The organism is Massilia timonae CCUG 45783, from assembly GCF_000315425.1.
Classification (GTDB): Bacteria; Pseudomonadota; Gammaproteobacteria; order Burkholderiales; family Burkholderiaceae_D; genus Telluria; species Telluria timonae.
Genome location: NZ_JH992923.1, coordinates 286,808 through 336,488, shown reverse-complemented (window position 1 = coordinate 336,488; position 49,681 = coordinate 286,808). Strand labels below are relative to the sequence as shown.

Annotated in this window: 35 protein-coding genes, 2 pseudogenes and 1 riboswitch (1 of these 38 only partly in view); of the genes and pseudogenes, 17 read left to right on the top strand and 20 right to left on the bottom strand. The window is 66.0% G+C overall.

Going from position 1 to position 49,681, the window contains the following annotated elements:
- Positions 1-40: 40 nt before the first annotated feature.
- On the bottom strand, positions 41-379 hold the full coding sequence (locus HMPREF9710_RS11595; RefSeq protein WP_081589897.1) for an Hcp family type VI secretion system effector: 339 nt from the start codon (positions 377-379) through the stop codon (positions 41-43).
- Between the two features lie 907 nt (positions 380-1,286).
- On the opposite strand from HMPREF9710_RS11595, the gene HMPREF9710_RS11590 reads away from it, so the two are divergent.
- A complete protein-coding gene (locus HMPREF9710_RS11590; RefSeq protein ID WP_005666537.1) occupies positions 1,287-2,192 on the top strand; it encodes a DUF535 family protein in 906 nt (301 codons plus the stop codon).
- Between the two features lie 59 nt (positions 2,193-2,251).
- Positions 2,252-2,349, top strand: a riboswitch (TPP riboswitch).
- An 81-nt stretch (positions 2,350-2,430) separates the two neighbouring features.
- Positions 2,431-4,572 carry a TonB-dependent receptor gene (locus tag HMPREF9710_RS11585; protein WP_005666535.1) on the top strand — a complete coding sequence of 714 codons (2,142 nt, stop codon included), beginning with the start codon at positions 2,431-2,433 and terminating at the stop codon, positions 4,570-4,572.
- A gap of 274 nt (positions 4,573-4,846) precedes the next feature.
- Here HMPREF9710_RS11585 and HMPREF9710_RS27115 read toward each other — a convergent pair whose 3' ends face one another.
- The 3 genes from HMPREF9710_RS27115 to HMPREF9710_RS11575 all read right to left on the bottom strand — a co-directional run bounded on the left by HMPREF9710_RS27115 (position 4,847) and on the right by HMPREF9710_RS11575 (position 9,001).
- Positions 4,847-6,535, bottom strand: coding sequence for an HsdM family class I SAM-dependent methyltransferase (locus HMPREF9710_RS27115; RefSeq protein ID WP_005666533.1), 1,689 nt, complete (start codon positions 6,533-6,535; stop codon positions 4,847-4,849).
- A gap of 27 nt (positions 6,536-6,562) precedes the next feature.
- Complete coding sequence (locus HMPREF9710_RS27850) at positions 6,563-7,219, bottom strand: hypothetical protein (RefSeq protein WP_005666532.1); 657 nt, start codon at positions 7,217-7,219, stop codon at positions 6,563-6,565.
- Positions 7,220-8,131: 912 nt separating this feature from the next.
- A complete protein-coding gene (locus tag HMPREF9710_RS11575; RefSeq protein ID WP_229409783.1) occupies positions 8,132-9,001 on the bottom strand; it encodes an HDOD domain-containing protein in 870 nt (289 codons plus the stop codon).
- Positions 9,002-9,398: 397 nt separating this feature from the next.
- Here HMPREF9710_RS11575 and HMPREF9710_RS28525 point away from each other — a divergent pair.
- The 3 genes and pseudogenes from HMPREF9710_RS28525 to HMPREF9710_RS11565 form a co-directional block, all read left to right on the top strand.
- A pseudogene (locus HMPREF9710_RS28525) lies at positions 9,399-9,854 on the top strand (TonB-dependent receptor plug domain-containing protein); the annotation flags it as partial.
- Between the two features lie 515 nt (positions 9,855-10,369).
- Positions 10,370-11,683: a TonB-dependent receptor domain-containing protein gene (locus tag HMPREF9710_RS27555; RefSeq protein ID WP_085986711.1), complete on the top strand. Its 1,314-nt coding sequence runs from the start codon at positions 10,370-10,372 to the stop codon at positions 11,681-11,683.
- Between the two features lie 21 nt (positions 11,684-11,704).
- The gene (locus HMPREF9710_RS11565; RefSeq protein WP_005666524.1) at positions 11,705-12,844 is read left to right on the top strand and encodes a hemin-degrading factor; all 1,140 of its coding nucleotides are present in this window, start codon (positions 11,705-11,707) and stop codon (positions 12,842-12,844) included.
- On the opposite strand, the gene HMPREF9710_RS11560 is transcribed toward HMPREF9710_RS11565, so the two are convergent.
- The 3 genes from HMPREF9710_RS11560 to HMPREF9710_RS11550 all read right to left on the bottom strand — a co-directional run bounded on the left by HMPREF9710_RS11560 (position 12,841) and on the right by HMPREF9710_RS11550 (position 16,260).
- Entirely contained in the window at positions 12,841-13,368 is a 528-nt protein-coding gene (locus HMPREF9710_RS11560; protein ID WP_005666523.1) for an AAA family ATPase, read from the bottom strand. The two genes, HMPREF9710_RS11565 and HMPREF9710_RS11560, sit on opposite strands and share 4 nt — an antisense overlap.
- Positions 13,365-13,967 carry a nicotinamide riboside transporter PnuC gene (gene pnuC / locus HMPREF9710_RS11555; RefSeq protein WP_005666521.1) on the bottom strand — a complete coding sequence of 201 codons (603 nt, stop codon included), beginning with the start codon at positions 13,965-13,967 and terminating at the stop codon, positions 13,365-13,367. Before pnuC ends, HMPREF9710_RS11560 begins: the two co-directional genes overlap by 4 nt.
- Positions 13,968-14,121: 154 nt before the next feature.
- On the bottom strand, positions 14,122-16,260 hold the full coding sequence (locus tag HMPREF9710_RS11550; RefSeq protein ID WP_005666519.1) for a S46 family peptidase: 2,139 nt from the start codon (positions 16,258-16,260) through the stop codon (positions 14,122-14,124).
- 159 nt (positions 16,261-16,419) lie between these two features.
- Between HMPREF9710_RS11550 and HMPREF9710_RS11545 the strand changes: the two genes are divergently transcribed.
- Positions 16,420-17,721, top strand: coding sequence for a GGDEF domain-containing protein (locus HMPREF9710_RS11545; RefSeq protein ID WP_005666518.1), 1,302 nt, complete (start codon positions 16,420-16,422; stop codon positions 17,719-17,721).
- Here HMPREF9710_RS11545 and HMPREF9710_RS11540 read toward each other — a convergent pair.
- The 10 genes from HMPREF9710_RS11540 to HMPREF9710_RS11495 form a co-directional block, all read right to left on the bottom strand.
- Positions 17,714-18,526 (bottom strand): EcsC family protein, encoded by an 813-nt coding sequence (locus HMPREF9710_RS11540; RefSeq protein WP_005666517.1) that lies wholly within the window; start codon positions 18,524-18,526, stop codon positions 17,714-17,716. The two genes, HMPREF9710_RS11545 and HMPREF9710_RS11540, sit on opposite strands and share 8 nt — an antisense overlap.
- A gap of 53 nt (positions 18,527-18,579) precedes the next feature.
- On the bottom strand, positions 18,580-19,545 hold the full coding sequence (locus HMPREF9710_RS11535) for an HDOD domain-containing protein (RefSeq protein ID WP_005666515.1): 966 nt from the start codon (positions 19,543-19,545) through the stop codon (positions 18,580-18,582).
- Positions 19,546-19,596: 51 nt separating this feature from the next.
- Positions 19,597-21,030 (bottom strand): efflux transporter outer membrane subunit, encoded by a 1,434-nt coding sequence (locus tag HMPREF9710_RS11530; RefSeq protein ID WP_005666513.1) that lies wholly within the window; start codon positions 21,028-21,030, stop codon positions 19,597-19,599.
- A complete protein-coding gene (locus HMPREF9710_RS11525) occupies positions 21,027-24,296 on the bottom strand; it encodes an efflux RND transporter permease subunit (protein ID WP_005666511.1) in 3,270 nt (1,089 codons plus the stop codon). Before HMPREF9710_RS11525 ends, HMPREF9710_RS11530 begins: the two co-directional genes overlap by 4 nt.
- The gene (locus HMPREF9710_RS11520) at positions 24,293-27,388 is read right to left on the bottom strand and encodes an efflux RND transporter permease subunit (protein ID WP_005666510.1); all 3,096 of its coding nucleotides are present in this window, start codon (positions 27,386-27,388) and stop codon (positions 24,293-24,295) included. Before HMPREF9710_RS11520 ends, HMPREF9710_RS11525 begins: the two co-directional genes overlap by 4 nt.
- Positions 27,389-27,425: 37 nt before the next feature.
- Positions 27,426-28,763 carry an efflux RND transporter periplasmic adaptor subunit gene (locus HMPREF9710_RS11515; protein ID WP_005666509.1) on the bottom strand — a complete coding sequence of 446 codons (1,338 nt, stop codon included), beginning with the start codon at positions 28,761-28,763 and terminating at the stop codon, positions 27,426-27,428.
- A 250-nt stretch (positions 28,764-29,013) separates the two neighbouring features.
- On the bottom strand, positions 29,014-30,870 hold the full coding sequence (sppA, locus tag HMPREF9710_RS11510; protein WP_005666507.1) for a signal peptide peptidase SppA: 1,857 nt from the start codon (positions 30,868-30,870) through the stop codon (positions 29,014-29,016).
- A 17-nt stretch (positions 30,871-30,887) separates the two neighbouring features.
- The gene (locus HMPREF9710_RS11505; protein WP_005666505.1) at positions 30,888-32,372 is read right to left on the bottom strand and encodes a sodium:solute symporter; all 1,485 of its coding nucleotides are present in this window, start codon (positions 32,370-32,372) and stop codon (positions 30,888-30,890) included.
- 92 nt (positions 32,373-32,464) lie between these two features.
- On the bottom strand, positions 32,465-32,896 hold the full coding sequence (locus HMPREF9710_RS11500; RefSeq protein ID WP_005666503.1) for a hypothetical protein: 432 nt from the start codon (positions 32,894-32,896) through the stop codon (positions 32,465-32,467).
- A 110-nt stretch (positions 32,897-33,006) separates the two neighbouring features.
- On the bottom strand, positions 33,007-34,488 hold the full coding sequence (locus HMPREF9710_RS11495) for an NYN domain-containing protein (RefSeq protein ID WP_005666501.1): 1,482 nt from the start codon (positions 34,486-34,488) through the stop codon (positions 33,007-33,009).
- A gap of 272 nt (positions 34,489-34,760) precedes the next feature.
- Here HMPREF9710_RS11495 and HMPREF9710_RS11490 point away from each other — a divergent pair, with 272 nt between their 5' ends.
- Together HMPREF9710_RS11490 and HMPREF9710_RS11485 are read left to right on the top strand one after the other, a co-directional pair.
- Positions 34,761-36,692, top strand: coding sequence for a PAS domain-containing hybrid sensor histidine kinase/response regulator (locus HMPREF9710_RS11490; RefSeq protein WP_005666499.1), 1,932 nt, complete (start codon positions 34,761-34,763; stop codon positions 36,690-36,692).
- Between the two features lie 81 nt (positions 36,693-36,773).
- The gene (locus HMPREF9710_RS11485; RefSeq protein ID WP_005666497.1) at positions 36,774-37,199 is read left to right on the top strand and encodes a DUF7684 family protein; all 426 of its coding nucleotides are present in this window, start codon (positions 36,774-36,776) and stop codon (positions 37,197-37,199) included.
- Between the two features lie 16 nt (positions 37,200-37,215).
- Here the strand turns inward: HMPREF9710_RS11485 and HMPREF9710_RS11480 are convergent, their stop codons facing one another.
- The gene (locus HMPREF9710_RS11480; protein ID WP_005666494.1) at positions 37,216-37,632 is read right to left on the bottom strand and encodes a DUF1810 domain-containing protein; all 417 of its coding nucleotides are present in this window, start codon (positions 37,630-37,632) and stop codon (positions 37,216-37,218) included.
- Between the two features lie 65 nt (positions 37,633-37,697).
- On the opposite strand from HMPREF9710_RS11480, the gene HMPREF9710_RS11475 reads away from it, so the two are divergent.
- The 3 genes from HMPREF9710_RS11475 to HMPREF9710_RS11465 all read left to right on the top strand — a co-directional run bounded on the left by HMPREF9710_RS11475 (position 37,698) and on the right by HMPREF9710_RS11465 (position 39,758).
- Positions 37,698-37,919, top strand: a complete 222-nt coding sequence (locus tag HMPREF9710_RS11475; protein ID WP_005666491.1) for a DUF3820 family protein — start codon at positions 37,698-37,700, stop codon at positions 37,917-37,919.
- Positions 37,920-37,992: 73 nt separating this feature from the next.
- Positions 37,993-38,391 (top strand): response regulator transcription factor, encoded by a 399-nt coding sequence (locus HMPREF9710_RS11470; protein ID WP_005666489.1) that lies wholly within the window; start codon positions 37,993-37,995, stop codon positions 38,389-38,391.
- A gap of 50 nt (positions 38,392-38,441) precedes the next feature.
- A complete protein-coding gene (locus tag HMPREF9710_RS11465) occupies positions 38,442-39,758 on the top strand; it encodes a hypothetical protein (RefSeq protein WP_005666488.1) in 1,317 nt (438 codons plus the stop codon).
- A 22-nt stretch (positions 39,759-39,780) separates the two neighbouring features.
- Here the strand turns inward: HMPREF9710_RS11465 and HMPREF9710_RS11460 are convergent, their stop codons facing one another.
- On the bottom strand, positions 39,781-42,063 hold the full coding sequence (locus HMPREF9710_RS11460; protein WP_005666486.1) for an ATP-binding protein: 2,283 nt from the start codon (positions 42,061-42,063) through the stop codon (positions 39,781-39,783).
- 222 nt (positions 42,064-42,285) lie between these two features.
- On the opposite strand from HMPREF9710_RS11460, the gene ribA reads away from it, so the two are divergent.
- The 3 genes from ribA (at position 42,286) to HMPREF9710_RS11445 (ending at position 45,555) form a co-directional block, all read left to right on the top strand.
- Positions 42,286-42,981 (top strand): GTP cyclohydrolase II, encoded by a 696-nt coding sequence (gene ribA / locus HMPREF9710_RS11455; protein WP_005666484.1) that lies wholly within the window; start codon positions 42,286-42,288, stop codon positions 42,979-42,981.
- A 73-nt stretch (positions 42,982-43,054) separates the two neighbouring features.
- Positions 43,055-44,524: a S1 family peptidase gene (locus HMPREF9710_RS11450; RefSeq protein WP_005666483.1), complete on the top strand. Its 1,470-nt coding sequence runs from the start codon at positions 43,055-43,057 to the stop codon at positions 44,522-44,524.
- Entirely contained in the window at positions 44,521-45,555 is a 1,035-nt protein-coding gene (locus HMPREF9710_RS11445) for an FHA domain-containing protein (RefSeq protein WP_005666481.1), read from the top strand. The genes HMPREF9710_RS11450 and HMPREF9710_RS11445 overlap by 4 nt, the downstream gene beginning before the upstream one ends.
- A gap of 38 nt (positions 45,556-45,593) precedes the next feature.
- Here the strand turns inward: HMPREF9710_RS11445 and HMPREF9710_RS11440 are convergent, their stop codons facing one another.
- A complete protein-coding gene (locus tag HMPREF9710_RS11440) occupies positions 45,594-48,044 on the bottom strand; it encodes a PAS domain-containing hybrid sensor histidine kinase/response regulator (RefSeq protein WP_081589896.1) in 2,451 nt (816 codons plus the stop codon).
- A gap of 130 nt (positions 48,045-48,174) precedes the next feature.
- On the opposite strand from HMPREF9710_RS11440, the gene HMPREF9710_RS11435 reads away from it, so the two are divergent.
- The 3 genes and pseudogenes from HMPREF9710_RS11435 to HMPREF9710_RS28515 form a co-directional block, all read left to right on the top strand.
- Complete coding sequence (locus HMPREF9710_RS11435) at positions 48,175-49,164, top strand: sensor histidine kinase (protein ID WP_229409781.1); 990 nt, start codon at positions 48,175-48,177, stop codon at positions 49,162-49,164.
- A pseudogene (locus HMPREF9710_RS28520) lies at positions 49,152-49,421 on the top strand (LytR/AlgR family response regulator transcription factor); the annotation flags it as partial. The gene HMPREF9710_RS11435 and the pseudogene HMPREF9710_RS28520, both read left to right, overlap by 13 nt.
- 97 nt (positions 49,422-49,518) lie before the next feature.
- Positions 49,519-49,681: the 5' portion of a LytTR family DNA-binding domain-containing protein gene (locus HMPREF9710_RS28515; RefSeq protein ID WP_005666478.1), read on the top strand. It continues 158 nt past the right edge of the window; 163 of the gene's 321 nt are visible here — the first part of the coding sequence; its start codon is at positions 49,519-49,521; the stop codon falls past the right edge of the window.

Here is a 49,681-nt window from a genome sequence, read left to right as displayed (position 1 = left end):
CTGAACACGGACGGTGTTCGGCGACGGCGGTGTATCAGTTTTAAATCGCTGGGACGACGAAATCTGTATCAGTTTTCAATCGCCGTTGACACTTGCCGTCGCCGTCTGCCCTCATGAACTCAAAGCAGGCTTTCGGGATAGTCTTGCCAGTTGCACAAGTTTGCAGGAGAACGGGCGAGGCTAAGTCAGCAAGCTTGCTGAAGCTGATCGGGTAAAGGTCGGCTCGCCCGGTGCTATGCCCGCCTGCGGTCGAAACGACATCGGCTCTTGGCTGGTGGACTGCATAGACGACGTTATTTACTTCGATCCAGTTGCGGTGCCGTTCGTCTTCCGACTCGCCATTAATGCTTTCGATCTTGAGGTATGCGTCGTTCGCCATGCTGTTCTCCGTGTCGTTGAGCAAGTCGTAACGATTCTGATCGGATGCGCCCGGCAGAGCTTGTTACTGGTCAGCACGGCAGTAGAACGGGATCAATAGAAGTTAATGTATTGGCAAGCCCATTTCTGGAATCTTGAAATTATCTAAAAATTTTTTTTGCAACTTGACCCTGTCGGACTTTCTCCAGCCCGAATCTGAAAAAGTATTCAGAAGGCCGATTCTGAAAAGTAGCGCGGGCGACTGCCCGAGTGAATGCCAGTAATGACGTAGATGAACGCTCCTGTTATCAAATTTAAATATCCGATAGGAAGCGCTTAGAAGGCCGCTGACGGGCTTTTTGGCGGGATGGTGGGGTGTGAGGGTCCACCCCGTTCGTTTACTGTAGGACTGCTCTAAGCCGCCTGTGCGGCTTTCATGAGACGAGAGACGGTTGACTTATGCCATTCACCGCCATTCACTTGCAGGGCTGCTAACGCATCCTTGGTCCGCTGGCCGACCAGGCGTCGCTCTTGCTCTCCCACTGCGGCGTGAATGTGCAGAGTGAACGTATCAACATCAACGCCGTGCGTAGCTGTGTAGAACGGCACTCACACGCCAGCTGCTTCCTCCATTGCTGATTGGTTTCGGCGCATTATCGATGATGAATGAAGAAGCGTAACGCGCGGCAAACATGGTAGTCTTGTCGTGCATGCCTAAAAACAACCATAAGTTAACACGTCCAGAGAGAGTCCCATGACAGATCACGCCCGCCTTGGTTCCCAAGCACTGTTTGCACTTCGTCCGGGCACGAGTTAGCAATTCGGCAGATAATTGCAAAACGGAATTATTTCTTGCTCTTGCCGAGCGTGGCCAGCCATCGCGCGCAGCCCGGCAACGCAACGTCCCTTTACGCCGAATGGAGCGCTCGATGATCTTCGCTCGTCTCACCCAACGCTGGCATGCGCTGCGCTACTGGCGCGAGCACCAGTCCCTGTCCCGCCTCAAGCTGGTGCGCCGCCTCGAAAACGCCCCCGCCGACGACCTGTTCCGCCAGGTGAGCGGTCGCGACTATCTCGCGCGCGGCATGAAAGTGCGCGAGCGCATGCGCTGCGTGCTGGCCCACTACCGCTTCGAAGAGGCCACCTTCAACAGTGCCTACCGGCACGCCGCGCACCACGGCGGCCTGGTCCTGTGGCAGCACCGGGGCGAGCAAGAGGGTGACGAAGGCAACTTCATCATGCGGCTCGAGCATGCGCCGCGCATCGACCCGCAAGGCGAGCTGACGCTGTCCCTGATCGTCGACGGCACGGTGCTGCACCGCCTGTCCTGGACCTGGGTCGAGGGCGCGGTGGTGGGCGTCGACCTGCCGATCGTTCCCTTCGTCACCCGCAACGCCGGCCTGTGGCGCGATGCCGGCGGCGCCTTCGAGGCCTTCGAGCGCGTGTTCCCCAACAATTCGCCGAGCTTCTTCTGCTTTGCCGCCCTGCAGGGCGCGGCGCAGGCGCTCGGCTTCGACCGGGTGGTCGCGGTGCGCGGCAGCGCCCACGTGGCCTACGAGGCGGCGCAAGACAAGGCTTTCGAGAACGCCTACGACGGCTTCTGGCGCATCCTGGGCGGCTTTGAGCTGGACGCGCGCAGCTTCGTGGTCCCGCTGCCGTTCTACCTCAAGCCGCTGCAGGACATGCCATCGAAGCACCGCAAGCGCGCGGCGCAGCGGCGCGAACACTGGCGCGCCATCGGCGACGCGGCCCGCGCCGTGCTGCTGCGCCATATGGCGACGCCGGCCGTCAGCGAGCCCGCGGCGGCCGAGGCGCCGTCGACCGCGAAAGCCTGAGCGGCGCCGCTCGAACAGGTTGACAGATTCACCACGGCCGCGCGGGCCGTGATACACTCGCGATTCGCTAGGGGTCCTGGAACGCTGTTCCGGGTGAGAGATACCCTTCGTACCTGATCTGGATAATGCCAGCGAAGGAAAGCGCAAAGCAGCATCCCCATTCGTTTGCCCTTCCCCCACGTTGGCTCCGGCTTTGATAAAAGCGGCGCGCCACGCTGCGCGCGAAAAAGAGCAAACCATGACATTCACCTCGAAGCACACCATCCTCGCCTGCGCCATCGTGCAGGCGTTCTCCCTGTCGTCCCAAGCCGCCGCGCAGGACGCTGCGCAGTCGGCCATATCGTCGGTCGTCGTCACCGGCAGCAAGTGGATCGCGCTCGATCGCGCCAGCGTCGGCGGCTTCTCCGACGTGCAGCTGCTCGATTCCCCGGCTTCGATCTCTTCGATCAGCCAGGGCCAGATGCAGGACCTGTCGATCCGCAGCGCCACCGACGCCGCGCGCTACGACGCCTCGATCGGCGACGCCTACAATGCGATCGGCTACGCCGAGCAGTTCTCGATCCGCGGCTTCGCGCTCGACAACGCCACCAGCTACCGCAAGGACATGATCGCGATCTCGGGCGACACGCAAATCCCGCTCGAGAACAAGGAACGCATCGAAGTCTTGCGCGGCCTGGCCGGCCTGCAGGCCGGCGTCGCGGCGCCGGGCGGGATGATCAACTTCGTCACCAAGCGCCCGACCAGCGCCCCGCTGCGCCAGGCCACGGTAGAGGTGCGCGAGCGCGGCACCGTGTACGGCGCAGTCGACCTGGGCGGCCGCTTCGCGGACCGCCGCTTCGGCTATCGCATCAACGCCGCAGCCGAAGACCTGAAATCCTACGTACGCGGCGCCGACGGCGAGCGCCAGTTCGTGTCGGCCGCCTTCGACTGGCAGATCACGCCGGACGCGCTGTTCCAGATCGACCTCGACCACCAGCACAAGTCGCAGGTCACGGCGCCGGGCTACCAGCTGATCCGCGACGAAGTCCTGCCGACCGGCGTCTCGCCCAAGACCCTGCTCAACGACCAGCCGTGGACCAGGCCGGTCGACACCGACAGCAGCAATCTCGGCCTGCGCTTCGAGTACCGCCTCAGCGACGCGTGGAACGCCACCGTGAGCGCCAACAAGCATTGGTTCAAGCGCGACGACTTCACCGCCTTCCCCTACGGCTGCAGCAACGAGGGCGACGGCTACTATCCGGGCTACTGCTCGAACGGCGACTACGACGTGTACGACTTCCAGAGCACCGGCGAGCGCAAGACGCCGTGGGGCCTGCAGGCGATGCTGCAGGGCCGCTTCGCCACCGGCGCGGTGCGCCACTCCCTCACCATCGGCGGCTCGTATGCCGAACGCCATGACAGCTTCGGCGAATACGTCTACGACTACGTCGGCTCCAGCAATATCTGGAACCCGAGCGTCGTGCCGCCGGTATCGGGCGACCGCGTGACCGGCCCCGTGATGGAGCGCCGCGCCACAGAAGAGCGCTCGCTGTTCGTGCAGGACGTGCTGACCTTGTCGCCGCAATTGACCTTGCACGCCGGCGTGCGCTACGTGAAGCTCAAGCTCGACGCGCTGGAAGAAATCGAAGGCGGCTGGGTGCACACGAAGGATTCGTTCGCGCTGCCGAACGTGGCGCTGGTGTACGCGCCGGCGCGCGACTGGCGCGTGTATGGCTCGATCAGCCACGGCTTGCAGTACGGCGGCATCGCGCCGATGGAAACCAGCAACCAGAACACCGCCCTGCCGCCGAGCCGCTCGAAGCAGCTGGAGTTCGGCGTCAAGCGCAACGTCAACGAGCAGCTGGCGCTGTCGGGCGCGCTGTTCGAGATCCGCCAGGGGCTGGAATACACGAACGCCGCCAACACCTTCGTGCGCGCCGGCGAGCAGACCCACCGCGGCGTCGAGCTGTCGGCGATGGGCCGCGCCACGCCAAACCTGAACTACAGCCTGTCGCTGATGGCGCTCGACACCGACCAGAAGGACACGGGCGACGCGTCGACCGAAGGCAAGCGCGTGACCAATGTGCCGGAGCTGCGCACCACCGCCTGGATCGAGTACGCGGTGCCGCAGGTGGCGGGGCTGAAGCTCGACGCGCAGTGGCAGTATTCGGGCAACAAGGTGTTCGATCCGGCCAATCGGGTGAAGGTGTCGGCTTATCACGTGGCGGGCTTCGGGGCGTCCTACCTGCTGCGCGCGGGTGGACTGAACACGATTATCCGCGCGCGGGTCGACAATGCCTTCGACAAGTTTTATTGGCGTGATGTGACGCAGTCGCTGGGCGGCTACCTGCTGCCGGGGGCGCCAAGGACGTTCAGGCTGTCGGCGCAGATCGATTTCTGATCTGGTGAGCTTGCCTCATAACTAAATTAGTCATGAGGCAACGTACGACTAAATTCCACGATAGCCAGTTGACGATATAAATTCAGAATCTCAGGAATCTCGTCATCATCGTGTGGCTTGGCCTAACGCAATCTATGTGCTGCGCCATGCATTGCAAAGCAGGAAAATGATCAATGAGATCTGAAAAATTTGCCGCAACTACAACAAATCCACCACACCCGCGTGGCCAATTTCAATTCCAGATTAAATCAACCACCACCACAACCAAAATTCTTTAAGTGCAACGCTGCACATGCACTCTCGAAGTTATTCCAATTTCGCCCCCCTCAAACTTTACCGCTATCAAATTCTCGACATATTGGCTTAAATCCGCCATTACCTCTATTTCAGCGCAATTTGTCTGCCTCTGCAGGCGCATCTCCAAGTCCAATCGCACAAGATAGCTGTTGAGCGTAGATATTTCCGCGTCGCTTAATATCCTAATATCTGGAATTTCTATACTAAGGAGGTCGTTCGGTTGAAATTTCAACAACCCACCGCCAAGAACCCTTAGATGATCTACAAATCTCTGCTGTATTGGCGAAGAGTTGAGCAAACAAACCATCGCCGCCAATTGGACATCGGTGAGGTTATCAGGATAAATACAATGATATGTAGTCAGATTTACTGCGGAGCTACGATTCCAAATAAACCGCACTTGACCACGACCGAATGACGCCGCCCATATTGGGGCAGGCGCGCGCTGCTCATTTTTATACCAAGGACGACGTCTAGCAAGCAGAAAGCGTTTGTGGAATCCCTTTCGTTCGCCCTCCTCGATATATTCTTCTTCGGCGGGAGATATGTCACCGGAGAAATTCACCAATTTCGTTCGCGCGCCAAACGCTGCAAGATCTTTTAGATCTTGGTCTGAAAATATCACCCCTAAAACATCCTTCGCATTTCCAATACATGGGAGCAGATTAGAATGTGAAATTCTCGCTTTTGAAACTTCGCCATCTGTCAGATGAAAAAATTCATTAGCTCCAGTTGCCAGACCACGTTTTGTTTTTGCTATTGTGGATAAATTAATTAGGGAATCATTTTTTTTAGATGACCTACCAAGCAAAATAGAGTTCCATTTTGGAGCTGTTTCCAAATCCTTCCACAGGACAGTCCGTGCTTCGATTAGTTCAATTTGATCAGAATAATGTTTAACAACGAACTCCTCATCTGCAACTTTGTTGTTATCGAATAATAAAACAACGGAAGTAGTAATCGCACCATCAATATGGTGACCGTGCTCATCGAGATAGAGTATTTCTTTTACAATGCGACGATCAATCAGGTATTCACGAAAACATCGCGCCGCATTCGAACTCATCCAATCAGCTGGGACCAGCACAGCCGCACGCCCTCCTTCGGACAACAGCCTGCAGATTTCAAATAAAAATAAAATGTATAAATTGCAAGCCTTCGAAATAGAAATGTTATTTCGAAAGCCTATTTCCTCATATATATTTTTTTCATATGAAATATCGTGATGTCTTAAATACGGAGGATTTGCAAGAATCCCATCGAATTTTTCCCTCATGTTTAGAAGGAGAAAATCGGCATGTAAAAAGTTACACGAAAGATGAGCTGGAGCAGATTTTCGCGCCAATTGCATTGGCGAAAGATCAATATCTACACAGGTCACCTTTGATTCGATGACAAATTCGCCTACTGCTCGAAGTAGTACGCCTGTTCCTACAGACGGCTCAAGAATATTCTTTGGATTAACGCTTGCAACCCAATCAGCCATCATTACGGCAATCGGTCCAGGGGTAAAAAACTGTCCAAAATGTTGACGGCGCTCTTCGCCTGTATGCTCAATATACGATTTTTCGGGCGTTAAATTATTTTTCGGATCCCATTGGATCTCTAAATGCTTAAATTCCGCCACATTTGCCAAACGAACTTTTTTCTCACCTGCTCTTGCCATTCCCACATCCAGATCCGTCTCAATATATTAGAGTGGCAACTCATCAAGCTTAGTTTTTCTGACTTTTTTCTGGTCTGCCACCTCTATAGCGCGCTTTAATTCGTCAACAAATTCGTCATTAGTCCTAATTATCGCATTGTTTATATTCTTATATTGGCTCGACTGAAGGTTCGCATTATTACTAGGATTGACGTATATATCAGGAAGCCATGCGGTCGGAACGACGGAAACGTTTACGAGTGATACACTCATATCAACGTTAAAACGAAGCGAAACTGTCGCAATGAATAGCTCATGAGTTGGATTCGTCTCATAGAACTTTAACAAGCCTCTGGCCTTGGAAATGTCATCCTTATTAGTTCGACCACCTTCAACAGCTGACTTGATATTAACATAAATCGGGTTGGAAAATCCTTCCAAGTGAATCTCAAAGTCGTAGACGCCGACTTCACTGCCAGGAAGTCTGATATTCAATATGCCAAACTCGTGCCCATGCTTCTTGAGATTTTGCGTAATCAGTTCTTCAAGTATGCGCCAAACGCTTCTACCTTTTCCTGCCGTCCCCCATCCATACGGGAATTGCTCTGACGTCCCAACCTGAACATTGCTTATTTTCTTAATTAATCCTTTTAATGCCACCTCTAACGAAGCTCGAACAGCCACTGTTACATTTAGATCATTCATAATTTTCTGATGTGAGAGATGTATGTTTAACACCAACGCGTATCACGCCCTCAATGGGGTATCATTCCGTTTTGCGTGGCCAGGACGTGAGGTTAATATCGCCCACGCAATAACTACAACCATCAATAGCATAGGAAATCACCATTGCCGTAGAGTCACGCAACATGCCTTTGAGATCAGTCTATTTCGCATTACTATAGTTTATGGAGACGCATTCTCTCATGTCGAGACATGAACGCGCCCGTCTGAACCATATTAAATAACCTCATGGCCGATAGTTTCACGAAAGGCACCTTCTCAAGCAACAAAATTAATATAATTAAACCAATATCTAGCCGCCGAAAGCGTCTCAAGTTAACAAGATGGTATTTATCAATGCAGATGGCAAACATCCATTTTCAAGCGCGCATGCTTGAGTAATCGATTTCGGCAACCTTGGTTGAATAACAGCTTTTTTTTGGCTCTGTTACATTAATCTATCATTACCGAATTATCGTCAGGTATCAATACATTAGCTTAGACATGTACGGACCCGGAACGAAAAACATTGACCAGTCACTAGCGTGATAAGTACGAATTTCTAAATCAACGTCGTGCGCCTTGCGCCAAAAAGGTGATTAGACGACTCTTCGATCGGAGGCTACCCTGGGCGCTGTTTTCGTCCCGATTGCTCCAATGAGTGCCACTGAGATTATAGTGGCTTTAGCCATGTCCCACTAGCGTTTCCGCGTTCTTTGCCACGAGAGCAAGTCTTACGTTGTGTCAAAAACCACGGAGTCAAGACGAGGATCTAAGCTAGCTAGCCAACAGAAAACAGCGTCACCTCCGAGCACCACGTCCGATGTAATATTTACAACTCTCTAAACTTGCGTAATGTTAACGATAGATTAGCAGGCACTTAATTCGCGTCGCTCAGTCCGACAAGTCACTCAGCTTGCCCAAACAACGCCGCTGGAAGCCATTGAGCCCCTTCGTAACGAGCGTATCGTCGTCATGGATCACCTCGGCATCGAGCAGCAACCGCAGCTTGGCGATGCGGTCGCCCTGTGCCAGCGCCTGCGCCAGGTGCGAGCCATCCGCTTCGCCAGCCTGCTCGATCGCCTCGACCACTTCGGGCGGGAAGTCCCAGTGGTTGGCGATCACCGACGACAGCTGGCGGCTGGCCGCGAACAGCGCGACGCCGAATTCGCTGGAGCCGGGCACCCTGCCTTCGCAGATGCGGTCGGCCACCTGGAAGGCGACCTGCAGGCCCAGGTTCTGCATCAGGCCGGCCAGGTAGGATTCGAACACGCCGGCCGACAGGCCCGGCGCCATCACGCTGGCGGCGAATGCGCAGCGTTCGGAATGCTTCCACACATTGGGCGCCACCTGGCGCGCCACGCCCTGCACCTTGACCCGCACCAGCGGCCGGAACGCGATGCGCGCCAGCAGCATGCGCAAGCCGTTCAGGCCGAGCATCGTCACCGCGCCTTCCAGGGTCTCGATCGGCGTCACCGGCCGGTAATAGGCGCTGTTGGCTTCGCGGATCACTTCGGCCACCAGCACCAGGTCGCGCCCGACCTGGGCCGACAGTGCGCCGGTCGAGATGTTTTCGTCGGACAGCGCGGTGAGCAGCTGCGACACGAGCTCGGGGATGCGCGGCACCAGGCCGGAGGCGCAAACCGGATCGGCCGCCAGCGAACGGACCTCGGCCAGGATCTGCGCTTCCTGCTCGGGCTGGGCGTTGAAGCCGCTGGACGCGGTGAGCCAGCGATAGAAGGTGGCATGGACGTCGTTCGCCATGTCCTCGTCGTGTTCGATCGTCGCCGCCGCGCGGACGCTTGCCGCAGCTTGTGTCTCTTTTTCTGAACCGCCCAAAAAGCGTCCTATCCAGTTTTTCATAGCGCCCCGCCGTACGTTCGAATCCAATGATTGTAATGCCTTCTAGAAACAAATAGTCATGAGGAGGTAAACATTTATTGTTCGTAACGACATCGAACCTCGGTTCGTATCTGCGCCCTATGCGCTCGGTCAAGAAATCGCTGTCAAAAAGTCGAACGACCTAGCTGCAAATGATAATGATTATCATTTAGTATATATCGCAAATGAGAATCATTCTCATCAAAGAGCCCGTTTGAGCACGCCTGCCTGCGCACGCGTGCCGGGCGGAGCATGTGCAACCCCTCTTGACTGGACCACCATGGCAGCAACCCTACCCGGCTTGCGACGACGCCCCGCGCTGTTCGCCAGCACCTTCGCCTGCGCCTTCGCCACCCAGGCGCTGGCCTTTGATGCGCCCGCCGCGCTTGACGCAAGCACTCCGCTCGACCCCATCGTCATCACCGGCCAGCGCCTCGACAAGGCCGGCACCGTGACCGTGCTCGATGCCGCCGCCCTCACCCGCCAGGGCGTGACCGACATGCAGAACATGGCGCGCTACGCGCCGCTGGTCAGCGTGCCGGGCGCCGCCAGCGGCAGCGGCAACGTCTGGGACGGCGCAGGCAATACCGGCTTCAACATCCGCGGCGTCGAGGGCAACCGGGTGGGCCTGGACCTGGACGGCATCGAGCTGCCCGAGGCCGCGCCGAAACCCGATGCCTCGACCCTGAACGGCTTCGGCGTCGGCCGCGACTACGTCGATCCCGAGACCCTTCGCTCGGTGACCATCCAGTCCGGCACCGCGCCGGCCGGCGCCGGGGCCCAGGGCCTGGGCGGCAACGTCTCCTTCGTCACCAAGGCGCCGGAGGACTACGTCAGCGAAGCCCGCCCCACCTATGCCGAGTACAAGTTCGGATCGAACCGCGCCAACGACATGCGCATGCACGCGCTGACCGGCGCCGCGCAGTCCGGCGCACTCAAGGCGCTGGCGGTGCTGGTCCACCGCGACGGCAAGGAACTCGGCTCGACGGGCAGCGCGCCGCTCAATCCGGACGACTGGGATTCGGACGCCCTGCTGGCCAAGCTGTCCTGGACGCCATGGACCGGTCACCGCTTCACGGCGACGATCGACGCCTTTCGCGCCGAGCACGACCGCGAATACGACAACAAGCAGGGCGCCCTCTACCCTGAAGGCGCGACCCAGGCCGGGCGCACCCGGCGCGACCGCTTCGGCATCGACCACCTGTTCCAGGCGCCGGCGCATGGTTCGATACGCTCGAGAGCCGTCTCTACATCCAGGACAGCGAAGTCGAAGACATCACGACGGCCCGCTACATCACGGGCGGCCAGCCGGTGCTGCGCCATATCGCGACCAGCTTCGACAACCGCAGCGTGGGCTTCGCCAGCAACGCCAGCAAGCGGCTGGGCAGCCACGACCTGGCCTATGGCATCAATGTCGAGCAGACCGACACCGCGCGTCCATGGCGCGAAGACCGCACCGTCGTCAACAGCGGCGCCCAGCAGGTGACCAACAAGAACCGCATGGCCGACATGCGGTCGCTGCGCTTCTCCGCCTTCGCGCGCGCCGACGTCGCCCTGTCGTCCTGGGCCAGCATCACGCCCGGCCTGCGCTACAACTGGCGCGAACTCGAGCCGAACAGCACGGACAACTACGCGATCGGCATTCCCAACGCGAGCCGCGAGCTGACAAAGGAAACCGACAGCTACCTCACGCCGAGCCTGGGCCTCACCGCGCAACTGGCGCCGAACCTGGAAACCTACCTGCAATACAGCCGCGGCACCCGCCTGCCGACCGCCGCCGAACGCACCGGCACCTACGATTCGCTCAGCTACACGGCAGTCGGCAACGCCTACGCGGTGATCGGCAATCCGAACCTGGACAAGGAAACCAGCAACGCCTTCGAGCTGGGCCTCAAAGGTCAGGTCGCGCGCGGCCTGCGCCTGCATGCGGCCCTGTTCCACACCCGCTACAAGAACCTGATCGAATACGCCTCGCAGCCGGCCGATCCGGTCAACTATCCGAACATCACCTTCGGCCTGTTCCGACCCGAAAACATCGGCAGCGCGCGCACCTGGGGCGGCGAGCTCACGCTCGACGCCGACCTGGGCCAGTGGAATCCATCTTTCAAGGGCGGCAAGCTGACCCTGGCCAGCGGCGTCCAGCGCAGCAAGGCGAAGAACAGCCGCACCGGACTGGAAAGCGAGCTGGCCTCGACCCTGCCGAAAAAGACCAGCCTGATCGCGGCCTGGATTGACCCCGCCCAGCGCGGCGGCATTGCCTTCGCCGCGGTCCATACCCGCGCCAAGCAGGCCGAACGCGACGTGATTGGCGGCGTGAACACGACCTTCTTTGCGGTCCCGTCAAGCACCGTGCTGGACCTGACCGGATACTGGAACATCAACGCGCACGCATCGATCACCGCCGGCGTCTACAACCTGGCCGACAAGAAGTACTGGGACTACGCCTCGTCGCGCAGCCTGCCGGCCGCCACCACGGCCATCACCGCGGCCATCACCGCGGCCGACATCGAACGCCAGGCGCGCCCCGGGCGCCATGCGGCCGTCACCTTCAAGCTGGTCTATTGAACGAACAAGGAGAACACATTCATGAAACTCACCCGCCACTTCCTGGCCGCCGCCATAGCCCTGGCATTGGTCCCGGCGCAAGCCGCCCCGCAACTGGCGCAGCAGTGGGCCGAACTGAAGGCCAAGGAGCCGCGCCTGCAGACGCGCGACGCCGCGCGCCAATTGAAGGTATCCGAAGCCGAGCTGCTCGCCACCGGCATTGGCAGCACCGTGGTGCGCCTGAAGGAAAGCGACCATGCGCCGCGCGAGATCATGCGCCGCGCCCTCGACCTCGGCAAGGTGATGGCGCTCACGCGCAACGAGAACGGCGTGATCGAGACCACCGGCGTGGCCATGCGCATCCCGAAACAGGCCGAGAAAGGCAGCGCCGACGAGGCCGAGCGCGAAGCGCGCAACCTGAACATCGCCGGCGGCTACCTCGGCGGCCCGATCGACCTGCGTTTCCAGTTCGCCAAATGGAAGTACGCCTTCGCCGTGACCCAGCCCGGCCGCGACGGCGCCATCAACCGCAGTCTGCAGTTCTTCGACGCCAGCGGCAACGCCGTGCACAAGCTCTACCTGCGCGACGACGCCAATATACCGGTCTTCGACAAGCTGGTGGCCGACTTCCGCCATCCGAGCCAGAACGCCCAACTGGATGTGGCGCCCGTCGTGCCAAAGCCCGCCGAAAAACCCGACAATGCGGTCGACGTCAAGGAATTCCAGACCGCCTGGCAAGAGATGACCGACGTCCACCAGTTCAACCGCATCGTGTCGGAATTCGGCCTGACGCGCGAACAGGCGCTGCGCCTGGCCCCGGGCGGCGTGGTGCAGAAAGTGGCGCCGCAGGCGGTGCGCAAGCTGCTCGAGGATGCGGCGAAGAACGGGGTCGCGATCATGGCCTTCCTCGGCAATGGCGCACTGACCCAGATCTACGGCGGCAAGGTGAACAAGGTGATGGCGGCCGAAGGCTGGTTCAACGTGCTCGATCCGGACTTCAACCTGCACCTGCGCGACAGCGCGTTCAGGAGCGGCTACGTGGTGCGCCGGGCCGGCGTCACCTCGGTCGAGTTCTTCGACGACCAGGGCGAGCTGGTGGTGACCTTCTTCGGGGTGCGCGAGCGCGGCAAGCCGCAGCCGCAGTCGTGGCTCGACCTGGCGGCCAGCCTGCCGAAGGGCTAACCTTCAGGCTTGCCGAGCAGCCCTTCGACCTGCCGCATGCGATGCGGCAGGTCGCCTGCCAGCAAGGTGTAGGCGATCCCGCGCGCGGCCAGCGTCTCCACCAGCATCCGGTGCACCATCTGGCGCACCTCTTCCGATTCGCGCTGCAGGCCGTCCGGCTCCCACGGGGTGTCGGGCGCGGTGACGAAGGTCCAGGCGTAGTCGTGGCGCGCGTCGAGCGCCGCCAGCTGCGCATCCACCCTGCCCCAGTATACGCGGCTGTACAGCGCCGTCATCAGGGGCGTGGTGTCGCAAAACAGCAAGCGGCTTGCCTCGGCCGCCGCGGCATCCTCGCGCGCACGCTGGGTCAGCGCGATGCCATACTGATCCTCCTCGTGCGGCACCCTGCCCTGCGCATCGACGAATTCGCGCAGGTATTCGGGCACCCACAGCGTGCCGTAGTGGCGCGCCAGGGCCTCGGACAAGGTCGACTTGCCGGACGACTCGGCGCCGAGGATGGCGATGCGAGCTGCCTCGACACTCATGCGCGCTCCCGCGCCAAGGCAGCCCAGGTGCGCAGGCCGGCGATCGCCAGCAGCACGAACACGCCGTACAGCACGGCGGTCAGCACCAGGCCCTTGTACAGGTAGAGGCCGACGTACAGGATATCGACCGCGATCCATACATGCCAGTTCTCGACCTTCTTCTTCGCCAGCAGCAGCTGGCCGACCAGGCTGCCGGCGGTCAGGAAGCCGTCCGCGTGCGGCACGTCGGTGTCGGTGAAGTTGTCGAGGAAGGTCGACAAGAGCACGAAGCCCGCCAGCCAGGCCGCCAGCGACCAGGCGCGGCCGCCCGGTTTCAGGAAGGTAGGGAGCAGCGGCGCCGTACTAACTCCGGCAGCGCCGTGCAGCCACTGGTACCAGCCCCAGACCGAGGCCGCGATGAACACGAATTGCAGCCCCATGTCGCCGTACAGGCGCGCGTCGTAGAACACCACCGCATAGGTTGCGGATGAGGCGATCGAGAACAGCCAGGCCCAGTGCTTCTGGCGGATGTTGAGCACGACGGTGGTGACCGCCAGCAGGAAGGAGATCAATTCCAGCGGCGAGGTCGCGAGACCGGCGATGACGAGGGGTTCGTTCATTCTTGTTGGCGGAAAAACCGTCGTCCCCGCGCAGGCGGGGACCCAAGTGCTCTCGGCGCAGTCGCAGCGCTGGCAAACTTGGGTTCCCGCCTCCGCGGGAACGACGTGCAAGGTGTACGTCAGGGTGACAGTACACCACGTGGCAACGTCCCGATTACTTCTTCGGATACTTGATCGTCATTTCCTTGAGCAGGTTGTCGGCATGGTCGACTTCCTTCATCACCCACAGCATGTAGCGGATGTCGACGTGGATCGCGCGCGTGATGGCGGTGTCGAAGTACCAGTCCTTGGTGATCGATTCATAGGTCGAATCGAAGTTCAGGCCGATCAGTTCGCCGTTCTTGTTCATCACGGCCGAACCGGAGTTGCCGCCCGTGGTGTCGGCGCTCGACAGGAAGTTGACCGGCACCGTTCCCAGCGCCGCATCCTTGAACACGCCATAGCGCTTGGCCTGGATCGCTTCCTTGAGCGGGGCCGGCACGATGAACGGATCCTTGCCGGTCTCCTTTTCCAGGATGCCTTCGACCGTGGTGAACGGGCCCTTGACCAGGCCGTCGCGCGGCGAGAACGGCGACACGGTGCCGTAGGTCACGCGCAAGGTCGAGTTGGCGTCCGGGTAGACCGGTTTGCCCTGCGATTTCTTCCATGCGATCACGGCCGCCATGTATTGCGGGATCACGCGTTCGAGGTTGCCGTCGATCTCGTTGCGGCGCTCTTCCAGCGCCATGCCGGCGTCGTGCAGGCGCACCGCCAGCTGAATAAAAGGATCGTCCGACTTGCGGAAGGCCTCGACGTCCTTGCCGATCCAGGCCAGGCGCTTGGCGGTATCCGACAACTCGCTGGCCTTGTACATGCCAGTGAGCGCATCCTGCGCCGGCAGCAGCGCGTCCACGCCTTGCGGACGGACCTTGGCGTCGATGCCGGCGTAGCGCGCGAGGGCGGCGGCGTAGCGCGCCTGGTCGACGCTCGGCACGAACGACTGCTCCAGGCGGGTCAGGCGCGCCTTGATGAAGCCGAGGTCGCGTTCCTGGTAGCCGCTTTCGCGCTCGGCGTCCGGCTTGCCGCGCTCCAGCGCCAGGCGGTACAGGGTACGCGCGCTCTTGAGCAGGTCGCTGTGGGTGGCTTCGAGCCAGGCGGCTTCCTGGCGCTGCAGCGCCATGTCCTGGGCGATCACCGCGTCCAGTTCGGACAGCAGGCCGGCGTTGCCGTCGGCATGCGCCTTCTGCCAGGCGCGGAACTCGGCATCCTGCACGTCCTTGATGGCGGCGATGTCCTTGCGCGCGAAGCCGTCGAGCAGGCCCCTGGTCTTCTTGAGCACATTGTTCAGGCCCTTGTCGACGCTCGCATAGCGCACGGTCCAGGACGGATTGCCCTGGGTCGCGGCGGCGATCACCGACAGGTCGGCGGTGATGCCCGCGGCCTTGGCCGGCAGGTCGACGTCGCGCGCGAAGCGGATCTCGCTCGGCAGCTTGTAGCGGCTGGTACGGCCAGGATAGCCGGCCAGCAGGATAGGATCGCCGTTCTTCAGGCCCTCGGCCGAGACGACCAGGAAGTCCTTCGACTTGTAGGGCACGTTGTCGGGCGACGGGTCGGCCGGACGGCCGTCCTTGCCGACGTAGGCGCGGTAGAAGGCGTAGTCGCCGACGTGGCGCGGCCACTCGTAGTTGTCGATGTCGCCGCCGTAGTTGCCGATGCGGTCGGACGGCGCGTACACCAGGCGCACGTCGCGGATCATCAGCTGCTTGATGCGGTAGTACTCCAGGCCGCGGTGGAAGGCAGGCACCGAGCAGCGCGTCGATTTGTCGGTTTCGCATTCGGCCACCAGGGCCTTGATGCGCGACTCGACCAGCGCATGGCGCTCGCGGCCCGACATGGACGGATTCAGGCCCTGGAGCACGCGCCCGGTCACGTTCTCGACCTTCTCGGTCACGTACACCAGCGTGTTCGGGCCGCCCGGCAGTTCGTCGGCGCGGTTCCTGGCCAGGAAGCCGTCGACGATGTAGTTCTTCTCGGCGCTCGAATTGCGCTGGATGGCGCCATAGGCGCAGTGGTGGTTGGTCACCACCAGGCCGTCGGGCGACACGAAGGACGCCGAGCAGCCGCCCAGCGAGACGATCGCGCTCATCGGATGCTTGCCCAGGTCGGCCAGCTTCTCGGCCGGCATGGTGATGCCGATGCGTTTCAGTTCGGATTTCAGTTGCGGCAGCTGGTGCGGTTGCCACTGGCCTTCGTCTGCGAAGGCGGCGCTCGCCGCGCCCAGGAGGGCGACGGGCAGGACGATCGATTTGAACAAGACAAGTCCTCGAGGTGAAAAAAGCAATGCGCGAGTATAGCCCCGTTGGGTGATGCCCGTGCGATTTTCTGGGGTATTGACGGTCGTCCCGGCGGCGTCAACATCACGTCATATTGGCGTGGCAAGATGTCACATCATGCAGAAAGAAGGCAGGCAGACATGCGCACCGAGGCCCCCCTGTACCGACACCAGGTCCTCTTCCTCTCCCAGAGCTTCTTCATCAAGGACAACCGCGCCGAGTTGCTGCTGCACGCGCACAAATACGATTTTGACATCCGTTTTTTCAGCGAAGTGGCCGAATTCACCGCCGCCGTCGCGGCCGACCACGGCGCCAGCCTGTTCGTGATCGACCTCGACGCCCTGCACAATATGCAGGCCGACCTGCACGACAGCCGCAAGACCCTGATGCTGGGCGAGCTGCTCGAACGCCTGCCGCCCGGCCATGAATACGTCTATCTGCAGTCGAGCCGCCAGGGCAGCCGCTTCCTGCTCCAGCAACGCCTGGTGGACAGCAACTGCCTGGCCTATGCCGAAAAGCCGATCGCCAACGACGTCCTGGTCGACAGGCTGTTCAACCTGTTCGCGCGCACCAAGCGCGGCGACCCGGTGTCGCTGGTTTATCTCGGCGCGCCGGACGACCTGGATACGGCGGCGCTGCTGGCGCAGCGGGTCGACGTGGTCCACCACCCGGACGCGACCACGCTGCACCTGCGCGTCAAGGAGCTGCAGCCCGACCTGGTCGTGATTCTCGATGACGAGTACCGGCGCCTGGACGCGCTGGCGCGGGTCATGAAGAAGAACATCGAGGCCGATCCGGTGCGCGAGATCGTGCTGCTCCAGCGCCGCCCCGACGATGCGCTGGCGCGGCGCGCGCTCGGCGACGGCTTCGACACGGTCCTGCAGGCCAGCGGCGGCCTGGTCGAAGCGCAGCTGGCCAACCGCGCCGCCAGGATCCGGGTCAGCAAGGACCTGATCGGCAAGGACCGCGCCACGGGCCTCCTGAACAAGGTGGGCCTGCAGCGCAAGACGCAAGACCTGATCCGGCAAGCCACGCTCGAGGGCAAGCCGCTCGCCTTCGGCGTGATCGACATCGACAAGTTCAAGACCATCAACGACACCTGGGGCCACCACTTCGGCGACATCGTCATCAAGCGTCTGTGCCTGTGCCTGGCGCCGCGGATGGGCGAGCGCGACCTGCTGGCGCGCTTCGGCGGCGAGGAATTCGTGGTCGTGTTCTGGGACTGCGCGCTCGACGCCGCCTGGCGCCGGCTCGACGCGCTGCGCCAGGCCTTCGGCGCGGTCGGGTTCCAGGTGACGCCGGGCGAGGCGCGGCATTTTTCGTTCAGCGGCGGCCTGGCCGCGTTCCCCGAGCACCGCAGCGAGAACGCGCTGTTCCTGCGGGCGGATGCGATGCTGTACACAGCCAAGGAGACCGGCCGCAACAGGATTTGCTCTACGTGAGCAATCCCGTCGTCTCGTCGGCCAGCACGATCGCTTCGTATTGTTGTCGCACCATCCCCTCGCCATACAGGCGCTCCAGCCGCCGCACCGCGAAATGCCCGCGGCTCATGTTCTGGAAGTGGTCGACGAACAGCAGGTTGATGGTCGCGCCGCCCACCGCGCCCAGGGCCGGCACCAGCATCGCGGCGCCTTTTTGCGTCACGTGCACCTGGAAGCGCGCCGCCACCGTGGCGATCAGGCGCAGCAGGGCCGGCGTCGTGGCGGCATTGGCCGACCTGGCCGCCAGCGCCTGGGCGGCTTCGCTCACCGCCCGCGCCAGCGCGATGCGCATCGCGAAATAGCCGGAATCGGCGGCATCGTCAGCTCCGCCCGGTCCGCCCATGGCCAGCACGCGCAGGCATTCCAGCCGGGTTTCGACATCTTGCGGACGTTCGCCATTGGCGCGCGCGATCTCGGCGATCGAACGCAGCATGATGACGGTGGACAGCGGCAGCTCGACCAGGAGGCCCGGAAGGCCGAACACGCCGCCCACCCCGCCCGACACGCTCGCCGCGAACTTGTGCAGGCGCGGGTACGATGTCTCCTTGCCGCCGTCGGGCAGCGTGGACAGCGCTCCCGTCATCGCATACTGCAACGCATGCTCGGTGGCCTCGCCCACCCGCTTTTGCCACGGCGCCGGCAGGCGCTCGATGGCCGCTTCGATCGGCGAGCCGACCAGGTTGCTGATGCGCGCGGCCAGGCCAGGATTCTCCAGCAGGCGCTTGGCCTCGTGCAGCTCGGCCAGGTGTTCGGCGTTCATCTTCATGGCATTCTCCTCGCGAAAAAAGGCAATGCACGACTGTGGCTCAATACCGCGCTTCAGCCCGGCAAATCGGTCAGCTTGCCCAGGCAACGGCGCTCGAAACTGTCCAGGCCTTCGGCCACGAGCGCGTCGTCTTCCAGCACCACGTGGGCATCGAGCAGCACCCGCAGCTTGGCGATCCGGTCGCCGCGCTCGAGCGTGCGCGCCAGCGGCGAGGCATCCGGCTGGCCGACGCCGGCGATGCCTTCCACCACGTCGGGCGGAAATTCCCAGTGGGCGGCGATGGTCGACGACAGGCTGCGGCTGACGTCGAACAGGCGCCGGCCGAAGTCGCTGGAACCGGGAATCTTGCCATTTTCGACCGCCCGCTCGGCCAGGCGGAAGGCCACCACCAGCCCCAGGTTCTGCATCAGGCCGGCCAGGTAGGCTTCGAACACGCCGGCGCCCAGGCCCGGCGCCATCAGGCTCGAGGCCAGCGCGCATTTCTCGGACTGGTTCCAGACCAGCGGCGCGGCGTGGCGCGCGAAGCCCTGGTCGGCCATCCTGATCAGGGGCCGGAAGGCGATCCGGGCCAGCAGCATGCGCAGGCCGTTCTGGCCGATCATCATGAGAGCGGCGTCGAGCGACTTCACCGCCTGCAGCGGCCGGTAATAGGCGCTGTTGGCCTCGCGGATCACCTCGGCCACCAGCACCAGATCCTGCTCGACCTGGCGCGCCAGGTCTCCGGTGGAGACGTCGTCGTCGGCCAGGTCGCGCAGCAGCTTCGGGATCAGCTCAGGGATACGCGGCACCAGGCCGCTGGCGGCCAGCGGGTCGGCCGCCAGCGTGCGCACGAGGTCGAGGATGTGTTCCTCGACCTCCGCTCCCGCCTGGTAACCGCCGGATGCGGTCAGCCAGCGGTAATAGGCGGCGTCGACCTGGACGCCGTAGTCACCTTCCGCCGCCTCGACCTGTGCAGCGGAGGCGCTGGCGTCGGGCGCTTTGTCGGCGCTGCTCAACATGCGATTGATCCAGTTTTTCATGGCGTGTGCCTGACTATCGATAATCGCAGCATTGTAATGCCTGACGCGTGATTACTGCACCGCGTCCGCCAGCCTTTGTTCCTGCCAGCCGCCGCCCAGCGCCTGGATCAGCGACACCGCCGCCGTCTGGCGGTCGGCCTGCACCTGCACCAGCGAACGGCGCGCGTTCAGGGCCGTCACCTGGGCCTGCACCACCTCGGTATAGCTGACCTGCCCCGCCTTGTAGCGGTTCAGGATCTGCTCTTCCACCAGGCCGGCCGCCTCGGCCGCCTCGGCCCGCAACTGCTGCTGCTGTTCCAGCACGCGGGTGGCGGACAGGCCGTTCTCGACGGCGGCGAAGGCGTCCAGGGCCACCTGGCGGTAGCGCGCCACGGTCGCCTGGTGGCGCGCCTCGGCGCCTTCCACGCTGGCGCGGGTGGCGCCGGCATTGAAGATGGTCTGGGCCGCCGACAGGCCGAACGACCAGGCCGCGGCGGACGCCGAGAACAGGTCGCCCACCCGGCTCGTGTTGTTGCCGTAGGAAGCGGACAGGCCGAAATTCGGGAAGTAGGCCGAGCGTGCGACGCCGATGTCGGCATTGGCCGCCGCCACATCGCGCTCGGCGGCGGCGATGTCGGGACGGCGCTGCAGCAGGGTCGAGGGCACGCCGACCGGCACGTCCGGCACCGACACGTGCCATGGCGCCGGCGGCAGCGAGAAGCTTGAGGGGGTCTGGCCGACCAGCACCGCGATCGCGTGCTCGAGCTGGGCGCGCTGGTTCTGCAGGCCGAGCGCTTCGCTGCGGGCATTGGCGAGCTGGGTCTGGGCCTGCAGCACGTCGGAGCGCGCCGCGATGCCGGCTTCGAAACGGTTCGAGGTGATTTGCAGCACGCGCTCGTAGCCTTCGATGGTCGTGGCCAGCATCTCGCGCTGGGCGTCGGTCTGGCGCAGCGAGAAGTAGTTGATCGCCAACTCGCCCTGGGCCGCAAGGACGGCGCTGGCCAGGTCGGCGGCGGTGGCCTGGGCGCTGGCCTCGGCGCCGGTCACGGCATTCCTCAGGCGGCCGAACACGTCCGGCTCCCAGCTGGCGCCGATCTGCAGGCGGTACGCATTATCGGCGCTGCGCTCTCCCCCGCCGGCGCGATCCGCGCCGGCGCCCAGCGACACCACCGGGAACAGCGAGGCGCGCTGCTGCGCCACCAGCGCGCGCGCCTGGGCGTAGTTGGCCACCGCCACCGCCACGTTCTGGTTCGCGGCCTCGACCTGCCTGGCCAGGCGATCGAGCTCGGGGTCTTCGAACAGGGTCCACCAGGGGCCGCGCGCGAGCGCATCGGCCGGCGCGGCCGGAACCCAGCCTTCGGCCTCCTTGTAGGCGCCCGGCAGCGCGGCGCCGGCGGCAAGCGGGTCGGGTCGTTCATAGGCGGGGCCGACGGCGCAGCCGGCCAAGGCTGCGGCAAGGGCAAGCAGGGAAAGACGGAAGGAAAGCTGTTGTCGCATAGTGGTCATGGTTTGGCCAGGGACGGACCAGCCTCGTCGTCATGAGGATGGCGGGTCAGATTGTGTTCATCGGGTTTGCGCGTGCGCAGCTTGTCGAGCAGGACGTAGACCACCGGCGTGGTGAGCAGGGTCAGGAGCTGGCTCGCGACCAGGCCGCCGATGATGGCGATGCCCAGCGGGCGGCGCAACTCCGAGCCTTCGCCGAAGCCGATCGCCAGCGGCAGCGCGCCCAGGGCCGCGGCCAGGGTCGTCATCAGGATCGGGCGGAAGCGCAGCATGCAGGCCTCGCGCACCGCCTCGGTCGCGGAGAGGCCGCGCGCGCGTTCCGCTTCGAGCGCGAAGTCGATGATCAGGATCGCGTTCTTCTTGACGATGCCGATCAGCAGGAACACCCCGATCAGGGCGATGATCGAGAACTCCATCTTGAACAGCAGCAGCGCCAGCACCGCGCCGACGCCGGCCGACGGCAGGGTCGAGAGCACCGTCACCGGGTGCACCAGGCTTTCGTACAGGATGCCCAGCACGATATAGATAACGATGATCGCGGCCAGGATCAGGAGCGGCTGCTCCTTGCTCGACTCTTGCGCCGCCGCCGCCGTGCCCTGGAAGCTGCCGCGCACATTGATCGGCATGCCGATGTCGGCCTCGGCCTGGCGCACCGCCGCCTCGCCGTCGGCCAGGGTGAAGCCCGGGTTCAGGTTGTACGAGACCGTGGTCGCCAGCTCGCCGTCCTGGTGGTTGACCGAGGTCGGCGTGGCGCTTTCGGCGAAACGCGCGATCGCCGACAGGGGCACCATGGTGGCGGCGGCGCTGGCCAGGGCCTGCCCGCCGGACGGGTCGCGCGCCGCGGTGAGATAGGCGGTCGACGAGGTCGAGGCGCCGGCGGCGCCGGCGGCGGCGGCCGTGCCGGTGCCGGTGGAGACCGCGCTCGAGGCCCCGCCGGTCGGCCGCGCCGGGACGTAGACGTCCTTCAGCGCTTCGGGCGACTGCGCGTATTTCTGGGCCACGCCCATCACCACGTGGTACTGGTTCAGCTCATCGTAGATGTTCGCCACCTGGCGCTGGCCGAAGGCGTTGTACAGGGCATTGGTGACGTCGCGCGTGGTGATGCCCAGGCGCGCCGCCGATGCCTTGTCGATCGTGACATAGGTCTCGACGCCGTTCTCGGCCTGGTCGGTGTCGACGTCCACCAGCGCCGGCTGCGCCTTCATGGACTCGGCCAGGCGCGTGGCCCAGGTCTTGAGGTCTTCGGCGTTGTCGCTCTTGAGCGTGTACTGGTAAGTCGAGTTGCTGGAGCGCCCGCCCATGCGCAAGTCCTGCACGGGATTGAGGAAGATCGTGATGCCGGTGACCTTCGCCATCTGCGGACGCAGGCGCGCGATCACGGCCTGGGCCGCGACGTCGCGCTCGCCCACGGGTTTGAGGTTGACGAACATGAAGCCGCCGCCGGCGCGCCCGCCGCCGGTGAAGGCGACGACCGTGTCGACCGCCGGATCCTTGCGGATGATCTCCACCAGCTGGTAGATCTTCTGCTGCATGGCCTGGGACGAGATGCTCTGGTCGGCGCGGATGCCGCCATTCATCTGGCCCGAGTCCTGCTGCGGGAAGAAACCCTTGGGGGCGCTGGAGAACAGGTAGACGTTCAGCCCCACCGTGAACAGCAGGATGATCATCACCAGGAGTTTACTGTCCAGCGCCCAGTCGAGCGCATGCTCGTAGACGCGCAGCACGCGCGCAAAGCCAGATTCGGACCAGCGCGCGAGGCGCCCCGGCTGCTTGTCCTTGTCTTCCTTGCGCAGCAGCCAGGCGCACATCATCGGCGTCGTGGTCAAGGAGATCACCAGCGAGATCAGCACCGCCGCCGACAGCGTCACCGCGAACTCGCGGAACAGGCGTCCCACCTGCCCGCCCATGAACAGCAGCGGAATGAACACCGCCACCAGCGACAGCGAGATCGACAGCACGGTGAAGCCGACCTCGCGCGCGCCCAGCAGCGCGGCCTGCATGCGGTCCATGCCGTTTTCGATATGGCGCGCGGTATTTTCGAGCACCACGATGGCGTCGTCGACGACGAAGCCGGCGGCCACCGTCAAGGCCATCAGCGACAGGTTGTTGAGCGAGAAGCCGAGCGCGTACATCACGCCGAAGGTGCCCAGCAGGGACACCACGGTGGCCACCGCCGGCACCACGGTGGCGCGCAAGGACCGCAGGAACACGCTGACCACCGCCACCACCAGCACGATCGACAGCACCAGGGTGAACTCGATCTCGTGCAGCGAGGCGCGGATCGAGTTGGTGCGGTCCGAGGCCACCGCCAGGCTGATGTCGCCCGGCAGCTGCGCCTGCAGGGACGGCAGCAGGTCGCGGATCCCGTCCACGGTCTCGATCACATTGGCCTCGGGCTGGCGCGTGACCAGCACGATCACCGCCGGCTGGCCGTTGAACAGGCCCAGCGTGTACACGTTCTCGGGACCGTCGAACACGGTGGCCACGTCCGACAGGCGCACGGCGGCGCCGTCGCGCCAGGCCACCACCAGGTCACGATAGTCGCTGGCGCTGCGGCCGTCGCCGCCGGCCGGCTGCGAATAGATCTGCAGCCGGTTGCCGTTGCCCTCGATCTCGCCCTTGGGGCGGTTCGGATTGCTGGCCTGGATCGCGGCGCGCACGTCTTCGCTCGAGACGCCATAGCGGTTCATCGCATACGGCACCAGCTCGACCCGCACCGCCGGCAGCGAGCCGCCGCCGATTTCCACTTCGCCCACGCCCTTCACCTGGGCCAGGCGCTGCTGGACCAGGTTCGACACCGATTCGTAGATCTGGGCCGGCGACTTCGTCTTGGAAGTCAGCGCGAGAATGATCACCGGCGCGTCCGACGGATTGGCCTTGCGATAGGTCGGGTTGCTGCGCAAGGTCGCCGGCAGGTCGGCGCGCGAGGCGCTGATCGCCGCCTGCACTTCGCGCGCGGCGGCGTCGATCTGGCGGTTCAGCTCGAACTGCAGGTTGATGCGGGTCGAGCCGGTGCTGCTGCTCGAGGTCATCTCGTTGACGCCGGCGATCACGCCCAGCCGCCGCTCCAGCGGCGTGGCCACGCTCGAGGCCATGGTTTCCGGACTGGCGCCCGGCAGCGAGGCCGAGACCGACACGGTCGGATAGTCGACCTGGGGCAGCGGCGCCACCGGCAGCACGAAATAGGCGCCGATGCCGGCCAGCGCCAGGCCGATCGTCAGCAGGACCGTGGCGATCGGGCGCTCGACGAAGGGGCGCGACAGGTTCATGCGCCCGCCCCTTCCGTTTTGTGCGGCGCCTTGCCGGTCCAGCGCCGCGCGGTGCGGTCGAAGGCCAGGTAGATCACCGGGGTGGTGAAGAGGGTCAGCAACTGGCTCAGGATCAGGCCGCCGAAGATGGCCAGGCCGAGCGGCCGGCGCAGCTCGGCGCCTTCGCCGGTGCCGAGCATCAGCGGGATGGCCGCGAACAACGCCGCCAGCGTCGTCATCAGGATCGGGCGGAAGCGCAGCAGCGCGGCCTGCCTGATCGCCACCAGCGGCGACTTGCCCTCCTCGCGCTCGGCCTCGATCGCGAAGTCGATCATCATGATGGCGTTCTTCTTGACGATGCCGATCAGGAGGATGATGCCGATGATGCCGATCACGCCCAGGCCCTGGCCGCTGACCCACAACGCCAGCAGCGCGCCGACGCCGGCCGACGGCAGGGTCGACAGGATGGTCAGCGGGTGGATGTAGCTCTCGTAGAGCACACCCAGCACGATGTAGACGCAGACGACGGCGGCCAGGATCAGCCACAGCTGGTTCGACAGCGAGGCCTCGTAGGCGCCGGAGGCGCCGAGGAAGGTCATGCTGACCGAGGCCGGCATGCCGATCTCCTCGGCGGCGGCGCGGATCGCGCTCACGGCCTGGCCCAGCGACGTGCCGGAGGCGGTGTCGAAGCCGACCGTCGCCGCCGGATACTGGGCCACGTGGATCACCTGCAGCGGCGCCTGGCGCTCGCTGATGGTGGCGATCGCCGACAGCGGCGTCGGCTGGCCGGAACCGGTGCGCAGCTGCAGGCGGCCGAGCGCGGCGATCGACATCGCCTCGTCCTGCTGCGCCTCCAGGATCACGCGGTACTGGTTGGTCTCGGTGAAGATGGTGGACACGATGCGCTGGCCGAAGGCGCTGTACAGCGCGTCGTCGATCGAGGCGGCCGTGATCGACAGGCGCGACGCGGTGTCGCGGTCGATGTCGATGAAGGCGGCGGCGCCGGTCGCGCCGGCATCGGTGATCGCCGTGCGCAGCTCGGGCAGGCTGCCGATCTTCTGCGTCAGCCGGCGCGCCCACTCGTTGACGGTGTCCTCGTCGGCGCCTTCGATCGACAGCCGGTACTGGGTCGGGCCGCTCTCGGCGTCGATGGTCAGATCCTGGGTCGGCTGCAGGAACAGCTGCAGGCCCGCCACATTGGCCACGCGCTGGCGCAGGCGCTGCATGGTCTCGAGCTGGTCGCCGCGGTCGGCCTTCAGGTTGATCAGCATGGTGCCGGTGTGCAGCATCGTGTTGTTGGCGGCGTCGACGCCCACGTAGGACGCCACCGAGGCGACTTCGGGGTCGGCCATGATTTGCCGCGCCGCTTCCTGCTGCAGTTTCGCCATGTCGGTGTACGAGATCGATTGGCGCGCCTGCACCCGCGCCTGCAGCTGGCCGGTGTCCTGGGTCGGGAACAGGCCTTTCGGGATGACCGTCCACATCAGGGCGGTCAGGACCAGGGTGCCCAGCGCCACCAGCAGGGTCAGGCCCTGGCGCTTCAGGACCCAGCCGAGCATCACGTCGTAGCGCTCGATCACGCGGTCAAAGAAGGCCTGGAACCGGATGGCGAACCTGCTCGGCTTTTCTTCCTCGTGGCTGCGCAGCCAGCGCGCCGACATCATCGGCACCAGCGTCAGCGACACCACGCCCGAGATCAGGATCGTGATCGCCAGCGTGACGGCGAATTCGCGGAACAGGCGGCCGACCACGTCGCCCATGAACAGCAGCGGGATCAGCACCGCGATCAGGGACACGGTCAGCGAGATGATGGTGAAGCCGATCTGGCTGGCGCCCTTGATCGCGGCCGCCATCGGTTTTTCGCCCTTCTCGATATAGCGCGCGATGTTCTCGATCATGACGATCGCATCGTCGACCACGAAGCCGGTGGCGATCGTCAGCGCCATCAGCGACAGGTTGTTGAGGCTGTAGCCGAGCAGGTACATCACGCCGAAGCTGCCGATCAGCGAGATCGGCACGGCGAGACTGGCGATGATGGTCGCGCGCAGGCTGTGCAGGAATGCGAAGATCACCAGCACTACCAGCACCACGGCCAGCAGCAGCTCGATCTGCACGTGCTTGACCGAGGCGCGGATGCCGGTGGTGCGGTCGCTCAGCACGTCCATGCGCAGCGCCGTCGGCAGGCCGGCCTGCAGCTCGGGCAGGCGCGCCTTGATCGCGTCGACGGTGGCGATCACGTTGGCGCCCGGCTGGCGCTGGACGTTGAGGATGATCGCCGGCTTCATATTGGCCCAGGCGCCCAGGCGCACGTTCTCGGCGCTGTCGACCACCTTCGCCACATCGAGCAGCTTGACGGGGGCGCCGTTGCGGTAGGCGACGATCAGGTTTTGATAGTCCGGCACCGTGACCAGCTGGTCGTTGGCATTGATCGCATACGAGCGGGTCGGGCCGTCGAAGCTGCCCTTGGCGCTGTTGGCGTTAGCGGCGCTGATCGCGGTGCGCAGCGTGTCCAGCCCCAGGCCATACGACGCCAGCGCCTCGGTATCGGCCTGGATCCGCACCGCCGGCCGCTGGCCGCCCGACAGCGAGACCTGGCCCACGCCCGAGACCTGGCTGATCTTGAGCGCGAGGCGCGTGTTGACCAGGTTCTGCACCTCGGTCAGCGGCAGGGTGTCCGAGGTGATGGCCAGGGTCAGCACCGGCGCGTCGGCCGGGTTGACCTTGGCGTAGACCGGCGGCGCCGGCAGGTCGGTCGGCAGCAGCGAGCCGCCGGCGTTGATCGCGGCCTGCACTTCCTGCTCGGCCACGTCGAGCGTCTCGCCCAGCGCGAACTGCAGGGTGACGATCGAGACCCCGGCGGCGCTGGTGGAACTCATGCGGGTCAGGCCGGCCATCTGGCCGAACTGGCGCTCCAGCGGCGCGGTGACGGTGCGCGCCATGACCTCGGGACTGGCGCCCGGGTACAGGGTCTGCACCTGGATGGTCGGGAAGTCCACCTGCGGCAGCGCCGACAGCGGCAGGAAGCGGTAGCCGACCAGGCCCGACAGCACGATCGCCAGCATCAGCAAGGCGGTGGCGACCGGGCGGTTGATGAAGGGAGTGGAAGGACTCATCGGATGCTCCCCGCGCGTTCATCGCGGCGCCGCAACATCATTGCTGTGCTCCCTGGGCCGGACGGCCTGCGCCCTGGCCACGACCCTGGCCCTGCCCCTGACCCTGGCCGCGCGCGCCGGCGCCGGCCGGACGATCGCCCGGCAACACCACGCTGGCGCCGTCACGCAGGCGGTCGGCGCCTTCGGTGATCACCTGCTCGCCCACCTTCAGGCCGCTGGCGATCTGCACCTTGTCCACGGTCGCCTGGCCGCGCTGGACGATGCGCAGCGCCACGGTGCGCGCTTCCGGATTCAGGACATACACGAAGTCGCCGTTGGCGCCATGGCGCAGCGCCGTCACCGGCACCACCACCGCGTCGCGCAGGGTGTCGACGGTCAGGCGCAGGTTGACGAACTGGCTCGGGAACAGCTTGTTGTCGCCATTGGCGAAGCGCGCCTTGGCGCGCACGGTGCCGGTCTGGGTGTCGACCTGGTTGTCGAGCGCGATGAAGCTGCCGGTGGCCAGCGCCTCGGTGCGGGTGCGGTCCAGCGCGGTGGCCGGCAGCTTCGCGTCCTGCGCGATGCGTCCCTGCAGCGTCGGCAGGTGGTCTTGCGGCACGGCGAATTCGACGTCGATCGGCGACAGCTGGGTGATGACGGCGATGCCGGTCGCATCGCCGCTGCCGACCAGGTTGCCCACGTCGACCGTGCGCAGGCCGACGCGGCCGCTGATCGGGGCGCGCACCGTCGCATAATCCAGGTTCAGCTGGGCCGTGCCTTCGGACGCCTTGTCGGTCATCACCGTGCCTTCGAGCTGCTTGACCAGCGCGGCCTGGGTATCGACTTCCTGGCGCGCGATCGAATCCTGCTCGAGCAGGGTGCGGTAGCGCGACAGCATCAGGCGCGCGCTCTCCAACTGGGCTTCGTCGCGCTGGCGCTGGCCGCGCGCCTGCAGCAAGGCCATCTCGAACGGGCGCGGATCGATCGTCGCCAGCACCTGGCCCTGCTTGACCAGCTGGCCCTCGGTGAAATGGATCTTCTGGACCACGCCCGAGACCTGCGGACGCACGGTGGCGGTCGCCGCGGCGACCACGGTGCCGAGCGCGTCCAGGGTCACCGGCAGGTCGGCCTGCTGGGCGGTCGCCACGCCCACCGTGGTGGCCGGGCCGCCCCGTCCACCCGGACCGCGCCCGCCGCCCGGGCCGCCGGGGCCGCCGGCCGCCATCCCCGGCCCACCCGCGCCACCGGGGCCGCCCGCCGGCTGGTGGGTAAGCCACCAGGCGAGGCCGCCCAGCGCCACCATCGACAGCACGGCGATCACCCCGCCGATGAGGCGGGCGCGCCGGGTGCGGGCGGGACGGTCGGTGATTGGATGGGGCGGGAGATGCTGGTCCATGCTTGTCCTTGTTCTATAGATTTGATACTTGCGCAATACGGGTCACAATGACTTTAGCATGGCCGTTTCACTCACAATGTTTCGTAACGTACACTGCTCTTCCACTGAAACCGTGCGTTTCCACCCGCCTTAACGCCGATTTACACAGTTCGCCTCTATTTAGGCGACGTAAACGAAAAACGGGCGCGAGATTCCGCTCGCGCCCGCCAAAACACTGTATTAATCAGTTACAAACTGCTTACAAGATTGCTCACCAATTGCCGCAGAAGCAATGGGCCACCGCCGCGAACGGCTTGCGCTCCTGAGTCAGTTCAGACAGGAAGGCCATGTCTTGCGCCACCTGGCCGACCGGGCCCGCCGGAATCGCCTGTTCGACCAGGCCCAGCTTGACCTGGATCGTCATCGCCTGCGCCGCCGAGGCGCCGGCCATCTGCAGGAAGCGCTCCACGCGCGTGACCGGACGCTCGACGTAGACCACGCGGTAATCCTTGGCCAGCTTGGCGCGGCCGGCGGCCGAGGCCAGGGCGTCGTTGTAGCTGCCCAGGCGGTCGACCAGGCCGCGCTCCTTGGCCTGGGCGCCGGTCCAGACGCGGCCCTGCCCCACTTCGTCGATTTTCGCCTGCGTGGTCTTGCGCGCCGCCGCCGCCTTGCTGGTGAAGTCGGCATACACGTTGTTGATGCTCTGCTGGACCAGCTTCTCGAAACGCGGATCGAGCGGACGCAGCGGATTGTAGGCGTCGGCCAGCCAGGTGGTGGTCACGCCCTCGGTGCGCACGCCCAGCTTGTCGGCCACCTTGTCGGCGGTCGGCAGCAGCGCGAACACGCCGATCGAGCCGGTGATGGTGGCCGGGTCGGCGATGACTTCGTCGGACGCCATCGAGATCCAGTAGCCGCCCGACGCCGCCACGCTGCCCATCGACACCACCACCGGCTTGCCGGCGGCGCGCGTCAGTTCCAGCTCGCGCCGGATCAACTCGGAACCATAGGCGCTGCCGCCGGGCGAATCGACGCGCAGCACCAGGGCCTTGATCGAATCGTCTTCGCGCGCCTGGCGGATCAGGTTGGCCGTGGCGCGACCGCCGATCACGCCGGGACCGCCGGCGCCGTCGGTGATGGTGCCGGAGGCAACGATCACGCCGACCGCGTCGCCGAAGGCTTTCTGCGGATGGCGCGCCAGGTATTCATGGAAGCTGATCTGGCGGAACGACTTGATGTCTTCTTCGTAGACGCCGCGCTTGACCATCAGCGCGCGCAACTCGTCGCGGGTCTTGAGGCCGTCGACCAGCTTGGCCTGCAGGGCGACCCTGGCGGCGCTGCCGCCGGCCGCTTCCATGCGCTCGGGCAGCGTGTCGATCATGCTGGCCAGCGCTCCGTCGGGCAGCTTTCGGTTCTTTTCGACCAGGCCGGTGTAGCCGGCCCACATCGCGTTGTACAGGTAGGCGTCGGCCTCGCGCGCGGCGTCCGACGGGCCGTTGGCGATATACGGCTCGGCCGCGCTCTTGTAGGTGCCGACCTTGACCAGGTTGACCGTCACGCCGACCTTGTCGAGCGCGTCGCGGTAGTAGTTGCGGCGCCCGCCGAAGCCCTCGATCAGCACCATGCCCATCGGGTGGACGTAGACTTCGTTGGCGTGCGAGGCGACCAGGTAGCGCTTCTGGTCGTACTGGCCGCTCCAGGCCACGACCGTCTTGCCGGCCTTCTTGACGCGGTCCACCGCGGCGCCGAACTCGCGCAGCATGGCCATGCCGCCGCCGTTCATCTCGTCCAGCAGCAGCACCACGCTGGTGATGTTGGGGTCGCGCGCGGCGTTGTCGAGCACCTGGGTCACGTCGCGCAGGCGCACGGTGCGCTTGCTGTCGCCGCCCACGTTGTCGAGCACCGTGTCGCGCAAGGTGGTCTCGTACTGCTCGACCAGGTCGCCCTTCACCTCGACCACCAGCGCGGTCTTTTCCGACAGCGGCTTGACGCCGCCGCCGAAGAACATCGCGACGATCAGGACGAGGATCAGCAGGAACAGCAGGTTGAAGAAGGTGCGGCGGGTCACGTCGAGCGCGGTCCACAGGAACACGAACCCGCGCCGCAACGCGCTCAGGGGCTTGAAGGCCATCGAAACTCCAGTCTAGGTCAAGGAAGCGGTCGGGCGACCTGCCCGTCCCCGGCGACGCCAGGGACGCGATGCGAGATCGCATACAAGCCGGCAAACACCAGTATGCCGTTAATCAACAGTAATTCCAGCCCGAGGCGGTAAGCGCCGAGCAGATAAGCCTGATTGTACTCAAGGATCGCGCACAGGACGGGTGCGCCGATCGTCACCAGCGGGACCAAACGGTCGTTCGGCATGCGCGCGGTCAGCATGCCGAAGGCGAACAGGCCGAGCAAGGGGCCGTAGGTATAGGCCGCCAGCTTGAGGATCACGCCGATCATGCTCGGATTGTCGGCCGCCTTGAAGCCCAGCACCAGCAGCAGGAACAGGAAGGCGAAGCCCAGGTGCACGCGGCGGCGCAGGCTTTCGGCCTGGGCCTGGGTCAGGTCGGTGCGGCGCTTGATGCCGAGCAGGTCGATGCAGGTCGACGAGGTCAGCGCCGTGATGGCGCCGTCGGCGCTGGGGAACAGGGCCGAGATCAGGGCGATCAGGAAGATGATCTGCAAGGCCGCCGGCAGGTGGCCCATCACCACCGCCGGGAAGATCTTGTCGCCCGTGGCGGTCACGCCGACCATCGGCGCATACAGGTACAGCAGGCCGCCCAGGAACACGAAGGACAGCAGCACCACGACCAGCACCGCGGTCAGGGTCAGCATGTTCTTCTGCGAATCCTTCAGGGTCTTGACCGAGATGGTCTTCTGCATCATTTCCTGGTCCATGCCGGTCATGGTGATCGTGATCAGGGCGCCGGCGATGATCTGCTTGAGCCAGAAATTGGGGCTGTCGACGTCATGCGTGAAGACGTTGGCCAGGCCCTGCGACTGCATCTGGTTCAGGCTTTCCGGGATCGACATGTTCAGTTCGCCCAGCAGGATCCAGACGCACGCGAACAGGCCGAACAGCATGCAGCTGGTCTGCAGGGTGTCGGTCCAGACGATGGTCTTCACCCCGCCCTGGTAGGTATACAGCAGGATCATGCCCAGCACGACCAGGGTGCTGAGCCAGAACGGCACGCCCAGGCTGTCGAGGATGATCGCCTGCAGGATGTTCACCACCAGGTACAGGCGCGCGGTGGCGCCCAGCAGGCGCGAGACGATGAAGAAGCCGGCGCCGCTCTGGTAGGCGCGTCGCCCCAGGCGCACGTCGAGGTAGTGATAGATCGAAGTCAGCTGCAGGCGGTAGTAGAGCGGCAGCAGCACGTAGGCCACGGCGATGTAGCCGATCACGTAGCCGATCACGATCTGGGCATAGCCGAAGCCGTCGACGCCGACCGCGCCCGGCACGCTCACGAACGTGACGCCGGACAGGGTGGTGCCGACCATGCCGAAGGCGACCAGCATCCAGTTGCTGCTCTTGTTACCGATGAAGAAGCTGTCGTTGTTGGCGCCTTTCGAGGTGGCCCAGGCGACGCCGAGCAGCAATGCGAAATAAGCGATGAGGATGCAGAAGAGGAGTAGCGGGGACATGGGATGCCGAGGTTGACGTTTCGCTCAGCAATATACACCCTGCGCCGCGCTGGCCCAAGGGCCGGCGCTCAGGCACGCCATCGATCCGCCGCTCAGATTTCTTCGCCGCGCACCCGCGTGAAGGGGCCGATGCAGGCCTCGATCGAGGCTTCGGCGCACAGCAGGAACAGCGTGCCGGACGGATGGAAGCGCACGAAATGGGTGGCGTTGGCGCCCGGCTTCATGACGTTGCCGGAGCAATCGGGCTTGCCGTTGTCCTTGGTGACGCGGTCGGTCAGGCGATAGAAGCCGTCGGGATCGGGCTCGTTGGGGATCGTGTAGACGCTCTCGGAAATCTCGGCGGCGCTGGTGACCAGCGTGGTGCCGTCGGCGCGGAAGCGGTAGGTTTCGAGGCAGTGGGTAGCGGGCACCGCGAGGCGCCAGATGCCGAGGATCGGATGGTCGGCGGCCGGGCCCTTCTGCGCCAGCGCCGGCGGGCAGGCGCCCAGCAGGGACAACAGCAACAGGCTGGCAACTGTGCGCATGGCGGGCTCCTTCGCGGCCGGATGGCGCCTGCCCGGGGCCGGACAGGCGATGCCATTATTGCATCGGCGCGGCGGGGATGGCGCACGCGCCATCCCTCCCCTTCGACGGATCAGCCGTTCTCGGCGCCGGTCTTCGGCTTGGCCGGGCGGCGCGCGCGCGGCGCTGCCTTGCGCGCCGGCGCCTTGTGGGCCGGACGGGCCGTTTTCTTGCGCGCCGGCTTGGCGTCGTCCTGGGTTTCGTCGCGGGTCTCTTCCGACACCGGCTCGGCTTCCGGCTGTGCGGCATCGGCCCTGGCTTCGGCTTCGGCCGCTGCCGGCACGGCGGCGGCCTCCTCGGCCACGACCGCCAGCGCGGCCTGTTCCGCCAGCTTCTTGGCGGACGGCTTGCGCGGCGTGCGGCGGCGTTCCTTGACCGGGGCCGCTTCGGCCGGCGCAGCTTCGGCCGGCGCTGCGTCCTGGGCGGCGGGCGCTTCCGGCTCGCTCACGAACAGCGTCGGCTGCGAGGCGGGCTGCCCGAGGGCCTCGGCGTCGGTCACGACCGGTTCCAGCAGGGCCGGGATCGGCGCCGAGGTCGGCGCCGCTTCGGCGCGACCACCCTTGCGGCCACCGCGGCCACGGCCCCGGCGGGTGTCGGGCTTGGCCGCTTCTTCGGCCACGCCTTCGACCGGGGCGATGGCATCGACCAGGTCCTGGACCACGGCGTCCGGCGCCTGGGCGACATCCTGCGCGGCAGTGTCGACGCTCGGGACCAGGGCCGGCGCGTTGGCGCTGCGGTAGACGTAGGTGCCCGACTTCTCGTCGCGGCCGAACTCGAACAGGCCGCGGGTCTGCGCTTCTTCGAGCAGGTTGCCGAAGGTGCGGAAGCCGTAATAGGTCTCGGAAAAGTCCGGACGGCGGCGCTTGAGGGTGTCTTTCAGCAGCGAAGCCCAGATCTTGCCGGTGTCGCCGCGCTCGGATACCAGGGCGTCGAAGGTCTCGACCACCATGTCCAGCGCCTGCACCTTGCGCGCCTCGAGTTCTTCCTTGCGCTTGTCGTCGCTCGCATTGGGGCGCCGCGTCGACTGGCCCTTGCGCGCCTCCTGCTCTTCCTTGCGCTTGGCGGTGGCGCGGTTCTTTTCGCGCACCAGGTCGTCGTAGAAGATGAATTCGTCGCAGTTGGCCACCAGGAGGTCGGAGGTCGACTGCTTGACGCCGACGCCGATCACCTGCTTGGCGTTCTCGCGCAGCTTGGAGACCAGCGGCGAAAAGTCGGAGTCGCCGCTGATGATGACGAAGGTATTGACGTGCGACTTGGTGTAGCACAGGTCGAGGGCGTCGACCACCAGGCGGATGTCGGCCGAATTCTTGCCCGACTGGCGCACGTGCGGGATCTCGATCAGCTCGAAGTTCGCCTCGTGCATGGCCGCCTTGAAGCCCTTGTAGCGGTCCCAGTCGCAGTAGGACTTCTTGACCACGATGCTGCCCTTGAGCAGCAGGCGCTCCAGCACCGGCTTGATGTCGAATTTCTCGTAGTTGGCGTCGCGCACGCCCAGTGCGACGTTTTCGAAGTCGCAGAACACCGCCATGCTGATGTTGTCGGAAGATGAGGCCATGAGTTGTTGTTTTCTGGTAATAAGTGGACAAGCTAACGGCGATTATACGCAACCGCCGGGGCTTTTCACCGTCCCGCTTGCTCACATGCCCGCGCGCATCGGCGCGCCACCGTTTCCATGCCGGCATCCGGCGACGTCCCGACTTGTTTCATTCGACGAAGCAAGGCATTTACCAATCGTGCATACAAGAAGCGTGACCGCTTCAATTGTACGTTTAACACGCCCGCTTCTGCCCTATAATTCCGGCTCCTTCAACCGGTTTTCGGGCGACGATGCTCTCTGCCACCCTGTTCGAGTCAGCCTTCAACAGCTCGCCCTTCGGGCACTACCTGCTGTCGCCCACGGCTGACGCGATCATCCTCGCCGTCAACGATGCCTTCCTCAAGGCCTCGTCGCGCACCCGCGAGGAACTGCTCGGGGTCAGCCTGTTCACGGCCTTTCCCGGCAACCCCGACGATCCGGAAGATACCGGCGAAGCCGACCTGCGCGCCTCGCTCGCCAAGGTGCGCGCGACCGGCCTGCCCGACACCCTGCCGGCGGTGCGCTATCCGATTCCCGTGGTGCTGCCCGATGGCCGGACGGTGTTCGAGGAACGCTTCTGGACCTCGACCAGCACGCCGATCTTCGGCCCCGGCGGCGAACTGACCTGCATTTCGCACAGCAATAACGACGTCACCGCCCAGGTGCGCTCGGAGGCGGCCGTGCGCGAAAGCGAGAAGCGCTTCCGCGCGCTGACCAATGCGACGGCCGAAGTCATCTATCGCATGAATCCCGACTGGACCCAGCTGCGCCATCTCGAAGGCCGCGGCTTCCTGAAGGACACGGACGACGCCAACCGCTTCTGGCTCGAAGAATACATCCCGCCCGAGGACCAGGGCCGGCTGCACCAGGAGATCGCGCGCGCCATCCGCGACCGCTCGGTGTTCGAGCTCGAGCACCGGGTGCGGCGCGCCGACGGCAGCAGCGGCTGGACCCTGTCGCGCGCGGTGCCGATGTTCGACACCGCCGGCGAGGTCTACGAATGGATCGGGGCCGCCAGCGACATCACCGAGCGCAAGGCGGCCGAAGAAAAGCTGCGCGAGGCCGACCGCCGCAAGGACGAATTCCTGGCCATGCTGGCGCACGAGCTGAGAAATCCCCTGGCGCCGATCGGCGCCGCGGCCGAGCTGCTGCAGCGCATCAAGCTGGACGAAACGATGATCAAGCGCACCAGCCAGATCATCGGGCGCCAGGTCGGCCACATGACGGCGCTGATCGAAGACTTGCTGGACGTCTCGCGCGTCACGCGCGGCCTGGTGCAACTCGACAGCGAGCCGCTCGACGTCGGCGCCGTGCTGCACGAGGCGGTGGAACAGGTCATGCCGCTGATCCAGGCGCGCCGCCACGACCTGGCGTTGCGCCTGCCGCCGCCGGGCACGCTGGTCGCGGGCGACCGCAAGCGCCTGGTGCAGGTGGTCGCCAATCTTCTCAACAACGCCGCCAAATACACGCCTGAAGACGGACGCCTCGAGGTCGCATCGTTCATCGACGCCGAACGGCGCCTGTGCATCGACGTCGTCGACAACGGCATCGGCATGGCGCCCGAGCTGGCGGCGCGCGCCTTCGAACTGTTCGCCCAGGCCGAGCGCTCGTCCGACCGCTCCTCGGGCGGCCTGGGGCTGGGCCTGGCGCTGGTGAAAAGCCTGGTCGATCTGCATGGCGGCGCGGTCGCCTGCGACAGCGCCGGCCCGGGCCGCGGCAGCCGGTTCTCGGTCTGCCTGCCGCTGCTCGAACGCCAAAGCGACGCCGCCGCCCCGCCCTGCGACGAACCGCGCAGCGCCGCGCCACCGGGCTCGCTGCGCGTGATGGTCGTGGACGACAACGTCGATGCGGCCGTCACCCTGTCGATGCTGCTGGAGTCGGGTGGGCACCAGGTCGCGGTGGAGCACGATGCGCTGCGAGCGCTGCAATGCGCGCAGCAGTTCAGTCCCCAGGTCTGCCTGCTCGACATCGGCCTGCCCGGCATCGACGGGCTCGAACTCGCGCGGCGCCTGCGCGCGCTGCCGCAAGCGGCCAACGCGCTGCTGGTCGCGGTCACCGGCTACGGCCAGGCGCGCGACCGCGACCAGATCCTCGGCGCCGGCTTCGACCACCACCTGGTCAAGCCGATCGACACCGGGCGCCTGTACGCGCTGCTGGAAGGCGTGGCCGCGCCGGCCGCTTGAGCGCCGCGCGGCCTTCCCCGATCGGCGCCGTGAGGCGATAATGCCGCGCATTTCAATCGGCAATCATTCGACCATCTCATCATGCAAGCACACAAAGCCCATTACCTGCAGCTGCGTCCCCACGACGCCCTGCCCGACCTCAAGCATCTGGCGCCGTTCATGGCCGTGGTCGTGATCGACGACGACAGCGACGAGATGTGGCGCTGGGACGTCGCACGCTGGCTGGTCGATTCCGGCTGCCGCTACATGCTGGCCTGGGGCAAGGAATGCGCGAGCTGGAACGAGGCGGTCGAGGATGCCGCCCTGGAAGCGTTCGACTACGAAGACGTCGCGCCGGAACAATCCGTGCTGACGACCGCGCACGAGGATGAGGACCTGGACGAAGTGTTCTGGTTCGCGCGCCACCGCGCCAGCCACCCGGCGCTGCGCTTTTCCACCGCGGTGATCCTGCACGTGGCCATGCGCGGCCGGCCCGACGAACTGCTGGCGCAGTTCGCCGACGCCTGAGCCGCCGGTCCGATCCCTACACCCGCGCCAGCGTTTCCGGGTCGGCCTCGCCGTCGAAATACTTGTCGATGCAGGCCTGGAACACGGCTTCGTCGGGCGCCACGTCGGCGAACAGGGTCATCGACGAGCGGAATTTCAGCTCGTCCGGATGGCCGAAAATCTCGTGCGCAGTCGGCCCGTCGAGCGCGGCGACGATGCCGGCGCATTCGCGCAGGCGCCGGCCCAGCACCGGATGGGCCAGGTAAGCCGCCGCCTCGTCCTCGGAGCCGATGGCATAGCGCTGCGCCATCTCGCTGCTGCCCAGCCCCTTGAACTGCGGAAAAACGAACCACATCCAGTGGCTGCGCTTGTGCCCTGCCCGCAATTCGGCCAGCACATTGGCGTAGACCGGCTCCTGCGCCTCGACGAAGCGCGTCAGGTTGAAGTCATCCATGATGTTTCCCTCCCCTTGTCACCGAAATGCTACAACGCCGTCGTTGTTTGCTAAAGTGCCGCACGATGAACGCCGAACACCTCTCCCTCCTCCTCGTGCGCGAAATGCCCTACGGGAAATATAAAGGCCGCAAACTGGCCGACCTGCCGGGCCATTACCTGGGCTGGTTCGCGCCCGAAGGTTTTCCACGCGGCGAGCTCGGCCAATTACTGGCCCTGATGGTCGAACTCGACCACAATGATTTGCGCGGCCTGCTCGATCCGCTGCGTGGACCGTCGACTAGGTGATACCCTCTAGCAATACACACGCCAATATCCTCCTGGGCATCGGTATAATCGAACATTCAACGAAGAATCCGCCATGCTCAACGAACACGCTCCCGCGCCCCTGGTGCTGGTGGTCGAGGACGACGACCACATTGCCCAGGTATTGCGCTTCATGCTCGAACGCCAGGGTTACCGCGTCCTGCACCTGGCCGACGGCCGCGCCGCGAGCGAGTACGTGGCCGCCAGTCCGGAAATTCCCGACCTGGTGCTGATGGACGTGATGCTGCCCCATCTCGACGGCTTCGAGATCGTCGCCCTGGCCCGTGCGCGCGCCGAGTGGGCGGCGGTGCCCATCCTCATGCTGACCGCCAAGAACACCGAGCGCGACACCGTGCGCGCGCTCGACGCCGGCGCCAACGACTTCGTCAGCAAGCCGTTCCAGCCCAACGAATTGCTGGCGCGCGTGCGGCGCCTGCTGTTGCCGGCCGCCTGAGTATCCCTAAGCGGGCGCTGCGAATCGTCCGGCTCGCTTACACTCGGGGCATGTCGCGCTCCATTTTCCTGCTTCCGCTTCTGCTGTCATCGCTGTCCTTGCCGGCCCAGGCCGCCACCTTGCTGCTGTGCCCCGGCGCTCCGCTCGCCTCGCCCGGCGCCGTGACCGAGGACTACACCACCGCCATGGGCGCCCGCATGCGCGCCATCGTCACCGAAGCGCCGGGCAAGCCCGACCCCGGCTGCCGCGCCGTGCCGCTCAAGGTGGCCGCCAGCGGCGTCCAGGCGCTGCACTTCCTGCCATTGGACGCGGCGCCGGGCGAGACGATCCTGCTGCGCGGCGAACAAAGCGGCAAGGAGTTCACCGTCACCGGCCACACGCTGGGCGCGCCGCCGCCCCTGCCCGCCTCGCAGCCGGGCCTGGCCACGCAAGCCCCGCTCGACGCCGCCGACGTGCGCCGCCGCGCGCCGCGCGCCACCTGGGCCTGGAGCCCGAACGCCTGGCGCGAACGCGCCGACGCCATGCTCGACTGGGCCGCGGAGCAAGGCATGGGCGAATTGTTCATCAACGTGCCGGTGCGCGCCGGCACGGTCGCCGAGCCGCAGGCATTGGCGGCCTTCGTGCGCCAGGCGGACAGCCGCGGCATCGCGGTGACCGCCTTCGAGGTTGGGCCGGACCTGATCCTGCCGACCGCGCGCGCCGACGCCGTCGGCCGCATGCGCGCCTATGCCGCCTATAACGCGCAGGCCGGCGCGCGCGCGCGCCTGAAGGGCGTCCAGTTCGACGTCCAGCCCCAACTGCTCGATCCCGACAAGCTGCCGAAGGCGGCGCGCGACAACCATTACCTCGACCTGCTGGCCGCGCTGCGCGGGGCCGCCGGCACGATGCGGCTCGAGGCCGTGGCGCCGGCCGCCTGGAGCGGCGAGGACGCGCTGCTGCGCGGCCTGGCGCGCCATGTGGATGCGCTGACGGTGCGCACCTACCGCACCGACCCCGATGAGATACGGCGCCATGCGGCGCCCTTCCTGGACTGGGGTGTCCAGCACGGCAAGCGGGTGCGCATCGCGCTCGAGGCCGGACCGGCCGGCGCCGGCGTGGAACGCCAATACCGGCGCCTGGGGCCGGGCGCCAAAGGCGACCTCTTGATGTTCGACCTCGACGGCCAGAAGGTGCTGATGCTGCTGCAGGTGCCCGCGGCCCAGGACGAGGCGCAGGCCTACGCGCTGGCCGACCGGCGCGAGATCGCCGGCTCGGCCACCACCTTCCACTTCGACAAGCCCGCGCTGATGCGCCTGCTGCCGCGGCTTGAACAGTCCTTTGGCGCGTGGAAGAGCTTCGGCGGGATGGCGGTGCACGCGCTGCGCTAGTTCGCGCGCACGGCCATGCCAATCATCCCAGCGGCAACTCCACCGTAAACCGCGTCCCCAGCCTGGCCCGGGTCTCGAAGCCGATCGTGCCGCCGTGCTCCTCGACGATCGCCTTGCTGATGCTCAGCCCCAGCCCGGTGCCGCCGCGCTGGCGCCTGTCGTGGGCGTCGGCCTGGGCGAAGCGTTCGAACACGCGCGCCTGGAACGCGGGCGGGATGCCCGGCCCCTCGTCGGTCACGCTCAGGCGCGCCCAGCCCGGCCGCTGCGCCAGGCCCACCGTCACCGTCTGGCCGGACGGCGTGAACTTGATCGCGTTCGACAGCAGGTTGCTCAGCACCTGCACCAGGCGGTCATGGTCGATCGCGGCCTGTACCCCTTCGGCGCCCGGCGGCAGGTCGAGCCGCAGCGCGACGCCGGCCTGGCGCGCCTGGCCCTCCATCGCCTCGGTCGCGTGCCGCAGCACCGGCGCCAGCGGCTGCACGCTGCGCCGGTATTCCATCTGGCCCGCCTCGATCTTCTGGATGTCGAGCAGGTCGTTCACCATCCGCATCAGGCGGTCGCAGCTCTGGCTGGCGATGTGCAGCAGCTTGGCCACGTCCGGCGGCAATTCGCCGGCCATGCCGGTGTCGAGCAGCGACAGCGAGGCGTGGATCGAGGTGAGCGGCGTGCGCAGCTCGTGCGAGACGGTGGACACGAATTCGCTTTTCATGCGCTCGACCTTCTTGCGCTCGGAGATGTCGTGCAGGAAGATGCTGAAGAAGGCGTCCGCGCCCTCGCCCGCCAGCGCCACCGTGGTCTCGACCGTGAATTCCGCGCCCTGGCGGTTGACCACGATCCGCTCCAGGCGCCGGTCATACGAAAACGCCGCGCCCTGGTGGAAGCCGCGCAGCGCCTTGGCGATGCTGGCGCGGTAGCGCTCCGGCAGGATCATCTCGGCCAGCGGCCAGCCGACCGCCTCGTGGCGGCTCCAGCCGAACATGCGCTCGGCGGCCGGATTCCAGTCGAGGATCATGCCGCGCTGGTCGGCCGCGATGAAGGCGTCCTGCGCCGCCCCGACGATGGTGGCCATGCGCTGCTCGCTGGAGCGCACCGAGGCCAGCGCGCGCTCCAGTTCCAGGGTGCGCTGCTCGACCCGCTGTTCGAGGGTGTCGTTCAGCGCCTGCAGCTCGGCGCGCCGCTGCACCAGCGCCGTCACCAGCGCATTGAGCGCGCCGGAGAGCTGGCGCACTTCGGTATACTCGCGCCGCGCCGGCACCAGCTCCTGGCTGTCGCCGCGGCGCAGGCGGTCGGCCGACGCGGCCAGGGCCTGCAGGGGACGCGTGATGCGGCGCGCCAGCAGCAGGCCGGCCAGCGAGAACAGCAGCGCCAGCGCGGCGCCGCTCCACAAGGCGCGTGCACGCAGCTCGCGCACCGGGCGGTAGGCGTCCTCGAGGTCCTGGCGCACCAGCACGTGCCAGCCCAGGCCCGGGTAGTCGCCCACCGCGCGCGTGGCGGCGTAGCCGACCAGGTAGTCGCGCCCGTCGTCCCAGCGCTCGATCGCGTAGCCGGTGCGCCCTTGGCGCGCCTCGCCCAGGCTGGCCAGGTCGACCCTGGTGTCCTGCAGGCCTTCGGGCCCCAGCAGCACCACGCCTTCGGCGCTGACGATCAGGGCCTGCACCCGGTTGCGCGCCTGGACCGGCGCGATGATCGAGCGCTCGACGTCGCGCGCCCACTCCCACGACAGGTGGGTGCCCAGCACGCCGGCCGGCTTGCCGTTCGCGTCCATCCAGGGAAAGGCGACGTCCACGAAGCGGCGCGGCTCGCCTTCCTGCACCGGCAGCAGCTTGGCCAGCAGCACCGCCTCGTGCACGTCGCCGACGTAGGTGCCCTTCAGGGCATTGATGAACCACGGCCGCTTGGCCACGTTCTTCCCTTCCAGCAGGCCGCGCGCCTCGACCAGGACCGTGCCGTCCAGCGCGGCCATGCCGATCCATTCGTAGTAGCCGTAGGTCGACTGCATGTCGCCCAGGATGCGGCGCCGTTCGGCATGCGAGGTGCCGGGCGCCATCAGGTCGCTGCGGCGCGCCATCAGCCGCACCTCGCGATAGCGCTCGTACATGCCGCGATCGAGCTTGTCGGCGGTCTGCATTGCCATCTCGCCCAGCCCGCTGCCGATGCTGCTCTTGACCTGGTCGGTGGCGGCGCGCTCGACCACCTCGACCAGCAGCAGGGTCAGGACCACGGTCAGCGCCGAGAACGCGAGCGCGAGCCAGGCGCCGAGGCCGCGCGGGCTCAAGCGATGCAGGAAAGGTCGGGAATGCGGCATGGAGGCACCTGGGACGATCGTTAATACGGAGCGTACCACGGTGACAATGGTGCTTGGCAATACGAAACTTGGTCATCCGCGCAGCTCGACCGTTCGCCAAGCGCTCTCCGCCTCTTGGCGCAGACGCCGCCCGGGGCCGGCGAAAAGCGGGTGATTCCGCACGGCCATGCCCGATTTCCGGTAAACTTGACGGCTATAAGTACATCGATTGGAAACACCGTCATGCAAGCCACCGCCGCCCTCACCCCGCCTTCCCTGCTGGACTATGCCACCTCGTGCGCGCTGCCGACGCCGTGGGCCCAGTTCACGCTGCACGCCTGGGTCGAGCCGGCCACCGGCAAGGAACACCTGGCGATGGCTCTGGGCGACCTGTCGACCGGCGAGCCGGTGCTGGCGCGGGTGCACTCCGAATGCCTGACCGGCGACGTGATGTTCTCGCAGCGCTGCGACTGCGGCGCCCAGCTCGAAGGCGCGCTGCAGCGCATCGCCGAGGAAGGCCGCGGCATCCTGCTCTACCTGCGCCAGGAAGGCCGCGGCATCGGCCTGGTCAACAAGATCCGCGCCTACCGCCTGCAGGAAGCCGGCGCCGACACGGTCGAGGCCAACCTGCAGCTGGGCTTCCATGCCGACGCCCGCAACTACGAGCTGTGCCGGCCGATGCTGGAACAGTTCGGCATCAAGTCGGTGCGCCTGATGACCAACAACCCGCGCAAGATCGACGCCCTGAACCGCATCGGCGTCACGGTCGCCGAGCGCGTGCCGCTGCTGGTCAACCGCAATGCCTACAACAACAGCTACCTGAACACCAAGCAGGCCAAGCTGGGCCACATGATGGCGCCGCTGACCGCCGTCGAACAGGGCGAAAAGGCACTGGTCGAACCGGCCAATACCCCTGAATCGACGCCGACATTGCCGTAAACGTGCGCTAACGCGCGCAACGCTCGTTGATCCAGTGGCAAGATAGTATTTCATACTGCCATCAAACTATTGCATGAAACGAGCTGTCCTGGCACTCCTGCTGACCTGCATCGCCGTCGGCGCCGCCCTCGAGGCGACGTCGCCGCCGGCCGCTGCCCAGCCCCAGCCGCAGAATCTGGCGCAAACGGCGCCGCGCGCGAGCCAGAACACGGCCGGCGTCGGCACCGGCGCCGCCATCGGCGCGCCCCAGATGCCGGTCGATACCGCGCCCGCGGCCACGCCGAACGCGCCGCTGCCGGGCGAGACCGAGGCCCAGGACGCCCTGCCCGAGCCTTCGCTGGCGGCCCAGGACCTGTACGATTCCGCACGCGGCGACCTGCTGCAGATCCGCATGCTGCTCAAGAACGGCCGCACCCAGTCGACGGTCGGCTCGGGCTTCCTGGTCGGCACCAGCAACCTGGCGCTGACCAATTACCACGTGGTGTCGCAGATGGCGCTCGACCCCGCGATCTATACGGCCGAATACATCGACACCGACGGCAATACCGGCCCGGTCGAGCTGATGGCGGTCGACGTGCTGCACGACCTGGCCGTGGTGCGCATCAACCGCAACGGCAGCGGCTTCTTCAAGGTGCCCGAGCAGCCGGTGCGGCTGCGCCAGGGGCAGCGCCTGTACTCGCTCGGCAATCCGCTCGACCTGGGCTTCGCGATCTCGGAAGGGGCGTATAACGGCGTGCTCACGCGCAGCTTCTACGATCGCCTGATCTTTTCCGGCCCGATCAACTCGGGCATGAGCGGCGGGCCGAGCGTGACCGCCAGCGGCACCGTGGCCGGCATCAACGTCTCGCGCCGGCGCGACGGCGAATCGGTCAGCTTCCTGGTGCCGGTCAAGCATGCGCAGGAGTTGCTGCGCAAGGTGGCCGAGCAGGCCGCCCCGCCGGCCGACTTCAATCCGCTGATCGGCAAGCAGCTGCTGGCGCACCAGGGCAATATGGTCGACAAGCTGCTCGAGGAACCCCTCACGCTCAAGGGCATGGGCCAGTACCTGGTGCCGGTGCGCGAATCGGGCGAGGTGCGCTGCTGGGGGCGTTCGAATGCCCGCGGCGCGGTCTACAGCACCGACTCGATGAGCTGCGTGATGCAGTCGGCGGTGTTCGTGTCGGACGTCCAGCAGACCGGCAACGTGGCCATGACCCACCAGTACATCCGCAGCGGCACCATGGACCCGATGCGCTTCGCGACGCTCGCCAGCGACACCTTCCAGGTGAACAACCTGGGCAGCACCGGCGACCCGCGCCTGACCAAGCCGTTCTGCACCGAGCGCTTCGTGCATACCCGGACCCTGCCGCTGCGCGCCGTCACCTGCGTGCGCGCCTACCGCAAGTTCGAGGGCCTGTACAACTTCACCCTGCTCACGGCCAGCACGGACGCCTCGCAATCGAGCCTGCAGAGCCGCCTGGACGTGTCCGGCGTCTCCTACGAAAACGGCCTGCGCGTCACGCGCGCCTACCTGGGCGCCTTCGGGCGGAGTGGACGGCGATGAGCGAGCACACCAGCCAGCCATTGGACAGGCCGACGGGCGCCCCGACCAGCGCGCCGACCGGCGGGCCAATGAGCGCCGAGTCGCTGCGCGGCCCGTGGACCATCGAGACCCTGGCCCGCAACGGCGAGGTGCTGCACCGCCACCGCGTGGCGGCGCTGCCGATCCGCATGGGCCGCGCCTACGACAACGACTTCATCGTCGACGACGATTACGCGGCCGCCCACCACGCCGTGGTCGAAGCCGGGCCGGATGGCCGCCTGCGGCTGCGCGACCTCGGCAGCCGCAACGGCATCGTGCACAAGAGCCGGCGCATCAAGGACGAACTGGCGCTCGACGGCGACACCGTGGTGCGCATGGGCCACACCTCGCTGCGCATCCGCGGCGCCGCGCAGCGGGTCGCGCCGGAGATGGTCGATCGCACCATGCACGGCTGGGAAGGCATGCTGCCGGGCGGCGCCGGCATCGTATTGGCCGTGCTGGCGGCGCTGCTGGTGGCCTGGCTGACCGACGCCAGCAACGACCTGGAGCGCTATGCCCTGTTCCCGGCCGCGGCCAGCGGCATCGGCCTGGCCTGGGCCGGCCTGTGGGCCTTCGGCAACCGCCTGTTCGGGCGCCGCGCGCGCCTCGGGCGCCACCTGTTCATCTATGGCTGCGCGCTGGCGGCGCTGGTGGGCCTGCGCCTGCTGGCCAGCGTGGTGGCCTATGCCTGGTCGCTCGAATGGCTGACCGCGTATGCCTCGCACGCGGCGGTGGCGACGGTGGCGGTGGCGGTCTACTTCCACCTCGCCACCGTCACGCCGCAGTACCGGCGCCGGCTGCGCCTGGCCTGCGGCGCGCTGGCGCTCCTGGTGTCGAGCCTGATCCTGGCCGGGAACATGCAGCGCCACGGCCGCACCGCCGACGAGCTGTACATGCCGGTGCTGCTGCCGCCCGAGCTGCGCGCCAGCCCGGACGTGCCGGTGGCCGATTACATCGACCAGGTGGGGGCGATGAAGAAGGAGATCGACGCCGAGCGTAGCGGTGGCAACTGAATGGCAGCTGAGCGGCAACTGAACGGTAAGCGGGCGCGCTAGCCGAGCTGGCCCAGCAGCCGGCTCAGCGTCCCGGCCGCGATCGGCTTGGTGAAGTGGTGGTCGAAACCGGCTTCGCGCGCGCGCAACTGGTCTTCGTCGGAACCCCAGCCGGTCACGGCGACGATGACCGTGCGCGCCAGCGCCGGCAGCGCGCGCAGCCGCGCCGCGAGCTCGTAGCCGTTCATGCCCGGCATGCCGATGTCGAGGAAAGCGATGTCGGGCGTGAAGTCGCGCACCAGCGCCAGCGCGTCGCGGCCATTGGTCGCGCTGCGGATCTCGTGGGCGTTCATCTGCAGCAGCAGCGACAGGCTCTCGGCGGCATCGGTGTTGTCGTCCACCACCAGGATGCGAAAACTGCGGCGCGGGACCGCGCGCTGCTCTTGGCGCGCCTCGGACAAGACCTCGTCCGGCCCGGCGCCTGGTCGCGCGCCGAGCGGCAGGCGCACGGTGAAGGTGCTGCCCTGGCCGGCGCCGGCGCTGTCCACCTCGATGCGGCCGCCGTGCAGGGCCACCAGCTGGCGCACCAGCGACAGCCCGATGCCCAGCCCGCCCTGGGCCAGGCCGCCATGGTCGCCGACCTGGCTGAACATCTCGAAGATCGCCTCACGGTGCTCGGGCAGGATGCCGACGCCGCTGTCGCTCACCGCGACGATCGCCATGCCCGTGGCCTCGCCCGCCGCCCCGCTCGCGCCCTTGCTCACGTCGAGGCGGATGTCGCCGCCGGGCGGGGTGTACTTGGCGGCATTGGTCAAGAGGTTGCTCACCACCTGGGCGACGCGGATCGGGTCGATGTCCAGCAACAGCGGCTCGTGCCAGAGCCGCACGTCGAGCCGGTGGCGCGCGCCCTGGATGACCGCAGTGCTGGTCTCCACCGCGCTCGTCACCACCCGGTTGAGGTCGACCAGCTGCTTGCGGATCTCGATCTTGCCGCTGCTGACGCGGGCGACGTCGAGCAGGTCGTCGACCAGGTGCGACAGCTGGTGGGTCTGGCGCTCGAGCATCTCGCGCACGCGCGCCAGGGTGTCCGGATTGTCGGCGCGCAGGCGCATGATCTCGAGGCCGGTGCGGATGGTCGCCATCGGGTTGCGCAGCTCGTGCGCCAGCACCGCCAGGAACTCGCTCTTGCGCCGGCTCGCCTCCGAAGCCTCGCGCGCCAGGCGCCGCATGTCTTCCTCGATGCGCTTGCGTTCGCTGGTGTCGCGAAACACCAGCGCCACGTGGCGCGCCTCGGGCGCGCCGATGCGCGAGGCGTTGACCTCGAACCAGCGTTCGAGCTTGGGCGAATATTCCTCGAACAGGATCGATTCGCCGGTGCGCGCCACCGCGCCGTAGCGTTCCAGCCAGACCGATTCGAGGCCGGGCGCCAGCTCGTGCACCGAGCGTCCCTTGGCGTCAAGAATGCCGCTCTGGATCGCGAACATCGGGTTCACTTCGATGAACACCAGGTCGCAGGGGGCGCCGCCGGCGTCGAATTTCACTTCCAGGATGCAGAAGGCTTCATCGACCTCCTCGAACAGCTTGCGGTATTTTTCCTCGGACTCGCGCAAGGCCGCCTCGGCGCGCTTGACGCGGTCGATGTCGGTGACCACCGAGACCTGGCCGTTGACCTGTCCATCGGCATCGCGGATCGGCACCGAACTGATATGGGTCCAGACCTCGCGACCGTCGTCCTCGCGGTACAAGGCCTCCATGCCCGGCACGACGCGCTCGCCGCGCAGGGCGCGGGCGCCGGGAAAATCCTCGCGCGCCACCGGCGCGCCATCCTCGTCGAATATCGTCCAGCGCGCGAAGCCGCGCTCATCGCGCGACGGCATGCGGCGCGTCGGCAGGTAACGCTCCATCGCGTCGTTCGCCAGCACGATCACGCCGCTGGCGTCGCTGACGCCGACCCCGACCGGCAGGCTGTCGAACAGGGCCGACAAGCGCGCATCGCTCGCCCGCCGCGCCTGATCGGCGCGGCGCGCCTCGAGCACCCGGCCGGTGGTCTCGAAAGCGGTATGAACGAAACCGCCCGCCACGCCGTCGAGGCCGCGCAAGGGCACGTAGGATGCGGCGAACCAGCGCTGGCATTCCTGGTCTCCCGGCGGCAGCGTCACGCACAAGTCCTCGACATGGCCGGGCCGTCCCGCCATGGCGGCGTCGGCCAGCGGCTTGACCTCGGGCCACATGGTCGGCATGACCTCGCTCAGCGGCCTGCCGAGCGCGCCCGGATGGGCATGGCCGAGCAGCGCCGCATAGGCGTCGTTGTACAGCATCAGGTAACGCTCGCTCCAGCACACCAGGGTCGGATGGGGCGCATCGAGCATCAGGTCGAGCGCCACCCGCAGCTCGACCGGCCAGCCGCCCGGCTCGCCCATGGGACTCGACGACCAGTCATGGGCCGCAAGCAGGGCCCGCATCTGGCGCCGGTTATCGGAATCGTCGCTGTGGTGACCAGGAATGTTCATGGCCCATTGTCGCACGATGGGCTTGCAGGCACGGCAATGGTCACCAATTGTCACATTTACCACGGCGCGCCGTTTTGACAAGCGTGGGCCGATGCACGATGATCGGGTCTTTCTCAGATGGAACCCATCCGTGCCCTCTTTTTCACACCGCGCAAACCGCAGCCTCATCGTCGCCGGCATTGCCTGGATGCTGTTCTGGAGCCTGATGGTGCTGGTCGCGCTGGAAGACTATCGGCGCGACGGCGGCACGGCCCTATGGCAACCGGTGTTGTGGGAGACCTCGTCCGCGGTGGTGGCGACGCTCCTGTTCCTGGTCCAGCGCCGGTCAAGCAGCGGCGACGATGCGCTGGTCGCCACGCCCCGGCGCTGGTTCGGCCGGCAACTTCGCTGGCTGCCGCTGTACTGGTTCGGCTTCACGCCCATCGTGTTCGCGATCCGGCACGGCATCTATGCGCTGGCCGGCGTCCGCTACGAACACCAACCCTGGTCCGACGTCTTCGTCTACGAGGCGCTCAAGATCTCGGTGTTCTTCGGCCTGTTCACGACGATCGGCTTCGGCCTCCTGTCCTACCGCGAAATGATGAAGGAGCGCGTGCGCGCCGAGCAGGCCGGCGCGCTGCTGCGCGAAGCCCAGCTCGAACGCCTGACGCGCCAGATGCAGCCGCACTTCCTGTTCAACGCGCTGAACACGATCTCTTCCCTGATGCATACCGACGTGGCGCGCGACGAGCTGCGCCTGGCCCAGGGCTATGCGGCGGTGATGGCCGAGCGCTTCGAGGGACGGGTGACGCTGGCGTGGGACGTCGACCCGGCCGTGCTTGACGTGATGCTGCCCGCCATCAGCCTGCAACCGCTGCTCGAGAACGTGTTCAAGCACACCGTTGGACGGCGCCGCGAGGCGACCGCGATCCGGGTCGCGGCCGCCGTCGACGGCGGCGCCATGGTGCTGCGGGTCGAGGACGACGGCGGCATGCTGGAAGAATCGAGCGCGCCCGGCATCACGGTGGCCAACCTGCGCACGCGGCTGGCCGCCCTGCACGGAGAACACGCGAGCCTGGCCTTGGTCGCATTGGCGCCGGCTGGCGTGCGCGCGGAAATGAGGCTGCCATGCACGTGCTGATCGTCGACGACGAACGCCCGGCGCGCGACCGGCTGCGCCGCATGCTGGCTTTGGCGCCAGGCATCGCGTCGGTGCGCGAAGCGGTCGATGGCGTCGAGGCCCTGCGCATGGTCGAGAGCGAACGGCCGGATGCGCTGCTGCTCGATATCGAGATGCCGGAGCTCTCGGGCATCGACCTGGCCGCCTCGCTGCCGGCGCCGGCGCCGCTGGTGGTGTTCGTCACCGCCCATGAGGATTATGCGCTGCGCGCCTTCGACAGCGAAGCGGTGGACTATCTGCTCAAGCCCTTCGACCAGGAACGCCTGCACCGGGCGCTCGAACGGCTGCGCGCGCGCCTGGCGGCGCCAGTTGCTGGTGAGCGAACGCGGCGCGACGCGCGTGGTGCAGGTGGCCGATATCGAGTGGCTCGAGACGGCCGACAACTACGTGGCGCTGCACACGTGCGCCGGCGCCCCGCTGCTGCGCCAGACCCTCGGCGCCCTGCTCGGCCAGCTGGGAAGCGCCTTCATGCGCTGCC

What these genes read in the sequence shown, in the direction of transcription:
- pnuC (WP_005666521.1), bottom strand. Translation starts at nt 13,967, where the DNA reads ATGAACGAACCCCTCGTCATCGCCGGTCTCGCGACCTCGCCGCTGGAA.
- HMPREF9710_RS11540 (WP_005666517.1), bottom strand. Translation starts at nt 18,526, where the DNA reads ATGAAGATGAACGCCGAACACCTGGCCGAGCTGCACGAGGCCAAGCGC.
- HMPREF9710_RS27850 (WP_005666532.1), bottom strand. Translation starts at nt 7,219, where the DNA reads ATGAATGATCTAAATGTAACAGTGGCTGTTCGAGCTTCGTTAGAGGTG.
- HMPREF9710_RS11470 (WP_005666489.1), top strand. Translation starts at nt 37,993, where the DNA reads ATGCTCAACGAACACGCTCCCGCGCCCCTGGTGCTGGTGGTCGAGGAC.
- sppA (WP_005666507.1), bottom strand. Translation starts at nt 30,870, where the DNA reads ATGGCCTTCAAGCCCCTGAGCGCGTTGCGGCGCGGGTTCGTGTTCCTG.
- HMPREF9710_RS11595 (WP_081589897.1), bottom strand. Translation starts at nt 379, where the DNA reads ATGGCGAACGACGCATACCTCAAGATCGAAAGCATTAATGGCGAGTCG.
- HMPREF9710_RS11490 (WP_005666499.1), top strand. Translation starts at nt 34,761, where the DNA reads ATGCTCTCTGCCACCCTGTTCGAGTCAGCCTTCAACAGCTCGCCCTTC.
- HMPREF9710_RS11485 (WP_005666497.1), top strand. Translation starts at nt 36,774, where the DNA reads ATGCAAGCACACAAAGCCCATTACCTGCAGCTGCGTCCCCACGACGCC.
- HMPREF9710_RS11480 (WP_005666494.1), bottom strand. Translation starts at nt 37,632, where the DNA reads ATGGATGACTTCAACCTGACGCGCTTCGTCGAGGCGCAGGAGCCGGTC.
- HMPREF9710_RS11535 (WP_005666515.1), bottom strand. Translation starts at nt 19,545, where the DNA reads ATGAAAAACTGGATCAATCGCATGTTGAGCAGCGCCGACAAAGCGCCC.
- HMPREF9710_RS11450 (WP_005666483.1), top strand. Translation starts at nt 43,055, where the DNA reads ATGAAACGAGCTGTCCTGGCACTCCTGCTGACCTGCATCGCCGTCGGC.
- HMPREF9710_RS11530 (WP_005666513.1), bottom strand. Translation starts at nt 21,030, where the DNA reads ATGACCACTATGCGACAACAGCTTTCCTTCCGTCTTTCCCTGCTTGCC.
- HMPREF9710_RS11585 (WP_005666535.1), top strand. Translation starts at nt 2,431, where the DNA reads ATGACATTCACCTCGAAGCACACCATCCTCGCCTGCGCCATCGTGCAG.
- HMPREF9710_RS11575 (WP_229409783.1), bottom strand. Translation starts at nt 9,001, where the DNA reads ATGGCGAACGACGTCCATGCCACCTTCTATCGCTGGCTCACCGCGTCC.
- HMPREF9710_RS11565 (WP_005666524.1), top strand. Translation starts at nt 11,705, where the DNA reads ATGAAACTCACCCGCCACTTCCTGGCCGCCGCCATAGCCCTGGCATTG.
- HMPREF9710_RS11460 (WP_005666486.1), bottom strand. Translation starts at nt 42,063, where the DNA reads ATGCCGCATTCCCGACCTTTCCTGCATCGCTTGAGCCCGCGCGGCCTC.
- HMPREF9710_RS11465 (WP_005666488.1), top strand. Translation starts at nt 38,442, where the DNA reads ATGTCGCGCTCCATTTTCCTGCTTCCGCTTCTGCTGTCATCGCTGTCC.
- HMPREF9710_RS11520 (WP_005666510.1), bottom strand. Translation starts at nt 27,388, where the DNA reads ATGAGTCCTTCCACTCCCTTCATCAACCGCCCGGTCGCCACCGCCTTG.
- HMPREF9710_RS11590 (WP_005666537.1), top strand. Translation starts at nt 1,287, where the DNA reads ATGATCTTCGCTCGTCTCACCCAACGCTGGCATGCGCTGCGCTACTGG.
- HMPREF9710_RS11505 (WP_005666505.1), bottom strand. Translation starts at nt 32,372, where the DNA reads ATGTCCCCGCTACTCCTCTTCTGCATCCTCATCGCTTATTTCGCATTG.
- HMPREF9710_RS11475 (WP_005666491.1), top strand. Translation starts at nt 37,698, where the DNA reads ATGAACGCCGAACACCTCTCCCTCCTCCTCGTGCGCGAAATGCCCTAC.
- HMPREF9710_RS11525 (WP_005666511.1), bottom strand. Translation starts at nt 24,296, where the DNA reads ATGAACCTGTCGCGCCCCTTCGTCGAGCGCCCGATCGCCACGGTCCTG.
- ribA (WP_005666484.1), top strand. Translation starts at nt 42,286, where the DNA reads ATGCAAGCCACCGCCGCCCTCACCCCGCCTTCCCTGCTGGACTATGCC.
- HMPREF9710_RS11560 (WP_005666523.1), bottom strand. Translation starts at nt 13,368, where the DNA reads ATGAGTGTCGAGGCAGCTCGCATCGCCATCCTCGGCGCCGAGTCGTCC.
- HMPREF9710_RS27115 (WP_005666533.1), bottom strand. Translation starts at nt 6,535, where the DNA reads ATGGCAAGAGCAGGTGAGAAAAAAGTTCGTTTGGCAAATGTGGCGGAA.
- HMPREF9710_RS11445 (WP_005666481.1), top strand. Translation starts at nt 44,521, where the DNA reads ATGAGCGAGCACACCAGCCAGCCATTGGACAGGCCGACGGGCGCCCCG.
- HMPREF9710_RS11545 (WP_005666518.1), top strand. Translation starts at nt 16,420, where the DNA reads ATGCGCACCGAGGCCCCCCTGTACCGACACCAGGTCCTCTTCCTCTCC.
- HMPREF9710_RS11495 (WP_005666501.1), bottom strand. Translation starts at nt 34,488, where the DNA reads ATGGCCTCATCTTCCGACAACATCAGCATGGCGGTGTTCTGCGACTTC.
- HMPREF9710_RS11515 (WP_005666509.1), bottom strand. Translation starts at nt 28,763, where the DNA reads ATGGACCAGCATCTCCCGCCCCATCCAATCACCGACCGTCCCGCCCGC.
- HMPREF9710_RS11500 (WP_005666503.1), bottom strand. Translation starts at nt 32,896, where the DNA reads ATGCGCACAGTTGCCAGCCTGTTGCTGTTGTCCCTGCTGGGCGCCTGC.
- HMPREF9710_RS11440 (WP_081589896.1), bottom strand. Translation starts at nt 48,044, where the DNA reads ATGAACATTCCTGGTCACCACAGCGACGATTCCGATAACCGGCGCCAG.